This is a genomic window from Streptomyces sp. NC-S4 (assembly GCF_054353315.1).
In genome coordinates, this window is the sequence record NZ_CM135937.1 from 2,992,926 (window position 1) to 3,049,558 (window position 56,633).

A 56,633-nucleotide genomic window follows, 5' to 3' on the forward strand; every position below is an offset into this window, starting at 1 on the left:
GCCAGAGCACCGTCGCCCACATGAGGGCGGGCAGGGTGAAGTGGTATATCGGGTACATCAGTTGCCCCGCCAGTGGCGCAGGCGCCGCACGGGGTGGGCGAGGCTGGTGGCCAGCCGGCGCGAGGAGGGGGTGCCGACCCGGTCGGCGCCGGCGAGGTCGGCCAGGAGCACGGCGATCATCTCGGCCTCCTGTTCCTCGACGGAGGCGAAGTTGGTGCGCGCGGCGCCGAGCGTCCGTACGACGAGGTCCGGGGTGAGCTCGGTGAGGGCCTGTGCGAGCTGGGCCAGTTCGACGTTGTGGGTGTGGCCGCACAGGACGTGGCCGAGTTCGTGCAGCTTGATCAGGTCCTGGTGTGCCGGACTGGTCTTCTGCTCGTAGAAGATGACGTCCAGGCTGGGCAGGGCGATCCACGCACCGCACGGTAAGGAGAATCCGAGATCGGGCAGCGGCTCCATCACGATCGGGCGTCCGCGGTGGCGGGCCAGCGCGTCCCGGAAGGCGTCGACCGTGAACGGGTCGGGCAGCTCGATTTCGGCCAGGATGCCCTCGCACCGTCTTCGCAGGCCCCGGGGTACAGGCATGGCGGCAGCGCATCCTTCGGTCTGCGATCGCTCACCGGTCGGTGAGGTGTGTCCTCAGCCTAACGATCTTTCTCAGCAGCCGCTTTGGGAGGTCGGGGCGCCGGCTCCGTTCTCTCCGGACGCCTCTGCCTCGAGCGCGCTCAGCCGGTCCGCCAGCGCTGCGAGCATGTGGAGGCTGTTGTCGGACAGGCCCGAGGCGCGCTGCGCGAGACCGATGACGCCGGCGTTCCCGGCGGCTGCTCGGATGTTCGCCAGCGCGTCCAGGGCCAGCAGTTGCTCGTCCACGACGGCGGCCTTGGCGTCGTCCAGGAAGTAGGTCGCCCCGCAGCGGATCCCGAACGCGAGGCCCAGCCAGTCCAGGGTCTCCACCGTGGGGTTGGGGGACTGGCCCTTCTGCGTGGTGGCCTGGTGCAGATTGCGGATGGTGTCGCGGGAGATGACGCTGCGTCCGGCGATCCGGTTGACCCGGTCGGCCAGCTCCCGGTAGGCGGGTGCCTTCCCGCCCGCCCGCGCGGCCTCCTGGAGGATCAGCCCGTCGAGCCGCTCGGAGATCTTGTGAGCGCGGTCGGGCAGCGGCAGCGGGTGCTCGCGGCCTCCGCCTGCTCCTGCGTCCATCCCAGCCAGCTCCGATCCGTCGGGAAAACACGATACCCCCAACCCCGGTGGCGATTTTACTAGCTGCACCATCTCCGGCTCCGCGCGAACCGGTTGGGGCGTTCACTGGCCGGAAGCCGTCAGGCCGTTTGATGCTCTGCGAGGCGACCCGTAAGGTCGTGGCGATTCTAATCGTCGCATGGCTGGGGGGCTGAGCGGATGCTTGACGTACTGGGGCTCGACCGCGGGGTGGAAGCGGTGTACCGGGCGATGCTGGCCCACCCGGAGGGCAGCGTGCAGGATCTGTGCGACCAACTGGGCGTACCGGAGAGCACCGTGCGCGACGCCCTGGACAAGCTCGCCGACCTGAGGCTGCTGCGCGCCTCCCGGGACGTCCTGGGCGAGATGCGGCCGGTCAGCCCCGAGCTCGGACTGGAGCTGCTCCTGCGGCGCCAGGAGGAGGAACTCCTGCGCCGGCGGCAGGAACTCGAACTCGGCAAGGCCGCCGCCGCGCGGGCCATCGCCGAATACGCCGACTTCCGGCCGGCCACCCGGACCGCGACCAGCGAGCGCCTGGTCGGCCTCGACGCCATCCAGGCACGGCTGGAGGGCCTCGCCCGGGAGATGTCCGACGAGTGCCTCTCGGTGATGCCCGGCGGAGCCCAGTCGCAGGCCAGCCTCGACGCTTCCCGGCCCCTGGACGACGCGGCCCTGGGCCGTGGCATCTCCGTACTGACGCTCTACCAGGACAGCGTGCGGCGCGACCCCGCCACCCTCGCGTACGCCCGGTGGATGACCGAGCGCGGGGGCATGGTGCGCACCTGCCCGACGCTCCCGCCCCGCATGCTCGTCTTCGACCGCCGGGTCGCCGTCGTACCGATCGACCCGGCCGACACGAAGCGCGGCGCGATCTGCATCAGCGAAGCCGGGGTCGTCGCCTCCCTGGTCGCCCTGTTCGAGCAGACATGGCACTCCGCGGTCCCGCTCGGTGCCGACCGCTCCAAGGACGCCCGCACCGGACTCAGTACGTCCGAGCAGGAACTGCTCACCCTGCTCGCGTCCGGCCTCACCGACGAGGTCGCGGGGCGGCGGCTCGGCATCTCGGCCCGCAGCGTGCGGCGGCAGATGGCGGCGCTCATGGAACGCCTGGACGCGTCGAGCCGGTTCGAGGCCGGTCTGAAGGCGGCCCAGCGCGGCTGGCTCCGCTAGGCCGTCGTTCGCCCGCGGGGCTTCCCCCTGGCCTTCATGTCCGGTCGGACCGGGCGAACCGCGCCGGGCTGGTCCCCACGTGCCGTCCGAAGTGCCGGGACAGGTGCGCCTGGTCGTAGAAGCCCGCGGCCGTCGCCGCCTCGGCCGGCCGCATCCCCGCCAGCAGCAGGCGCCGCGCCAGCTCCACCCGCCGCCCGGTGAGGTACGCGTGCGGCGGCAGCCCGTACGCCGCCTTGAAGCTCCGGATCAGGTGGGTGGGGTGGACGTGGCCCAGCTCCGCCGAGGCCTCCGCCAGGCCGAGCCCCTCGGTCACCCGCGCGTCGAGCAGCTCGCGCAGCCGTACGGCGAGCCCCGCGCCCGGCGGCCCGTACGCCGTCGGCGCGCGTCCCGCGAGCCACCGGTGCAGCCGTTCCCGTACGAAGGCCAGCCGCGACTCGGCCTCCAGCAGCTCGACCGCCCCGGCCGGGATCTCCCGCGCGCCCAGCGCCCGGTGCAGGCCGTGCACGCGCTCCCGCAGCGCCGGGTCGAGCAGCAGCGGGGCGTCGACGGCGGCCCCGGTCAGGCCTTCGGGCAGAACGGAGGTGTCGAGGTAGAGGACGCGCTTGCGGAACCCGGCCTCGGTGACGGTCCGCCCGTCGTGGGCCACCCCGGGCGGCAGCAGGACCACCGAATGCCGGAGCCCGACGCCGTGGCGCTCGCGGTCCAGCGCGAAGTCGACCCGTCCGCCGTCCAGGATCATCAGCGCCCAGGTGTCGTGCACGTGCGCCGGATAGGCGTGGTCGGTGAACCGGGCGTGGAAGACCTCGGCGATCCCCGCGACCGGCGGCCGCCAGGCGGAGACGGTGCTGCGCGGGCGTATCGCGGGCATGTCAGGAACGTACAAGACCGTCGGGGTGCACTCCGGCAGGCTGCCCGCATGACGACACACAAGGTCAACATCGCCGAGAAACTGGCCGGTTTCACCGAGCAGTGGGCGCCGCGGCGCATCGCCCGCGTCAACGACTACGAGGTCAAGGCCGCCAGGCTCCAGGGGGAGTTCATCTGGCACACCCACGAGGACACCGACGAGCTCTTCCTGGTGGTCGGGGGCACCCTGACGATCCGCCTGCGCGACGGGGACGTGGTCCTGGGCCCCGGCGAGATGTACGTGGTCCCGCGCGGGGTCGAACACTGCCCGGCGGCGGAGGAGGAGGCGCAGATCCTGCTCTTCGAGCCGGCCGGCACCCGCAACACCGGTGCCGAGGGCGGCGACCGCACCCGCGAGCCGGTGGACGCGTAGGCCGTCAGGCCTGCGGGGACCGGGCGTCGTACCGGGCGAAGTTGCGCCACCGCAGCGCGAGCAGACCCAGCACCAGTACGCAGGCCAGCCCGCCGCCCGTGACGGCCGCGGTCGGGGAGATCAGGTCGGCCGTGGTCCCGGCGAGGAAGTCACCGAGCCGGGGCCCGCCCGCCACGACGATGATGAAGACGCCCTGCAGGCGGCCCCGCATGTCGTCGGGGGTGGCGGCCTGGAGCATGGTCGTGCGGAACACCATCGAGGCGGTGTCCGCGTACCCGGCCAGGGCCAGGAAGAACATGCCGAGCCACAGGTTCCGGGTGAGCCCGAACGCCGCGACGGCCAACCCCCAGCCGGCGACGGCCAGCAGGATCGCCAGCCCGTGCCGGCGGATGCGCCCCTGCCAGCCGGAGAACAGCCCGCCGAGCAGTGCGCCGGCGGCCAGCGCGGCGACCAGCAGGCCGACCGTCCCGGGGCCGCCGCCGTACCAGAGCACGGCAATGGCCGGGAACAGCGCCTTGGGCTGGGCGAGCACCATGGCGGCCAGGTCGGAGAAGAAGGTCATCCGGATGTTCGGCCGGGTGCCGAGGAAGCGCAGCCCGTCGAGCACGGAGGCCCTGCCCCGGGCGCCCTCGGCCCGGTCGGGCTTCATCGGCGGCAGCTTCCACATCGCGTAGAGCGCGGCGCCGAAGGTGACGACGTCGATCAGGTAGGCCGTGCCGTAGCCCGCGACGGTGACGATGATCCCGCCCAGGGCCGGGCCGACCATCGACCCGAAGGTCATGGTCATCGAGTTCAGGGCATTGGCGGCAGGCAGCTGTTCGGGCGGCAGCAGCCTCGGGATCATGGCGGACCGCGCCGGTCCGGTGAGCGCCCCGCAGACCGCCTGGAGTGCGACGACGGCGTACAGGAACCAGACGCGGTGGAAGTCGAGCAGTGCGGCTCCGGCGAGCACGACCGACAGCGCGGCGGCGCCCATCGAGCTGTAGAGGCCGAGTTTGCGCCGGTCCACGGTGTCGGCGATCGCGCCGCCGTAGAGGCCGAAGACGACGAGCGGGACGAGGGAGAAGAGGCCGACGAGCCCGACGGAGAAGCTGGACCGGGTGATGTCGTAGACCTGGAGCGAGATCGCGAGGGTGGTCATCGCCTGGCCGACCCACGAGATGGTTCCGCCGAACCACAGCCGCCGGTAGTCCGCGGATGCGCTCAGCGGGGTGAGGTCGGCGAATATGCGCTGCCAGAGCCGGGGTGGGGCGGTCGTCGGGGTCACAGCGGATGATAACCACCGGCCGTCCGGCGCCCTCCTGGAATTTCGGCCGCTCCGCACACCGGCAACAGTCGTCCCACCCTGCTCCGGGCTCCCGGAGCGGGCGGGCCCTTGCCGCTAACTCGCCACTATCACCGCACATTTGACTGAATCGACGTGCGCTCCTCACCTCTCGTTCAGCTCATGATGAAAAGACTCGTATGTCCAGGGAGGCGTAGTGATCGAACCTGGCAACAGCACCACGAGCACCGGCACGACGCAGAACACGGTGCACCCCACCGTGCCCCTCACCGTCGGCGTCGAGGAGGAGTTCCTGCTCGTCGACGCCCGCAGCCTGCGGGTGGTTCCCGCCGCCCCGCAGGTCCTGGCGACGGCCGGCGGGCTGCCCGGCGAGATGCACCCCGAGGGCACCCGCTACCAGGTGGAGATATCCACCCCGATCGCCGACTCCGCGGCCTCGCTGCGCGCCGAGCTCGCCGAGCTGCGGCGCACCCTCGGCCGGGCGGCCCGGGCCCACGGCTGCCGGCTGCTGGCCGCGCCCTCGCCGGTCGTGGCCGTGGAGGGCCCGCTGCACCTGACCGACGACCTGCCGCGCCAGCGCGAGCAGCACCGCCGCTTCGGCGCGCTCACCGACACGCTGGTCAGCTGCGGCCGCCACGTCCACATCGGCACCCTCGACGTGGACACGGCGGTGGCGGTGTCCAACCGGATCAGACCCTGGCTGCCCACGCTGATCGCGCTGGCCGCCAACTCGCCGTTCTGGGGCGGCCGTGACACCGGCCATGCCAGCTGGCGGGCGATGGCCTGGTCCGGCTGGCCCTCGGCGGGCCTGCCCCCGCACTTCACGTCCACGGCGCACTTCCGGCGCTCGGTGCAGACCCTGCTCGGCTCCGGGGCGGCCCTGGACACCAAGATGGTCTACTGGGACCTCCGCCCCTCCGGACACTGGCCGACGCTCGAGATCCGGGCGCCCGACATGTCCCCGGACATCGACTCGGCCGTGCTGCAGGCCGAACTGGCCCGCGCCCTGGTCTCCACGGCGCTGCGCGAGATCGCGGAGCGCCGCCCGGAGCCGGCCGTACGGGACGACGTACTGCGCCTCGCGCGCTGGCGTGCTGCCCACGACGGCCTGGAGGGCTTCGGCCTCGACCCGTACTCGGGGACGGAACTCCCCGCGGCGGACCTCGCGGAGGCCCTGCTGGACCTGGTCGCCCCGGAGCTGGCCGCCGCGGGCGACCTCGACCACGCCGCCAAGACCCTGGCGACGCTCCTGCGCGACGGTTCGGGCGCCCACCGCCAACGGGTGGCGTTCGCCCGCCGCCAGGACCTCTCGGACGTCCTGCGCCACCTCACGGACGAGACGGAGGACTTCTGACCCATGCCCGGCGTCTGAATGCGCCGTGGCCGCAGGTGCGATCGTTTCCGCACCTGCGGCCTCGGTGCGAGGAGGTCGTGGCCGCGTAGCTCGGGGCGGGAGGAATCGAAGGCCCGAATGGACTCCTCCTCGATCAGGCTTCCCGCAGGCTGTTTTCGACCCGCCTCGCGGCTTCCGTCTGGTGGAACCGATTCAGGGCGGACGTGAGGACCTCACCGGACCGGGAGATACGGTGGCCGAGCGCCCGACCCGATCGCACGGCCTGCTCCGCCCCCTCAACCGCGCGTTCGGCTCCCGCCCCGTCCTGGCCGGTGAGGAGGAGCAGCCGGGCGTGGGCCCACAGAGCCTCGGCGTACGCCAATCGGTCGGCAGGGGCTTGCGCCTCGGCCAACAGGTCACACAGACGGCTCGCCTGTTCGAGTTGCTCCGGGGCGCGCAGGAGGAGGCGGGCGAGGCGTCGGCACAGGTCGTCGGATTCGTGCGAACTGAAACCTTCCCGGATTGATGTGAGGAAGTCACCCAACCCGCTGGAGAAGGACAGGTCGAACTCGACGCAGAATTCCTCAGGCTTGTTCGACAGGGTGAATAGGAATTCCCCTTTGTGCCACCCTGCGCCCTGCTGTGAGTTCTTGTGCCGATCGAGCAGGATGACGAGCCCATCGATAGGGGCCCTCACCCCGCGGTCCCGGTGGACGAAGCCCGTGACCAAGGGCAGGTGAATGCCGACGTCGAGGTCGTACCGCCGTTTCGTCGCCTGCCGCCCCGAAAGGGAGAACGCCAATGTGTAGCTGCCCTGCTCCCCTCTGAGCGCGGCCGCCAGCGACTCCCTCAGAGTTGCCGGATCAGCCACCAGACCCCTAGGGCCATCGCCACCCCTGTCAGGGCCAGCACCACCGCGCGAGCCCTCCTGTCCCCGATGGCCCTGTCCCGGCGCGGTGCCGGGACGGATGCTTTTCCCAGCCATTCGACTCCCCGCAGGTTGCTGTCGTGGAGCAGGACGGCGACCTCGTCCAGCACGGTGGCGGCCAGTCGCTCCACGCCGTCGCGGCTGCTCAGGGCGTGCGTCGTGAGGGCGTACCCGGTTGCGTCACCTTCCAGCAGGCGCCTGACGCGCGCCAGGAAGGCCCTGGTCGCCGTCTCGTCGTGGACGGCGCCGGCCCACGATCCCGTGACGTCCTTGGCCGTTCCCTCCTCGCCGGCGCCCTCGGCCGCTCGCCGGAGCGTGTCGAGCAGCCGGATCCCGATGTCGTCATCCCCGCCGGACATGAGGGCGTCGACGAAATCGCCGTCGAAGGCCCCGTCCAAGGCCTCCCCCAGCCGCCTTCGCTCTCCGTCGTCCAGTCCGCACCGCACCAGCCACAGAGCGAGCCGCTGGTCGTGGTGCACGCCGTCCACCACCACCGTGTGCCGGACCCGGGTGCCGAGCACATCGGTGCGCCGGGAGGGGATGCCACTGATCACGAGGCCCGTGCCGCCTCCCGCGCGCCTCCGGACGATGAGTTCCTCGCTCTCCAGGAACACCCAGGGGGTGACCGCGTCCCACCACTGGTCGGACGGGGCTTCACCGAGGAAGGCGTAGTCCTGGCTCCGCAGGGTGCCCCGGGTCATCAGATAGGCGCGCATCCGGCCGGTCACCATTCCTCCACTCGCTCGTCGGCGGGTTCCCTGGCGATCCGTTCCATCACGGCCTTCAGCTGCTCCTGGCGCCGCGCGGCCGACGCCATGACCTGCCGGCTGCCCAGCCGCGCGTTCCTGTTGTCCAGCGCCTCGCCGAAGACGTAGTAGTCCAGTGCCCCCCAGAACCCCTTGCGTTCCGACTTGCGCTCAAGAGCCGTCTGGTACGTGGCCAGCGCGGCGGCGGCCCGCCGCCGTTCCGCGGCGTTCTGTCCGGACACGACGCACCGGCACAGCTCCTGCATCACGGTGCCGGCAGCCTTGGGCCGTACTTCGGGGGGAATCTCCCGGAACCGGTAGTGACCCCGGAAGTCCAGGGTGGGATCGCCGTCGGCGTCGACCGTCTCGATCCATTCCCCTTCCATCAGGTCCACGCATCCGTAGGTGTCGATGGGGGCGTAGATCACCCGCACGCTGCGGTCCTTCGCCTCCTCGTGCACCGCCGCGAGGATCGTCCTGTACTTCTCCCGCACCAGCTGCCGCAGCCGTGCTCCCTCCCGGCCCTTGCCTCCGTTGTCGTCGAAGTACTTCTCGCACTTCAACGGAGCGAGCACCAGTACGGCCGGCTCGTCGCGGTGTTCGGGCAGGTTGCGCGCGCCGGCCCATTTGCGCGCCATCGCCTGTACGTCCTCGAAGCCGAGCAGGTCGGCCACCGCCCGGCGCTGCGCCGGGGTCACCGCCTCCATCAGGACGGCCGCCTCCACCGGGACCAACAGCATGAGGCTTTCGGCGATGTGCGCCTCACACACGGCCCAGTTCTCCTTGGCCTGTGGCGAGCGGGCGCGCGTGGCCGGGTCGAGCCATCCGCCCGGGTAGTCGAGGACGCTGAACGGGATGCCCGCCGCGCTGTCCCCGACAGCCTGCAGGCCCACGTCGTAGAAGGCCATCGACTGGCTGCCGCCGAGCGAGGCGGCGTCGAACTCGCGTGCCTCGACGGCTCGTCGCAGGTCCTTGCGGTTCTTGCGGACCCGCATTTCGGTCGCCTCGTCCATGACGAGGCTGATGCCGCTGCCTGCCAACATGGTCTCGGTTTCGGCCAGGATGGCGGTGAGCAGGGTCGTCTTGCCGACCCTGGACGGACCCACCATCGACGCCTTGAACGACAGCGTCAATGCCCGTTCCTCTCTGGCGCTGTGCGACGCGGATCCGCGTCGTTGATCAGATTGCTCAGCGCCGCGACCGTGCCCCGGATGCGGCGCACCCGCGCTGTCGCCGCCTGTTGTCCCTTGTCGTCCCCAGGCCACATGCGGTCCTGCAACCCGCCCACCAGGCGCCTGAACTCCGCCTGGGAGGACTTCGACCGCACGAAGGCGTCCTCGAACTGCTCGCCGTAGGCGAACAGGGCCAGGGCTGCCGTCTCCGGCTCCTTCGCCAGGACCGCCTGGGCGTCGTACGCGGCCTGCCGGGCCAACTGGGTGACGCGTTCCAGCAGGAGCTCGGCGCCTTCGGCCGTTCGCGGCACGGCGAGCAGGGTCGTGGGGCCGTTCTCGCGGGATGGATCGTCCGGCTCCGGGAGCAGCACGCCGAGGGCACGGCGCAGCCGGGGCAGTACACGGGTGCGGTAGTCGAGTCGTACGTCCAGCGCGAAGTCGAGCGTCTCGGACAGGACCGGGCACGGATCGGGAGCCTCCCGCAGGGCACTGGCCAGGGCCGACAGGACGTCCTGGGGCCGGCCGAGGGCCGCGGGGCCGGCCGCGTCGTCGACCACCGAGGCCAGCCTGGGGCCGAGCGCGGCGACCAGGCCCGCCCAGTACTCGTCCCGGCGCCGCATGAGGAGGTCGTCCACGGCGGAGAAGCGGCGCGCCATCTCCACTCGCACCCGGTTGAGCTCCGCGGAGGCGAAGGGCAGTGACGCCCGGTCCACGCGGAAGCGGTTCAGTGCCCGCTGCCGCCATGCCTCCGGGCCCTCGCCGAACCCGCTGAGCACCCAGGCCCGGACGTTCTGGTGGACCTCTGCGACGCGCTCCAGGAACTCGGTGTCCTCGTAGTCCTCCTCGGCCCGCACGCGCAGGGTGTCGACCCATGCTTGGACGGAGGCGGCCACTTCCTCGCGCAGTTCCTCGGCGCGGGCGATCGTTTGCTCCGTGGACGTGGGCACCTCCACGGTGCGGAGCGCGGTGGACCAGGCGGACAGTTGCGCCTCGATGTGGTCCCTGCGGTCGCGGCAGACCCCGACCGCGTCCTCGATGACCGCGTCGTCCATGCGCGGTAGGGCGGTCGCCAGGTGTTCGAGGACCGGCTGGAGCACATGGTCGCGCACGGTGTCACGGTCGGCGCCGTCGGCGAGGATCACCCAGTAGCCCCGCTCGGCGTCGGGGCCGTTGAGCCGTTCACGCAGGTCACCCTCGAGGGCCCTGATGTTCTCGGGGAGGCAGTCGCCCGTGTTGACCAGGACCAGGGTGAAGTCCCGCACGTCGGCCACGGTGCAGACGCTGCCGATCAGCTGCAGGGCGCGGGCGTCCTCCTCCGCCCACATGGAGTTGGTGTCCGTGGGCCTCTTGACGACGATGACGAAGTCCACGTCGTTGCGCAGGCCGTCCAGGTGGTGGGCCTCCGCGCCCGGCACCAGTTCGCCCAGGCCGGGCATGTCCACGAGCCCCAGCGCGGTCACGTCCTCGAGGGGGAAGGGACAAGTGATCGCTGCGTCCCTGACCGCCAGGTACGGCCGCTTCACCGGCGCCGGGCCCGAGTCGGGATAGGCCACCCACTCCCTGATGTCCGAGAGGTCCACGGTGCGCACCTCGCCGGTGAGGCACCGTCGGTACGAGCCGAGGGCCTCCTGCGCCTCCCGCACCCGTGCCAGGATCGGCGCCAGCCGGGGCTGGTCGGGCCCGCTCGCGCCGTCGGCCACGCGCGGATAGACGTAGCTCGCGAACTCCGGGAGGTTGCCCGGCGTCGGCTGAAGTTCGAGCTCGGCGTGGTACGGAGCGATCACATCGCGGATGAACGAGGTTTCGGTGTGCATCGTCAACCGTGCGCCACGGTCGATGGCGGAGTGGTAGATCCGGCTGCGGACGGCCGTTACCGGCTGGCCGCGCCCGCTCGGTATCTGCCGATCGTCGAGCCCGGACAACGACTGCAGCAACGTGCTCTTGCCGTTGCGGGCACGACCGCTCACCCCGATGTTGACGGTGCTCCGGCTCACCCTGCTGCGGACCGTGGCGAGAACGTCCAGGCACTCCTGTGCCGCTCGTTCCATCGCCACCGTGTCCAGTGAGTCCAGGACGGCATGGACGGGGTCCTGCGGGTCGGCCAGGCGCGCACCGGCAGTCGCATCACCCAGTTCCACGACCAGCTCACGGACTCGGCGCCACCGATCGATCTGTTCGTCGACCACGGGAAGGTGTTCCCGCCGCCTGCCCAGCACCGCGTCGAGTCGTTCCTTGATATTGCCCACCGACGTACCGCCCCCCTCGCACCCCGGGTGCGCACGTACGTACCCGGCCGGCCCGCGGGCACCAGTGGCACCCCTCGGAACGCCACCCCTCCACGGGCGCCCGGTCCAGGCCTGGTCGTCACGCTACCGAAATCCGATGTGGTTCCTCTCGGTTTCCCGCAACTGGCGAGCACGGGCGGGACGGGTCTCCTGGTTCCCCACAGGGGTGTCGTCGCGCAGGCCGCCGCTGCCGCCGGCCGAGCCGTAGAGGCGGTACCTGCCCGAAGGGGAGCGCCGGCGGCTGGGAGGGTGCGGGTGCGCGGCCGGCGGCACGGGCAGGCGCCACTGGTACCCTCCGCCGACCCGGGACGGCGGCCGCGCGTTCCCGGGTCGTGCCCGGTCAAGGGCTTGAGCTCGGCTCGCCCGACGGGCACGACGGCGCCGGAAACACCGAAGCCGCAGGTGCGATCGTTTCTGCACCTGCGGCTCGCAGTGGGGCGGGTGGGACTCGAACCCACGGCCGACGGATTATGAGTCCGCTGCTCTAACCGGCTGAGCTACCGCCCCTTCACGGCGTGGCGCGTACACGTGTGCGCGCCGTCTGCCGCAGCATAGCCGCTCATACGATCTCCTGCCTCGGATGCCTCGCATGATCGGCTTCGCCTGCCCAGTGAGACCGCGCTGAGGGCTGTCCGGTTCCCGAACGGGGCGACAAAGAAAAGAAGAGGACCCCTCGGGGTCCTCTTCCTCTTCCTTGCTCCCCCGGCTGGACTCGAACCAGCAACCCTCCGGTTAACAGCCGAATGCTCTGCCAATTGAGCTACAGGGGACCGCGCTCCCCCGACTGGACTCGAACCAGTAACCTGCCGGTTAACAGCCGGCTGCTCTGCCAATTGAGCTACAGGGGATTGCTGCGGTGCATCGAACAGCCCACCTCCGGCGTTGCCGGGGGGCGAGTGCCCGTTGCGAGTCATAGATTAGCGCAAGCAGGGGGGTGCTCCGCCAATCGGTATCGACAGCGGGCCGGGCACCACACGACGAAGGGTGACAGGCATGCGGTACAAGGTCACGTTCGTGGTCGGACTGGCCCTCGGGTACGTGCTCGGAACCCGGGCCGGACGCGAGCGCTACGAGCAGATGCGGAAGTCCGCCCGGCAGCTCGCCCAGAACCCCGCGGTGCGCAACGCCGCCGAGACCGCGGGCCACACCGGGCGCGAGTTCGCCGGGAAGGCCTTCTCCGCGGTGAGCCAGAAGGTCGGCGACGCCGTCCCCGACTCGCTCGGCGGGCGGGGACGGGGGCTGCGCGGCCGGCCCGGCGGCGGCGCCGAGGACGACTGGGGCACCAGCAACACCTGAGCACCTCGGGTCCGCGTACTGGGGCCCACGGGATCCATGTGGTTCCGGGGGCTCCGGACCGGTCGACTCCGGCCCCACGTGCGGCAGAATTCACCGCATGGGGATAGTCGCCGGGCTGGACAGCTCTTCCACGTTCACACGCATCGTCGTCTGTGACACCGAGACCGGCGCCGTGCTGCGCCAGGGGTACGCGCCCCATCCACAGCCCACGGGTGAACCGGACGGTGCGAATCCCCACGAGACCGACCCGCAGGCCTGGCTCCTCTCGCTCGGCGAGGCCGCCGGCGGCGGGCTCCTCGAGGGGGTCCAGGCCATAGGGGTCTCCGCGCAGCAGCACGGCCTCCTGCCGCTGGACCCGCAGGGCGCCCTGGTGCGTCCCGCCCTCGTCGGCAACGACAAGCGCGGCCAGGTCGCCGCCGCCGACCTCATCGACGCCTTCGGCGGCCGGCACAACTGGGTCGAGGCGGTGGGCTCGGTCCCGCACTCGGCGCAGCCGGTCGCGAAGCTGGCCTGGCTGGCCCGCAACGAGCCCGAGGCCGCCCGCCGGATCGCCGTGCTGATGTCCCCGCACGACTGGCTCGTCTGGCAGCTGCTCGGCCGCCCGGTCCGGCGGACCACCGACCGCGGCGGCGCCTCCGGTACCGGGTACTGGTCGGCGGCCAGCGGGACCTGGCGCCCCGACCTGGTCGAGCTGGCGCTCGGGCACCGGGCGCTGCTGCCCGAGGTGCTCGGCCCCGCCGATGCCGCCGGGACCACGCCCGAGGGGCTGCTGATCTCCGCGGGCACCGGCGAGACGATGGCCGCAGCGCTCGGGCTGGGGCTGGGCCCGGGCGACGCGGTGGTCTCCCTCGGCGCCTCCGGTTCGGTGATGGCGGTGCACCACGAGGCGGTGTCGGAGCCGGGCGGGCTGGTCACCTCGCTGGCCGACGCCAGCGGCATGCACCTGCCCGTGGTGAACACCTCCAATGCCGTACGGGCGCTGCGCGGCACCGCCGAACTGCTCGGCACCGATCTGGAGGGGCTGTCCGAGCTCGCGCTGAAGTCGACGCCGGGCGCGCACGGCCTCGTACTCCTGCCGTACCTGGAGGGTGAGCGGACCCCGAACCTGCCGCACGCGGCCGGCACCCTGTCCGGGCTGCGCCGGGACTCGATGAAGCCGGAGCACCTGGCCCGGGCCGCCTTCGAGGGCATGCTGTGCGGGCTGGTGGACGCGCTGGACGTGCTGCGCTCGCGCGGGGTCGAGATCCGCCGGGTGTTCCTGCTGGGCGCGGCGGCCGAGCTGCCCGCCGTGCAGGCCGCGGCCCCCGGGCTGTTCGGTACGCAGGTCGTCGTACCGGCGCCGGCCGACTACGCGGCGCTGGGCGCGGCGCGCCAGGCGGCCTGGGCGCTCGGTGTGGCGCAGGGCACCCTGGCCCCGCACACCCCGCCGGTCTGGCCGGCTCCCGCGGCCCAGATCTTCGAGCCGGGCGAGGAGTTCGCGGCGTGGCAGGGGGTGCGCCAGCAGTACATCGCGACGCGGGAGCAGATCCACCCCGGGGCGTTCTAGCCACGGCCCGGCGGTGCGCCGGTCCTTTTGACCGGGCTTTGCGAAATCGGGTGGGGATCACAGGGCCGGTTGGCCCAAGATGGGTTGAACCCCTCGATCATGCCGACCGGAGCCTACGCGTGCTCATACGACTTCTGCGGACCCATCTGGGTGCGTACCGTAAACCCATCGCGGTGCTGGTCCTGCTGCAGCTGCTGCAGACCAGCGCCAGCCTCTACCTGCCCACACTCAACGCCGACATCATCGACAACGGTGTCGTCAACGGCGACACCGGCTACATCCTGCGCTTCGGCGCGCTGATGCTCGGTGTCTCCCTCGTCCAGCTCGTCTGCAACATCGGAGCCGTCTATTACGGCGCCCGCACGGCCGCGGCCTTCGGCCGGGACGTCCGCGCCGCGATCTTCGACCGGGTGCAGAGCTTCTCGGCACGGGAGCTGGGCCAGTTCGGCGCCCCGTCGCTGATCACCCGTACGACGAACGACGTCCAGCAGGTCCAGATGCTGGTGCTGATGACCTTCACCCTGATGGTCTCGGCACCGATCATGTGCGTCGGCGGTATCGCCATGGCGCTCTCGCTCGACGTGAAGCTGTCGGGCGTGCTGCTGGCCGTCGTCCCGGTGCTCGGCATCTCGGTCGGCGCGATCGTCTTCAGGACACGGCCGCTGTTCCGCCGGATGCAGGAGCGGCTGGACACCGTGAACCGGGTGCTGCGGGAGCAGATCACCGGCAACCGGGTGATCCGCGCCTTCGTCCGCGACGACTACGAGAAGGACCGCTTCCGCGAGGCCAACGCCGACCTGACCGGCGTCTCGCTGGCCGCCGGCAAGCTCCTGGCCTTCATGTTCCCCACGGTCATCGTGGTCGTGAACATCTCCAGCGTCGCCGTGATCTGGTTCGGCGCGATGCGCGTCGACAGCGGCGGCATGGAGATCGGCCAGCTGACGGCCTTCCTCGCCTATCTGATGCAGATCGTCATGGCCGTGATGATGGCCACCTTCATGTTCATGATGGTGCCGCGCGCCGAGGTCTGCGGGGAGCGCATCCAGGAGGTCCTGGACACCGAGTCCAGCGTCGTCCCGCCGAAGGACCCGGTGCGCGAGCTCGCCCGCCGCGGCCGCCTGGAGCTGCGCGGCGCCGACTTCCGCTACCCGGGCGCCGAGGCGCCGGTGCTGCGCGGGGTGGACCTGGTGGCCCGCCCCGGCGAGACCACGGCCGTCATCGGCTCCACCGGAAGCGGCAAGTCCACACTGCTGGGCCTGGTGCCGCGGCTGTTCGACGCGACCGGCGGCGAGGTCCTCGTCGACGGGGAGGACGTCCGCGTGCTCGACCCGGACCTGCTGGCCAGGACGGTCGGCATGGTGCCGCAGAAGCCGTACCTGTTCTCCGGGACCATCGCCTCCAACCTGCGCTACGGGCGCCCGGACGCGAGCGACGAAGAGCTCTGGCAGGCGCTGGAGGTGGCCCAGGCCAAGGAGTTCGTCTCCGCACTGGAGGGTGGCCTTCAGGCGCCGGTCAACCAGGGCGGGACCAATGTCTCCGGCGGCCAGCGCCAGCGTCTGGCCATCGCCCGCACGCTCGTGCAGCGCCCGGAGATCTACCTCTTCGACGACTCCTTCTCGGCCCTGGACTACGCGACGGACGCGGCGCTGCGCGCGGCGCTCGCCCGCGAGACCGAGGACGCGACCGTCGTCATCGTCGCGCAGCGGGTCTCCACGATCCGCGACGCCGATCGGATCATCGTCCTGGACGAGGGTCAGGTCGTGGGCGAGGGACGCCACCACGAGCTGATGGCCGGCAACGAGACCTACCGGGAGATCGTGCTCTCCCAGCTGACGGAGGCGGAGGCCGCATGAGCGGGCCCGGAGGACGGATGATGATGGGGCCGGCTCAGCGGTCCCTGGACTTCAAGGGTTCGGGCAAGCGGCTGCTGCGCCAGCTCGCGTACGACCGGGCCAAGATCTGGGGCATGGTCGCGGCCGTCGTCGGCAGCGTCGGCTGCGCGGTGGTGGGCCCGAAGATCCTGGGCGAGGCCACCGACCTGGTGTTCGCGGGGATCGTCGGCCGCGAGATGCCGGCCGGGATCACCAAGCAGCAGGCACTGGACGGTCTGCGGGCCAAGGGCCAGGACGGTATGGCGGACATGCTCGCCGGGACCGACTTCACCCCGGGGCAGGGCATCGACTTCGGCGCCGTCGGCGTCGTCGCGATCTGGGCGCTGGTGGTCTTCACCCTGGCCGGCCTGCTGATGCTGGTCGCGACGCGGCTGTCGAACCACGTCATGAACGGCACCGTCTACCGGCTGCGCGAGGAGCTCCAGGCGAAGCTGTCGCGGCTGCCGCTGTCGTACTTCGACCAGCAGAAGCGCGGCGAGGTGCTGAGCCGGGCCACGAACGACATCGACAACATCGGCCAGACGCTGCAGCAGACGATGGGACAGCTGCTGAACTCGCTGCTGACCATCGTCGGCGTGCTCGTGATGATGTTCTGGATCTCTCCGCTGCTGGCGCTGGTCGCGCTGGTGACCGTACCGCTGTCGGTCTTCGTCGCCGCGAAGATCGGCAAGAAGTCGCAGCCGCAGTTCGTGGCGCAGTGGAAGGCGACCGGCGCGCTCAACGCCCACATCGAGGAGATGTACTCGGGCCACAGCCTGGTCAAGGTCTTCGGCCGGCAGAGGGAGTCCGCGGCCGTCTTCGCCGAGCAGAACGAGGCGCTGTACCGGGCCTCGTTCAAGGCGCAGCTGGTCAGCGGCATCATGCAGCCGGTGATGTTCTTCATCTCGAACATCAACTACGTGCTGATAGCCGTCGTCGGCGGGCTCCGGGTCGCCTCCGGCACGCTGTCGATCGGTGACGTGCAGGCCTTCATCCAGTACTCGCGGCAGTTCTCGATGCCGCTGACGCAGGTCGCCTCGATGGCGAACCTCGTGCAGTCCGGTGTCGCCTCGGCGGAGCGGGTGTACGAGCTGCTGGACGCGCCCGAGCAGGAGCCGGACGCCGAGGTTCCGGAGCGTCCGCAGGAGCTGCGCGGTCAGGTCACCTTCGACAAGGTGGCCTTCCGCTACGAGCCGGACAAGCCGCTGATCGAGAACCTCTCGCTCACGGTCGAGCCGGGACACACGGTCGCGATCGTCGGCCCGACCGGCGCCGGCAAGACCACGCTGGTCAATCTGCTGATGCGGTTCTACGAGGTCACGGGCGGGGAGATCGCCCTGGACGGGGTGGACATCGCGAAGATGACCCGCGAGGAACTGCGCGACGGCATCGGCATGGTGCTGCAGGACACCTGGCTGTTCGGCGGCACCATCGCTGAGAACATCGCCTACGGTGCTTCGCGCGAGGTCACGCGCGCCGAGATCGAGGCGGCGGCGCGGGCCGCCCACGCGGACCGGTTCATCCGCACCCTGCCGGACGGCTACGACACCGTGCTGGACGACGAGGGCGCGGGTGTCAGCGCGGGCGAGAAGCAGCTGATCACCATCGCCCGGGCGTTCCTGTCGGAGCCGGTGATCCTGGTGCTCGACGAGGCGACGAGCTCGGTGGACACCCGTACCGAGGTGCTGATCCAGAAGGCGATGGCACGCCTCGCGCGGGGCCGTACGTCCTTCGTGATCGCCCACCGGCTCTCCACGATCCGGGACGCCGACGTGATCCTGGTGATGGAGAGCGGATCGATCGTGGAACAGGGCACGCACGAGGAGCTGCTGGCCTCGGGCGGCGCGTACGCGCGGCTGTACGCGGCGCAGTTCGCGCAGGCGGTGGCCGAGGTCGACTAGCCGGCCCGCCCGGCGCACGGCGGAGCGGGGGCATCCGGGTACGGGACGTACTCGGATGCCCCCGCTCCGTCGTTAGCATGACGGCATGGCATCGGACGTGGTGATCCGCCCTGCCCGGGCGGAGGACGAAGGCGAGATACTCGAACTGGCCCGCTCGGCGTGGTCGCGCGTGAGCGAGCCCGGCCCGGAGCGCCCGGCCGACGCGGCCGTCTTCGACGAGCGGCACCCCGTGGAGAGCTTCCTCGTCGCGGAACGCGGGCGCAGGATCGTCGGGTACGTCGCCCAGGCCCCGGCGAGTCCCCTCGAAACCAATCGGCACGTCCGCCACATCCAGGGACTGGCGGTCCTCGAATCCGCCCGCGGCGGCGGAGTCGGCCAGGCCCTGGTCGAGGCGGCCTGCGCGGCCGCGCGGGCCGGCGGTGCCCGCCGGATGAATCTGCGCGTCCTCGGCCACAACGGTCCGGCGCGGCAGCTCTACGGACGATGCGGCTTCGCGGTGGTCGGCGTACTGCCCGAGGAGTTCCTGCTGGACGGGGCGTACGTCGACGACGTCTGGATGAGCCGGAGCCTGTCCGACCCGCACGAGCCCGCGCAGCCGTTGCCGTAACCGTGGCCGTGGCCGTGGCGACGGGGTGGGGGCGCCTGGCGGGGCGCCCCCTCTTTCCGTTGGTCCGTCAGTCCAGGTAGCCGCGGAGCTGGTCGGCGAAGGCGTGGTCGCGCAGCTTGTTGAGGGTCTTGGACTCGATCTGGCGGATCCGCTCGCGCGTCACTCCGAAGATCCGCCCGATCTCCTCCAGGGTGCGGGGCCGCCCGTCGGCGAGGCCGTACCGCAGCTGTACCACCTTGCGCTCGCGCTCGCCGAGGGTCGACAGGACGGCTTCCAGGTGCTCGCGCAGCAGGAAGAACGCGGCCGACTCCACGGGCGAGGCGGCGTCGCCGTCCTCGATGAGGTCCCCGAGCGCGACGTCGTCCTCCTCACCCACCGGGGCGTGCAGGGAGACCGGCTCCTGGGCGAGGCGCAGCACTTCCAGCACCCGCTCGGGGGTCAGCTCCAGGTGGACGGCCACCTCTTCGGCCGTGGGCTCGTAGCCGCGTTCCTGGAGCATCCGGCGCTGTACGCGGACGACCCGGTTGATCAGTTCGACCACGTGGACGGGTACCCGGATGGTCCGGGCCTGGTCGGCGAGGGCCCGTGACATCGCCTGCCGGATCCACCAGGTGGCGTAGGTCGAGAACTTGTACCCGCGGGCGTAGTCGAACTTCTCGACGGCCCGGATCAGCCCGAGGTTCCCCTCCTGCACGAGGTCGAGCATGGTGAGTCCGCGGCCCACGTACCGCTTGGCGACGGAGACGACGAGCCGCAGGTTCGACTCGATGAGCCGGCGTTTGGCCATCCGGCCCATGACGACGAGCTTGTCGAGGTCGAGGGCGAGCTGGGAGTCGAGGTCGGGGGTGTTGCCGAGCTTCTCCTCGGCGAACAGGCCGGCTTCGACGCGTCGCGCGAGGTCCACCTCCTCGGCGGCGGTGAGCAGCGGGATCCTGCCTATCTCGCGGAGGTACTGCCGGAACAGGTCGGCGGACGGGCCCGCCCCGCCCCCGCTGTCGCCGCCGCTTCGCCTGGGCGGCACGGGCACCGGCTCGATCAGCTCCAGTACCTCGGGCTCTTCGTCCACGGCCTTGGCCTCCGAGGACTCGCTCACGTTCACGGTCAGGGTCCGGGTCTGCACGGGGGCGACCTCCAGGGCTCCGAGGGCGGGGGCACCGCACCTCAGTGTGGGGTACGACACATCGTGGCCACGAGGGGCGTGCGAGCACTTTCTGAGTCCGGTGCGTGACCGGATGGTTACCCCCCGGCGGGAATCCCGATGCGGCTCGGACACATGTCCGAGATGATCGACTCCATGGCGGAGTACGAGACCCATGTGACGGTGCGCTGCGCGGACGCGGCGGAGCTGGCGCGCCTCGACGCGTGGGCCGGGGCACGGGAGTTGAAGGTCACGCACATCCTGCTGGCCCGCGGCCGGATGGTGTCCCAGCCGATGCTGACCCTGCCGGACCGCACGGGTCACGAACGGCTGGTGCCGCGGCTGCGGGCGGCCGGCTTCGACCCGGTCCGGGTCAAGGTGGAGACGGTCCCGTGGACCACGGACTCCCCCGGCCCGGGCGGCGGCTACTTCGAGCACCACCTGAAGCTGCTGCTGCCCGCGGACTTCGACCGCGCGGCCCTGGAGTCCCTGGTCGTCCCGCACGGCGCCCACCTGTCCTGGAACGCCCGCCGGGCCTCGGCCGGGGGCGCGCAGGAGCGGTTCGTGACCCAGCGGTGGCGCGGCACGGCTGCGGAGGCGGGGGCGGCCTGCGACGCGCTGGTCGCGGCGCTCGGCGCGGCCGGGTACGAAGTCCGTTCGGAGGAACGGGAGTTCGTGCTGTACGACAGCGACCTGTCGGTCGACGACGGGTGGATCGAGGCGGGGGCGCGATGAACACGTGGAGCCGGTTCGACTGGCAGGACTGCGAACTGCCCCGGGAGCCGTTGACGGAGGCGGTGCGGGCCGAGCGGGCGCTGCCGCGCACCTTGCGGCCGGTGGCGGGGGACGACCTGCGCCAGTCGGCCCTCTTCGACCCTTCGTTGAAGCAGTTCCGGCGGGCCTACCGGGCCGGTGACCCGGTCTTCGACGACGCCGCGCGGACGGCCGCGTGGCGGGCGGCGCGACGGTCGGCACTGGACGCCGTGCTCCACGCGGTGTCGGAATCGCGGTGGGGGGATTCGTTGGTGCTGCGCGGGAGCGTGCTTCTCGCCGACTGGTTCGGGGACGCCGCGCGGGAACCCGGCGACCTGGACTTCGTGGTCGTACCGCGGAGCTGGAACATCGACGACGGGCGGACGGCCCGGATGCTGGAGGAGATCGCGGCCGGCGCGGCCGGCCGGGCCGGGGTCAAGGACTCGGGGATGGTCTGCGAGGACATCTGGACGTACGACCGGGTGCCGGGGATGCGGATGGTGCTGCCTTGGCAGGTAGCGGGGCTGCCGGCAGGACACGTCCAGCTCGACTTCGTGTTCAACGAGCGGCTCCCCGAGGAGCCCGAGCCCGTCGAACTCTCCTGCGGGGCCGTGCTCCTGGCCGCCTCGCCCGCGCTGTCCCTGGCCTGGAAGCTGCTGTGGCTCGTGGGCGACTCCCATCCGCAGGGCAAGGACCTCTACGACGCCGTCCTGCTCGCCGAGCGGTATCCGCTGCCGTACCCGCTGCTGGACCAGGTTTTCCGGCTGGCGCCCGAGCAGCCGCTGCCGAACCCTGGGGTGACCGCGGCGGACATCGCCGCGTACGGGAACGTCGGCGACGAGTGGCGCCACTTCGCCGCCGAGTACCCGCAGCTCTCCGACTCCGAGGAGGACTACGCCCGGCGCCTGGTGGCAGCCCTGGCCCCGACCTTCGCGGAGGCCCCCGAGACGCCTAGGCCGGCTCGACGCGGACCGCGCAGACCTTGAACTCCGGCATGCGGGACGTGGGGTCCAGGGCCGGGTTGGTGAGGGTGTTGGCGCGGCCCTCGCCCGGCCAGTGGAAGGGCATGAAGACCGTGTCCGCCCGGATGGTGTCGGTGATGCGGGCCGGGGCGACGGCCCGGCCGCGGCGGGAGGTCACGGCGAGGGGGCTGCCGTCGACCGCGCCGATCCGGGCGGCCAGCCGCGGGTGGAGTTCCACGAAGGGGCCGGGGGCGGCCGCGTTGAGCTCGTCCACCCGGCGGGTCTGGGCTCCGGACTGGTACTGGGCGACGACCCGGCCGGTGGTGAGCAGCAGCGGGTAGTCCGCGTCGGGGACCTCGGCGGCGTCCCGGTGGGAGACGGGGACGAAGCGGGCCCGGCCGTCGTCGGTGGCGAAGCGGTCGAGGAAGAGCCGCTCGGTCCCGGCGGAGCCTTCGGGGCAGGGCCAGAAGACGCCCTGTCCGGTCTCGATCCGGTCGTAGGTGATGCCCGAGTAGTCGGCGGGGCCGCCGGCCGAGGCGCGGCGCAGTTCCTCGAAGACCTCCTCCGGCTCGGTGGGGAAGCCCTTCTCGACGCCCAGGCGGGCGGCGAGTCCGTGCAGCACGTCCAGGTCGCCGCGGACCCCCGGCGGCGGGGTCAGGGCCCGGCGGCGCAGCAGGACGCGGCCCTCCAGGTTGGTGGTGGTGCCGGTCTCCTCCGCCCACTGGGTGACCGGGAGGACCACGTCCGCGAGGGCCGCGGTCTCGGAGAGGACGACGTCGGCCACCGCGAGGAAGTCCAGGGAGCGGATGCGGTCCTCGACGTGGGCGGCGCGGGGGGCGGACACCACCGGGTTCGAGCCCATCAGGAGCAGGGCCTTCACGTCCGTCCCGAGGGCGTCAAGGAGTTCGTAGGCGCTGCGGCCAGGGCCGGGGAGGCTGTCGGGGTCGACGCCCCAGACCCCGGCGACGTGGGCGCGGGCCGCCGGGTCGGTGAGCTTGCGGTAGCCGGGGAGCTGGTCGGCCTTCTGGCCGTGCTCGCGGCCGCCCTGGCCGTTGCCCTGCCCGGTGAGGCAGCCGTAGCCGGACAGCGGGCGGCCGGCCCGGCCGGTGGCCAGGCACAGGTTGATCCAGGCGCTGACGGTGTCGGTGCCCTTGGACTGCTGCTCGGGGCCCCGGGCGGTGAGGACCATGGCGGATTCCGGGGCGCAGAACAGGGCGACGGCCTCGCGGAGCCTGGGGACCGGTATCCCGGTGATGCGCTCGACCAGTTCCGGCCAGTGGGCCATCGCGGCGGCCCGGGCCTCCTGCCAGCCGGTGGTGCGGGCGGCGATGAACTCCTCGTCGGTCCGGCCTTCGGCGACGATCAGGTGCAGCAGGCCGAGTGCGAGGGCCAGGTCGGTACCGGGGCGCGGGGCGAGGTGCAGGTCGGCCTGTTCGGCGGTGCGGGTGCGGCGCGGGTCGACGACGATCAGGGTGCCGCCGTTCGCCTTGAGCTCGGTGAAGTAGCGCAGGGCGGGCGGCATGGTCTCGGCCGGGTTCGAGCCGACGAGGATCACGCAGCCGGTGCGCGGGACGTCCGCCAGCGGGAAGGGCAGGCCGCGGTCGAGCCCGAAGGCCCGCTGGTGGGCGGCGGCGGCCGAGGACATGCAGAAGCGGCCGTTGTAGTCGATCTGGGAGGTGCGCAGGGCGACGCGGGCGAACTTCCCGAGCGCGTAGGCCTTCTCGTTGGTGAGCCCGCCGCCGCCGAAGACGCCGACCGCGTCGGGACCGTACGCGCGGCCGGTACGGGCGAGCCCCTCGGCGACGGCGTCGAGGGCCTCCTCCCAGGTGGCCGGCTCCAGCCGCCCTGCGTGGGTGCGGACGAGCGGCTCGGTCAGGCGTACCCGGGAGGAGAGCACGGCGGGCGCGGTACGGCCCTTGCCGCACAGCGCGCCCCGGTTGACGGGGAAATCGGCCCGCTCCTCCACCGCCACGGTGGCGCCGCCCGGTTCGGGGCGCAGCCTCATCCCGCACTGCAGGGCGCAGTACGGGCAGTGCGTGTCGGTGGCGGAGGCGGAGGTGTGCATGCGGTCCAGCGTGGGTCGGCGGTGTTACGCCGGCCGCCGCTGCGGGTTACAAGTCGGAGTGCTCCGCCTCAGCGCCGCCGGACGGCTGCGGTGAGGCCCGGCGCAGCGGGGGCCGGTCGACGAGCTCGACGTACACGATCCGGCCGCGGACGACGTCCAGGTTCAGGAACCCGTTGCCCGGGTCGAGGGCCACCGTGCGGTGACCGGGGCCGTAGGGGGTGCCGGGTGGATGCCGGTGGGTGCGGAAGCTCTGGCAGAAGTCGTTCCGGCAGTCGCACTCCGCCAGCAGGCGGAGGTCGTACGCGCAGACGGCGAGCCAGGGCTCCCCCTCCGCCTCCAGCAGCCGCACGAGTTGCGCCGTCAGGTCGGGGAAGACGTCGCGTACGAGGGGTCCGTCCGATGCCGGGGCGTCCGGTTCCATGGGCGGACGGTAGCCCGGCGCCCCTGCGCCGGCACGCGAATATACGGCCGTCCGGCAGGAGCGCCCGGCGGGTCACTGGCCCGTCAGGTACTTCACCGTCAGGCCGGCGGTCCAGCCGCCGTCGACGGCGAGTTCGGCGCCCGTCATGTAGCCGGCGGCGTCGGAGAGGAGGAAGGCGATCGCCGCGGCGATCTCCTCGGGGACGCCGACTCGGCCGAGCGGGGCGCCGGGGTAGTTGCCCTCGCCCGCCCGGATGCCGATCGGGGCGGTCATCGGGGTGAGGGTCATGCCGGGGTGGACGGAGTTGACGCGGATCCCCGCCTCGGCGAGTTCCACCGCGCCGATCTTCGACAGGCCGCGCACGCCCCACTTGGAGGCCCCGTACCCGGCGGTCAGCGCGAGGCCGGTCAGGCCGGCGGCGGAGGAGATGTTGACGATGGACCCGCCGCCGTTCGCGCGCAGCAGCGGGATCGCGGCCTTGATGCCGATGAAGACGCCGACCAGGTTGATCTCGACGACCCGGCGGAAGTGCTCGACGCTCTCGTGCTCCAGGAACTGGCCGGTGGAGATGCCCGCGTTGTTCACGAGGCCGTCGATGCGGCCGAACTCGGCGACCGCGTGGTCCAGGGCCGCCTGCCAGTCGGCCTCGCTGGTCACGTCGTGCCGGACGAAACGCGCCGCGCCGCCGAGCTTCGCGGCCGTCTCCGCGCCCTCCGCCTCCAGCACGTCGGTGATCAGCACCCGGCCGCCGCCGTCCACGACGGCCTGCGCGGCCGCGGCGCCCAGGCCCCGGGCTCCACCGGTGATGACGACGACCTTGCCGCTCAGATCCACAACAGCCACGGTTCCACACCCCAGACGCTCTCACACGGACTGACCGGCATATGACTAATCGAAATAACCGACGCCGTCAGTCTGCCAGAGCGTCCAGGGCCCGCGACACCCCCTCCTCCTTCGGCCCCATGAAGCGCGGGGCGGGCTTGAAGGCCGCGTCCAGCGCCGCCTTGCCCGCCGCGAAGACCTCGCGGGTCTCGCCGTAGTACCAGGTGGCGTCGTGCACGTCGGCCACCCCGACGCCGTACGACTCCAGGCCCGCCGCCTGGCACAGGGCGACGGCCCGGCGGATGTGGAAGCCCTGGGTGACCAGCACGGCCCGCTCCACGCCGAATATCTCCTTGGCCCGCACACAGGAGTCCCAGGTGTCGAAGCCCGCGTAGTCGCTGACGATCCGCCCGTCCGGCACCCCGTGCGCGGTGAGGTACGTGCGCATCGCGTCGGGCTCGTCGTAGTCGTGCCGGCCGTTGTCCCCGGTGACGAGGACGACCTTGACCTTGCCGGTGCGGTACAGCTCGGCCGCGGCGTCGAGCCGGTCGGCCAGGTAGGGCGTGGGCCGGGTCCCCAGCAGGCCCGCGCCGAACACCACGGCCACCTCGGTGGCGGGCGCGTCCGCCGTGGTCCGCAGCCGGTCGGCGGCCACGGCGTGCATCCACGCCGAGGGCAGCAGCGCCAGCACGCAGCCCGCCATGACGGCCTGCACCGCCCGCCGCCGGGTCCGTACGCTGCGCAGCGCCGCCACCGCCCGGCTCCACTCGACTCTCGGCAGGCGCGGTCGGCGCATCATCCATCCCCTGGTGTCTCGGCTGCTCGTCCGCTGGTCAGGACGCGTACCGGCGCCGCGCGGTTCGCCCGGAGGCCGATCCGCGGCGAGGCCGCCGCCGGCCGCGCAGGCTCCGAACAGCCGCGCCGGCCGCCCTGTGAGCACACGGCAAAGACCCGTCATCCCCGCGCAACGCACCGGCAACCTGCGGAGCGGAGGATCGGTTCATGACGGAGCCGGTGCACCCTCCCGAGTTTCCCGCCCTCCCCTTCGACAGCACGGCCGAGCTGCTCGGCCGCATCACCCTCCAGCTGGGCACCCAGCTCAGCGGCCTGCGCCGACCCGGAGTCCGCCCATGCAGCCCACCCTCGTCGCCGTGGCCCACGGCAGCCGTGACCCGCGCGCCCTGCACACCGCCCTCGCCCTCCTCGAACGGGTCCGTGAACTCCGCCCCCGGCTCGACGTCCGGCTCGGCCACATCGAGCTGAACGAGCCGCTGCTCGACGACACCCTGGACGGCCTGTCCGGCTCGGCCGTGCTCGTCCCGCTGCTGCTCGGCCGCGGGTACCACGTCAAGCGCGATCTGCCCGCGGCCGCCGCCCGGGCCGGCCACCTGCTCACCCGTGTCGCCGCCCCGCTGGGCCCGCACCCGCTGCTCGTCGAGGCCCTGTACGAGCGGCTCCTGGAGACCGGCTGGGCCCCGGTCCCCGGTTCGGCCGTCGTGCTGGCCGCCGCCGGTTCCCGCGACCCGGACGCGGCGGCCGACACCCGCCGCACCGCCGCCCTGCTGAGCGAGCGCCTCGGCGGTGTCCCGGTGACCCCCGCCTACGCCTCCGCCGCCGCGCCGAGCGCGCCGGAGGCGGTCCGGGCCCTCGCGGCCCGCGGTCACCACCGGATCGCCGTGGCCTCGTACTTCGCCGCTCCCGGCCGGTTCGCCGCCCAGAGCGCCGCGGCCGCGCCGGGCCCCGCCGCCGCTCCGCTGGGCGACCACCCGGCGCTGGCCCGCCTGTTGCTGCACCGCTACGACGAAGCCCGTACCCTCCCCCTCGACCTGGCGCGGCCGGAACTGCTCTCCGCCTGATCCCGATATGTCAGAGCTTCCGGTTATCGTCTGGTCATGGAAGGCACCACGCACGCCCCGACCGACGACCACCACGGGCCCTACGACGAGGCCGACACCGAACGCTGGGCCGCCGAGCCCGACAAACGGCCCGGCCGGACCGCCTTCCAGCGCGACCGCGCCCGTGTGCTGCACTCGGCCGCGCTGCGCCGCCTCGCCGGGAAGACCCAGGTCGTCACGCCCGGCAGCCGTTCCTACGACTGGGACGCGAGCCCGCGCACCCGCCTGACCCACTCGCTGGAGTGCGCCCAGGTCGGGCGGGAGCTCGGTGCCGCGCTCGGCTGCGACCCCGACCTCGTCGAAGCCGCCTGCCTCTCCCACGACATGGGCCACCCGCCCTTCGGCCACAACGGCGAGGAGGCGCTCAACGAGTTCGCCAAGGACTGCGGCGGCTTCGAGGGCAACGCCCAGTCGCTGCGCCTGCTGACCCGCCTGGAGCCCAAGCGGTTCGTGCCCGATCCGGCGAGCGGGGAGCTGGTCAGCGTCGGCCTCAACCTCACCCGCGCCTGCCTGGACGCCGCCACCAAGTACCCGTGGGCCCGCGGGGACCACCCCACCGATCCCGACTCGGTGAAGTTCGGCGCGTACGAGGACGACCTGCCGGTCTTCGCCTGGCTGCGCCGCGGCGCGCCCTCGGACCGCAAGTGCTTCGAGGCCCAGGTCATGGACTGGGCGGACGACGTCGCGTACTCCGTCCACGACTTCGAGGACGGCCTGCACGCCGGCCACCTCGACCCCAACATGCTCCACGCGGAGCCCGAGCGCACGGCCATCTGGCAGGTGGCCATCGGCCGGTACGTCCCCGCCGACACCGCTCCCGAGGAGCTGCGGGCCGCCCTCGACCGTCTGATGGAGCAGGAGTGGTGGCCGCACGGGTACGACGGCTCGGCCGTCGCCCAGTCCCGGCTGAAGGACGCCACGAGCCAGCTGATCGGCCGGTTCTGCCTGGCCGCCGAGGGAGCCACCCGTGAGGCGTACGGCTCCGGCCGCCTCACCCGGTACGGTGCCGAACTGGTGATCCCGCGCGAGGCGCGCAACGAGTGCGCGGTCCTCAAGGCGGTCGCCGACCTGTACGTGATGCAGCGCGACGAGCAGGAGCGGATCCGCGCCGACCAGCGCATCGTCCTGGCCGAACTCGCGGAGGCGCTGAGCGCACGCGCCCCCGAGGGGCTGGACCCGCAGTTCCGGGCCATCTTCGACGCGGCCCCGGACGACAAGGCCAGGAAAAGGGCGGTCATCGACCAGATCGCGTGCCTCACCGACGCATCCGCCCGTTCCCTTCACGCACGCCTCACCCGGCGCGGCCGACGCGCCGAAAGGTGAGCTGATCGAGCCACTCCCCCTTCACGCGGCAGGCTCGGTGCGGGACGCTCGCATGTGCTCGCATGTGGCGGCGAGGTTATGAGGAGGCATCAGGTGGTCGACGCACACCGGACATTCGTCATCGTCGGAGCGGGGCTCGCCGGGGCGAAGGCGGCCGAAACGCTGAGGTCCGAGGGGTTCACGGGGCGGGTGATCCTGATCGGCGACGAGCGCGACCACCCCTACGAACGCCCCCCGCTGTCCAAGGGCTACCTGACGGGCAAGGACGACCGGGAGAGCGTCTTCGTCCACGAGCCGTCCTGGTACGCGGCCGCCGACATCGAGCTGCACCTCGGCCAGCCCGCCGTCCAGCTCGACCGGGACGCCAAGAAGGTGGTCCTCGGCGACGGCACCGTCCTGTACTACGACAAGCTGCTGCTGGCCACCGGTGCCGAGCCGCGCCGCCTGGACATCCCCGGCACCGGCCTGGCCGGGGTGCACCACCTGCGGCGCCTCGCGCACGCCGAGCGGCTGAAGGGCGTACTGGCCGGGCTCGGCCGGGACAACGGGCACCTGCTCATCGCCGGCGCCGGGTGGATCGGGCTGGAGGTGGCCGCGGCGGCCCGCGGCTACGGCGCCGAGGTCACCGTCGTCGAACCGGAGGCCACGCCGCTGCACGCGGTGCTCGGCCCGGAGATCGGCCGGCTCTTCGCGGACCTGCACGCCGATCACGGGGTGCGGTTCCACTTCGGGGCGCGGCTGACGGAGATCGTGGGCCACGACGGCATGGTGCTGGCCGCCCGTACCGACGACGGGGAGGAGCACCCGGCGCACGCGGTGCTCTCCGCGATCGGGGCCGCCCCGCGCACGGCGCTCGCCGAGACCGCCGGGCTGGCGCTGGTCGACCGGGAGCACGGCGGCGGGATCGCGGTGGACTCCTCCCTGCGCACCAACGACCCGGACGTCTACGCGGTCGGGGACGTGGCCGCCGCCCACCACCCGGTGCTCGGGACCCGGCTGCGGGTGGAGCACTGGGCCAACGCGCTCAACGGCGGCCCGGCCGCCGCGCGGGCCATGCTGGGCCAGGAGGTCGGCTACGACCGGGTGCCGTACTTCTTCTCGGACCAGTACGACGTGGGCCTGGAGTACTCGGGGTACGCGCCGGCCGGCGGCTACGACCAGGTGCTGATCCGCGGGGACGTGGGCAAGCGGGAGTTCATCGCCTTCTGGCTGTCGCAGGGGCGGGTCCTGGCCGGAATGAACGTGAACGTGTGGGACGTCACCGAGCACATCCAGGCCCTGATCAGGTCGAAGACCGCGGTCAACCGAGAAGCGCTGGCGGACCCGTCCGTTCCGCTCGACTCCCTGGTACCGGCCGAGGGGGCCTGACCGGATTGCCCGCGCCCGGCCGTAGACTTCACGGGTGGCAGGACGGATCAATGATGACGACGTGAAGGCGGTACGGGACGCGGTCCCGATCGACGCCGTGGTCTCCGAGTACCTCCAGCTGCGCAACGCGGGCGGCGGCAACCTCAAGGGCCTGTGCCCCTTCCACGACGAGAAGTCCCCGTCCTTCCAGGTCAGCCCCAGCAAGGGCCTCTACCACTGCTTCGGCTGCCAGGCGGGCGGGGACACCCTCGACTTCGTCATGAAGATCGACCACCTCTCCTTCTCGGAGGCGGTCGAGCGCCTGGCCGGCCTGGCCGGCATCACCCTGCGGTACGAGGAGGGCGGCTACACCGCCGGCACCAGCGGCCGCGGTGACCGCATCCGGCTGGTCGAGGCGCACAAGGCCGCCGCCCAGTTCTACGTCGACCAGCTGGGCAGCCCCGAGGCGGAGATCGGCCGCAAGTTCCTGGCGGAGCGCGGCTTCGACCAGGCCGCGGCCGCGCACTTCAGCGTGGGCTACAGCCCGGCCGGGTGGGACCACCTGACCCGATTCCTGCGCGGCAAGGGCTTCAGCGACAAGGAGCTGATCACCTCCGGGCTCGCCCAGGACAGCCGCAGCGGCAAGCCGATCGACCGCTTCCGCGGCCGGCTGATGTGGCCGATCCGCGACATCAGCGGCGAGGTGGTCGGTTTCGGCGCGCGCAAGCTGCGCGACGACGACAACGGCCCGAAGTACCTGAACACCCCCGAGACCGCGATCTACAAGAAGTCCCAGGTGCTGTACGGCATCGACCTGGCGAAGAAGGAGATCGCGAAGACCTCCCGGGCCGTGGTCGTCGAGGGCTACACGGACGTGATGGCCTGCCACATGGCCGGGGTCACCACCGCGATCGCGACCTGCGGCACCGCCTTCGGCGGGGACCACATCAAGATTCTGCGCCGACTGCTGATGGACAACGCCACCGCCGAAGTGATCTTCACCTTCGACGGCGACGCGGCGGGCCAGAAGGCCGCCCTGCGGGCCTTCGAGGACGACCAGAAGTTCGCCGCGGAGACCTCGATCACCATCGCCCCCGGCGGCATGGACCCCTGCGACCTGCGCCTCGCACAGGGCGACGCGGCCGTCGTCGGCCTGGTGGACGCCCGCACGCCGCTGTTCGAGTTCGCGCTGCGGCACATCGTCGCCCGGCACAACCTGGAGAACCCGGCGGGCCGGGCGGCCGCCCTGGACGAGGCCGCGCCCGTCGTCGCCAACATCAAGAACATCGCGATCCAGCACGAGTCGGCGGTCCAGCTGGCGGGCATGCTGGGCATCCGCGACGAGCAGTTCGTGGTCAAGCGGGTCGCGCAGCTGGCGCGCTGGGCCCGCGAGCGCGGCCAGGGCGACGGACCGCAGGCCGGCCGGCCCGGCGGGAAGCCGCAGCGGGGCCGCCCGTCCTACGAGGACGTTCCCGCGCCCCCCGCCCAGCCGGCCGGGGGTCCCGCGCTGAACCTGCGCAGCCCGGCCCACCGCACCGAACGCGAACTGCTCAAGCTCGCGCTCCAGCGGCCCGCCCTGGTCTCCCCGGCCTTCGACGCGTACGGGATGGACGAGTTCACCGCCCCGCCGTACGCGGCCGTGCGCCAGGCGATCCTGGACGCGGGCGGCGCCGCGCTCGGCGCGGAGGACTATCTGGCCCGAGTCCGCGAGGCCGCCCCGAACGACACGGTGCGCGCGCTCGTCACGGAGCTGGCGGTCGAGGCCATCCACGCGAAGACGGTGGACGAGATGTACGCGGGGGTCCAGCTGGTCCAGGTGCGGCTGCGCGCCGTGGACCGCCGGGTCCACGAGATCCAGGGCACGCTGTCGCGGCTCGGCCCACAGGCCCCGCCGGAGCAACTGGCGGCCGTCCAGGAGGAGCTTTGGGTGCTCCAGCAGTACGGGCAGCGGCTGCGCAACCGCGGCGCCGAGGGCTTGTAGCGACGGTTCAGCGGCGCGCGAACCAGTCGCCGCCGGGGATCTCGCTGCCCGATTCCCGCAGGTCGCGGGCGATCAGCGGAGCCGCCAGGTAGACCCAGGCGCGGACCGTGGTGCCGTCGGGGCGCAGGGCGGGCCGGGCGATCCGGTCGTACATGTTCCCCGGACGGCCCGGGCCCTGGTACTCCTCCAGCTGGTCCAGCGCGGCGAGCAGTTTCCCGTACGCGCCCGGCGCCGCCGTGATCAGCTCGCCGACGACCGACGTGCCGGGGCGGTGGACCGCGTACGGGTATCCGGGGCCGTCGTAGAGCGCCGCGTCCGGGAGGACGGCCGGCTCCTCCGAGGCCGTGCGGCCCCGCAGGAAGAGGTCGTGGTTGACCTCGCCCGGGCGCAGGGTCCCGTAGACGAAGAACGGGAGCGGATCGCTCGGGTCCGGAAGCCGTTCGACCGATGTCACGGGGCCCTCCCTCGGATATGGCGCGGCGGCGCGCGGGCCGGGTGTGCGTCCCGGCCCTCCCGCGCGCCCCACCACGGTACGCACCGCCGGAGTCACCCGGACGGCGCGGGTCGCTCCGATGACCGCGGCACCGATGTTGACCTGCGAGGAAGACCCCCGGGCGGGCGACGGAAAGGCGTACCTGACGGAACATCAGCAGGCGGCCGGCGGGCGGGCCGGGTTTCCTCGGAAGCACGACCCCGTGTCTCCAGGAGAGTCCCCATGCGCCGACGTACCGCACACCTGCTGACCGCGACCGCGCTGACCGCCGCCGCGTTCACCGGGCCGGTCGCCGGCGCGGTCGCCGCCGCGGACCTCGGTGTGGTGGGCTTCGCGCCCGGGGACTTCGCGCCGCTGGAGGTGTGGCCCAAGTCCGCCGCCCCCGGCGCCACCGTCACCGTGAACACCAGCGCCTGCGGCAGCGGCAGCCACGCGGACGGCGATGCCACCACGGTGGGCGGCGGCCGCTTCAAGCTGGTCCCGGGCACCCACAAGGAGGTGGTCGTGGGGCAGTTCCAGATCGCCCACGGCACCCGCGGCGGCACCTACGGCATCGGGGCGACCTGCGCGAACGGCAAGTTCGCCACCGGCAACCTGACCGTCACCGAGCGTGGCCCGCAGGGCCACGTCAACACCGGGGTGGGCGGTGGCACGACCACCACCACCGACCCCGCCAAGATCGCGGCGGGGGTGGCCGTGCTGGCCGCCGCCGCCGTCGGCGGTACCTGGCTCCTGCGTCGCCGGGCGAGCGGCACGCGGAGCTGACGGACGCCCACCGCGGCTCCGGCCGCGGTCCGACCGGTACCGTCCCCCGTCGCCCGCCCCGCGAGGTCCCCCCGTTCGCGGGGCCGGGCGACGGCCAGTCACCCCGAAACGGAAGCCGAGGGGGTACGCATGGGTGGCGACTTCGGTGGCGCGCGGGGCCGCGACCGCCCCGGATCCGCAGCGCACCCCGGGCGAGCGGCCCGCCGGGCCGTCCGCACCCCCACCGCCCGCCACGGCGGACTCGTCGCGCTCGCCGCCTGCGTCGGCATCTGGCTGGTGACCAGCGGTTCGCGCGAGCCCGTCGGACCGCCACTGCCCTCCCCCGCGGAGTCGCTGACCGCCGCCGGTGTGGTGGGCCCCGGGATCGCCCCGCTCCCCGGCTCCCCGCCGGCCCGGATCCGGATCCCCTCCATCCGGGTCGACGCCCCGCTGACCGGGCTCGGGCTGGATCCGCGCGGCAGCCTCGAAGTGCCGCCGCCGGACCGGCGCGACCTGGCCGGCTGGTACCGCGACGGCACCACCCCGGGCGCCACCGGCACGGCCGTCATCGCCGGGCACGTGGACGACGCCGCCGGGCCGGGGGTCTTCTACCACCTGGGCGCGCTGCGCCGCGGGGCCGCCATCGAGATCCCGCGCGCGGACGGCCGTACGGCGGTGTTCACGGTGCACGCGGTCGAGGTGTACGACGCCAAGGCCTTCCCCGACACCCGCGTGTACGGGCCTTCGGCGCGCGCCGAGCTGCGGGTGATCACCTGCGGCGGCGGCTTCTCGCCGCGCACGGGCTACCGCGGCAACGTGGTGGTCTTCGCGCACCTCACCGGGACCTACTAGGGCTGTCTAACCCCACTGCTCGAAGCCGAGCTTGAGCACCAGCGCACCCACCACCGTCAGCAGCACGCCGCGGACGAAGCCGCTGCCCTTCTTGAGCGCCATGCCGGCCCCGATCATGCCGCCGGCCAGGTTGAACACCGCCATCAGCGCGGCCAGCTGCCACAGCACCATGCCCTGGTAGGCGAACATCGCGAGCGCTCCGGCGTTGGTGCAGCAGTTCACGATCTTGGCGGTGGCGGAGGCGGTGACCAGGTCGAGGTGGAGCAGCGCCGTGAGCGCGAGCACCAGGAAGGTGCCGGTGCCGGGCCCGATGAGGCCGTCGTAGAAGCCGATGCCCAGGCCCGCGAGGCCGATGGCGAGCAGCACCCGCCGGCGGCTGACGGGCGCGGTCGAGGGGGCGGTGCCGAAGCCCGGCTTGAAGATCACGACGCCCGCGACGATCACGAGCACCACCATGATCAGCGGGCGGAGCGCGTCCTTGCTGATGCCGCCCGCGAGCGCGGCACCGCCCATCGAGCCGGCGAGGGCGGCCAGGCCGATGCGGACGGCCAGCTTCACGTTCACCGGGGCCTTGCGGACGTACGTCACGGCCGCCCCGGCGGTGCCGACGATGGCCACGGCCTTGTTGGTGCCGAGGACGGTGGCGGGGTGGGCGTTCGGCAGGCCGAGGAGGAGCGCGGGCAGGAGCAGCAGGCCGCCGCCGCCCACCACCGCGTCGATCCAGCCGGCCGCGGCCGCGGCCACGCACAGGACGATGATCATGGTCGTTGATATGTCAGGCACGAACCGACCCTATGGAGCTGTCGGTGCAGTGACCATTCAATTCCCCGAAACTTGCGCAAAGGTTGAGCTTTGCCGGGCCGGCACGCGGTCCGGGGCCACCGGAGCCGCCGGTTCAACGGTCGCCGTCAGCACGGTCGCGGCCAGCACACTGGCCGCCCCCAGCCCCGCCGCCAGCCGCCGCGCGGGCGGTACGGAGGCCAGCGCGGCCAGGGCGGCCCGCACCGGCGAGGGACGCCGCGGCCTGCGGTGCCGGGCCAGGTGCCGGGCCACGGCCACCGCCGCGGGAGCCTCGGCGCCGACGGGAACGGAGAGGGCGACGTGCAACGGGTGACGCATGGGGCGGTGACTCCTCGGGAAACGCGGCTCAGAAGGTGAAGCACTCGGAATGGACACGGCCGGCCGGCACCCCGGCCCGCAGCAGCGCGGCCCGGGTCGCCCCGGCCATCCCCGGCGGCCCGCACAGGTACACGTCGTGCTCGGCCAGGTCGGGCACCAGCGCGGCCAGCGCCTGCGGGGCCAGCGGGTCGTAGGCCGCACCGGACGGTCCGAGCAGGTAGTGCAGAGCGGCCTGCCGCTCGGCGGCGATGGCCTCCAGCTCGGCCCGCAGCACGAGGTGCTCCTCGGCCCCGGCCCGGTAGAGCAGGGTGATGTCCCCGGGGCCCCCGGGCAGCGTCTCGAACAGGGCCCGCATCGGGGTGATCCCGACCCCGCCCGCGATCAGCAGCACCTTGGGCCGGGTCCGCCGGGCGGCGGTGAGCGCGCCGAACGGCCCGGTGGCCAGCACCCGCGTGCCGGGACGCAGCCGGCGGATCCGGCGGGAGTGGCCGCCGATCCCCTTCACGGTGATCCGCAGCGCGTTCCCCCGGACGGGCGCGGACAGCGAGAACGGCAGGGCGGTGTGCCACAGCCGCCGCTGGAGGAACCGCCAGCGCAGGAACTGGCCCGGCTCCGCGCGCAGTTCCGCGAGGTGCTGTCCGTAGACGACGACGGAGACGACCCCGGGCCCCTCGACCCGGACGTCCGCGACCCGCAGCGCGTGCCGCAGGGCCTGCCGTACGGGCACCACGGCGCGGTACCAGAGCAGCAGGACGGCGACCACGCTGTGGGCGAGCGCCCAGAACCAGGCGACCGCGGACAGATCGGGCCCGGCGAGCTGGTGCCCGAAGGCGAGGGCGACGGCGAGGTGGACCAGCAGGTGCACCCCGCGCCAGGTTTCGTGCGGCACCCGGCGGCGTACCGCCCGGACGGAGGTCACGCCGACTGCGGCCAGCAGGACGGTCCCGGCCGCCGCCGCGGCGAGCGCGGGGTAACCGAGCAGCTCCGAGGCGGCCGAGACCACGTCGATCCCCTCGTGCACGGCATATCCGAACAGGGCGAAGAGCGCGTGCCCGAAGACGAGCAGCAGGACGTACCGGCCGCCGAGGGCGTGCCAGCGGGCGAGCCGGTCGGCGCCGACCCCGTGCTCCACGGCGGGCACCCGGGCCATCAGGAACAGCAGCACCAGCACCCCGTACCCGGCGAGCAGACCGGACAGGTGCGCGGCGGTGGCGAACAGCGCGTCGGGCCGGGCCGAGGGCCGCACCTGCGCCGCCCAGAGCAGGGTCACCACCCCCGCACCGCCCAGCATCCCGCCCCTCACCCGCACCACCGCATTCCGCATACGGATCACGCTAAGGGCGCAGGTGGCGGCCCTGACGACCCTTAAGGAGGCCTTGAGCAAGGCCTCACCGACCCTTAACCCGGGCGCTGAGGTCGGCGTTCCGTCCGGGTAACAGGGGCGATGCCGCGGGGAAACAGCGGCCCCGCACGCTCGTGGCATGACCTCGGACCAGCGTGTGGTGGTGATCGGCGGCGGCCTCGCGGGCCTGCGGCTCGCGCAGCGGCTCGGCCCGGCCGCGGCCGTGACCGTCCTCGGCGAGGAGACCCACGTGCCGTACAACCGGGTCCTGCTCGCCGAGGTCCTCGCGGGCCGGTACGCCCCGGAGGTGACGGCTCTCCCGGCGCCCGGCCCGGTGCTGCGGCGCGGGGTGCGGGCGGTGCGCGTGGACCGCGCGGAGCGGGCCGTGCACTGCGACGACGGCTCGGTGTCCCGGTACGACGCGCTGGTACTGGCCACGGGTTCGAACGCGGTGCTCCCGCCGCTGCGCGGGCTGTTCGAGCCCGAGGGGCGGGACCTCCCGGACGGGGTGCACGCCTTCCGCACGATGGACGACTGCCTGGCGCTCTCGGCGGCCGTGCGTCCCGGGGTCCGCGCGGTGGTGATCGGCGGGGGCCTGCTGGGCGTCTCGGCGGCCCGTGCACTGGCCGTGCGCGGCGCGCAGGTGGTCCTGGCCCAGCAGGGCGAGCGGTTGATGGAGCGCCAGCTGGACGCGGACGCCTCCGCCCTGCTGCACGCGCACCTGACCTCGCTCGGCGTCGAGATCCACACGGAATGCCGGGTCCGCGGCCTGCTCACGTCTGCCGTGCCGCTGCCGGGGGCTCTGCCCCCGGCCCCCCGCGCCTCAAACTCCCCCAGCTACCGCTGGGAGGTGCCCCCTGGCGAGGCCGGGCAAGATCCAGCCCCTCCGGCGTTTGAGGAGCGGGGTCCGGGGCGGAGCCCCAGCATCGGCGCCGCGCAGGGACATCGCAAAGTGACCGGGGTCGAGCTCGCCGACGGCTACAGGATGGCAGCCGACGTCGTCGTGCTCGCCTGCGGCGTCCGCCCCCGCACCGGCCTCGCCCGGGCCGCCGGGCTGGAGGTCCGCACCGGCATCGTGGTCGACGACCACCTCCGCACCGGCGACCCCCGCGTCCACGCCATCGGCGACTGCGCCGAGCACGCCGGCCAGGTGTACGGCCTGGCCGGCCCCGCCCTGGAGCAGGCCGACGCCCTGGCCGCCACACTCACCGGCCGGCCCACCCCCTACACCGGCACCCGCGCCCTCACCCGCCTCACCCTGCCGGGCGCGAAAGGCTCCCTCGACCTGGCCGCCTTCGGCGAGACCACCCCCCTGCCCGGCGACGACGTGGTCCGCCTCGCCGACGCCACCCGCCGCACCTACCGCAAGGTCGTCCTGCGGGGCGACCGCCTCGTCGGCGGCGTCCTGCTCGGCGAGCTCTCCACCGTGGGGGCCCTCGCCCGCACGTGGGAGGGCGGGGAACCACCGCACGACCTGTTCCACCTGCTCACCGACGACGGAGGCCACTGACATGACCGAGCCCCTGCCCACGATCGTGCTCATCGGGCACGGCATGGTCGGCCAGCGCTACCTCGAAGCGCTCGCCGAGCGCGGGGTCACCGCCACGCACCGGATCACCGTGCTCTGCGAGGAGCCCCGGCCCGCCTACGACCGCGTGCACCTGACCTCGTACTTCTCCGGCAGCACCGCCGAGGACCTGTCCATGACGCCCGCCGGGTTCATGGAGGAGCACGGCATCGCCCTCCACCTCGGCGACCCGGCCGAGCACATCGACCGGGCCGCCCGCAGCGTCACCTCCCGGTCCGGGCAGGTGTTCCCGTACGACGTCCTCGTGCTGGCCACCGGCAGCTATCCCTTCGTGCCGCCGGTCCCGGGCAAGGACGCCCCCGGCTGCTTCGTCTACCGCACGATCGAGGACCTGCTCGCGATCGAGGAGTACGCGAAGGGCCGCGCCTGCGGCGCGGTCGTCGGCGGCGGTCTCCTCGGACTGGAGGCCGCCGGCGCCCTCCAGGGGCTGGGCCTGGCCACCCGTATCGTCGAGTTCGCCCCGCGCCTGATGCCCGTACAGGTCGACGAGGGCGGCGGCGCGGCCCTGCTGCGCACCATCGAGTCCATGGGGCTGACCGTCCACACCGGCGTCGGCACCCAGGAGGTGGTGACCGGCGAGGACGGACACGTCAGCGGAATGCGGCTCTCCGACGGTTCCACCGTCGACACCGACCTCGTCGTCTTCTCCGCCGGCGTCCGCCCCCGCGACCAGCTGGCCCGCGACGCCGGACTGGACGTCGGCGAGCGCGGCGGCATCGCGGTCGACGCCCGCTGCCGCACCTCCGACCCGTACGTCTACGCCATCGGGGAGTGCGCCCTCGCCGTCGACGGCCGGGTCTACGGGCTGGTCGCCCCCGGCTACGAGATGGCCGAGACGGCCGCCGACGACCTGCTGGGCCGCGCGAAGGAGTTCACCGGGGCCGACCTCTCCACCAAGCTGAAGCTCCTCGGCGTGGACGTGGCCTCCTTCGGCGACGCCCACGGCACCACCCCGGACAGCCTCGACGTCGTCTGGTCCGACTCCCGCTCCGGGGTCTACAAGAAGCTGGTCGTCTCCCCCGACGGCGTCCTCCTCGGCGGGGTGCTGGTCGGCGACGCGGACGCCTACGGGCTGCTGCGCCCGCTCACCGGAAGCGTCCCGCCCGTGTCCCCCGAGCAGCTGGTGCTGCCCGCCGGGGCCGGTGCCCCGGTCGCGCTCGGTCCGTCCGCGCTCCCCGACCACGCGGTGATCTGCTCCTGCCACAACGTCACCAAGAAGGCCATCGCCGCCTGTGACACCCTCGCCGAGGTCAAGAAGTGCACCAAGGCGGGCACCGGCTGCGGCTCCTGCGTCAAGGTGATCGGCCAGCTGCTGCCGGCCGCCGCCGACAAGGGGCTGTGCGGCTGCTTCCCCTTCACCCGGGCCGAGCTCTACGAGATCGTCCGCACCCGCCGGCTGACCTCGTACGAGGAGATCCTCGACGGCCACGGCCGCCCGGAGGCCCGCGGCGGCGACGGCTGCGAGGTCTGCAAGCCCGCCATCGGCTCGATCATCGCCTCGCTCGCCCCGACCCTCGGGGCCAGCGGCTACGTCCTGGACGGGGAGCAGGCCGCCCTCCAGGACACCAACGACCACTTCCTCGCGAACATGCAGCGCAACGGCTCCTACTCGGTCGTCCCGCGCATCCCCGGCGGTGAGATCACCCCCGACAAGCTGATCGTGATCGGCGAGGTGGCCCGTGACTTCGGCCTCTACACGAAGATCACCGGCGGCCAGCGGATCGACCTCTTCGGGGCGAGCGTGGACCAGCTCCCGCGGATCTGGGCCCGCCTCGTCGACGCCGGTTTCGAGTCCGGACACGCCTACGGGAAGGCCCTGCGCACGGTGAAGTCCTGCGTGGGGCAGACCTGGTGCCGCTACGGGGTCCAGGACAGCGTCCGGATGGCCATCGACCTGGAGCTCCGCTACCGGGGACTGCGCGCCCCGCACAAACTCAAGTCGGCGGTCTCCGGCTGCGCCCGCGAGTGCGCGGAGGCGCAGAGCAAGGACTTCGGCGTCATCGCGACGGCGAGTGGCTGGAACCTGTACGTGGGCGGCAACGGCGGGGCCACCCCGCGCCACGCCGACCTGCTGGCCCAGGACCTGTCGGACGCGGAACTGGTCCGGCTGATCGACCGGTTCCTGATGTTCTACATCCGCACCGCCGACCGGCTGGAGCGGACCTCCACCTGGCTGGAGCGGCTGGAGGGGGGCCTCGCGCACCTGCGGGACGTGGTCGTGCACGACTCGCTCGGACTGTGCGCGGAGCTGGAGGCCCTGATGGCCGACCACGTGGCGCACTACCGGGACGAATGGGCCGAGACGCTCCAGGACCCGGAGCGGCTGCGCCGGTTCGTGTCCTTCGTCAACGCGCCCGGCGCCCCCGACCCGACCGTCAAGTTCGTCCCCGAGCGCGACCAGGTCAAGCCCGACCTGGCCGTCCTGACCATAGGAGGACCCGTCCGATGACCGTGGAACTGCAGGTTGCGCAAGGCTGGCTGACGGTGTGCGAGCTGTCCTCGCTCATCCCCGGGCGCGGGGTGGCGGCGCTACTGCCCGACGGGAGCCAGGCCGCGGTGTTCGTCGACCGCGCGGGGCGCCCGTACGCCATCGGCAACCAGGACCCCTTCACCGGGGCGCAGGTGCTCTCGCGGGGGCTGGTCGGGACGGCGGGGGGCCGGCCCTTCGTGGCGTCCCCGCTGCTGAAGCAGCGCTTCGACCTGGAGTCGGGGCGCTGCCTGGACGACGAGGAGACCGCGGTCCGGACCTACCCGGTGCGGACCGCCGTGACCTCGTGACCTCGTGACCTCGTGAAGCCGTGCCCTCGTGACCGCCCGGCCGCGGGGTGGAACGTGATCAGCCCTGGACCATCGACGGGTCCATCCACATGATTTCCCAGGTGTGACCGTCGAGGTCGTCGAAGGCACGGCCGTACATGACGCCGTGGTCCTGGGCGGGCCGGGGTTCGGTGGCACCGGCCGCCAGGGCCCCGTCCACCAGCTCGTCGACCGCGGTGCGGCTCTCGGCGCTCAGACAGAGCAGCACCTCGGACGTCTTCGTGGCGTCCGCGATCTCCTTGTGGGTGAAGTCCTTGTAGCGGGCCTCGGTCAGGAGCATCGCGACGATGGTGTCGCTGATGACCATCGAGGCGCAGTTCTCGTCGGTGAACTGGGCGTTGAAGGAGTAGCCCAGCCTGCTCCAGAAGGCCTTGCTGGCGTCCAGGTCCTTGACCGGCAGGTTGACGAAGATCATGGTGGCGGACATCGAGGTCCCTCTTCTCCCGTGTGCGGTGCCCGGAGCGTGCTGTCCGGTGCTTTCGAGAGGTAGACCACGGGTCCCCGGGAAACTCATCGCTCCCCCGCGAAGTTTCTTCGAATTTTCTTGTCGGCCCGCGAAGTCGCAGGTCAGGCCACTGGCGCGAGGCTCAGCTCCAGCGCCGCCAGCGGAATGAAGCCGACGGCGTCCGTGCCCTGCAACGAGGCCCCGGGCCCGGCGAGGCGCTGGTGGAGGTTCAGCGCGATCCGCTCCCCCTGCCCCTTGGCCCGTTCGGCGTTCGGCCCCCGGTGCAGTCCGTCGATCGCGGCCCGCCACAGCTGCACCCAGCGGCCGAAGTCGGCGGCGGTCAGCTCGCGCACCGCGTGCAGGGAGGCGTGCGGGGCGAAGGCGTCGCGCCGGTAGTCGGCGGTGCGGAAGAGGGCCCGCTCCCAGAAATCGGCGATCCGGGGCAGGTGGACCTCCAGGTCCGTGCCCGCGAGTTCGGTGAAGAAGGGCCCGATCCGCCGGTCGGCGAAGGCGGCCGTGTAGAAGCGGAGCAGCACGACGTCGAGGTCGGCACGGCCCGAGATGTCGGCGGCGGCGAAGTGGTCCATTGCTCCACCATCCTCCCGCACCGGAGGCCCGCCCGGGGCGGAAAGTCCCGCGGTGCGCGGCGCCGCGCCGCGGCCGGCGGATTGCACGTCGGGCGGACGCCCGTGCGTCACGGGGAGTTGGCGCCACGGCAACTGGCACCTCCTAGGTTCCTCCACGCGTGCGACCCCGTGTCCGACCGGCCGCGGGGCCTTCCTCCCACAGGAGTGACCGTGGAACGTCGTACCTTCCTGCGCGGCGCAGTGATCGGTTCGTCCGCCGCCGCCTTCGGCGGCACGTTGATGCACGGGGCCGCCTACGCCGCCCCCGCCCAGCCGGGTGCGGGCCCCTACGGGGCGCTCGGCGCGGCCGACGCCAACGGCATCATGCTGCCCAGCGGATTCACCAGCCGGGTCATCGCCCGGTCGGGCCAGACCGTCAGCGGCACGTCGTACGCCTGGCACAGCGCCCCCGACGGCGGTGCGTGTTTCGCCGACGGCTCGGGCTGGATCTACGTGTCCAACTCGGAGATCAACCCTTCGGGCGGCGCGAGCGCGGTGAGGTTCAACTCCTCCGGAACCGTCACCGGCGCCTACCGCATCCTGTCCAACACCAGGCAGAACTGCGCGGGCGGCAAGACCCCCTGGAACACCTGGCTGTCCTGCGAGGAGGTCAGCCTCGGCTACGTCTACGAGACCGACCCGTACGGGGTGAACGCGGCCGTGCAGCGTCCCGCGATGGGCCGCTTCAAGCACGAGGCGGCCGCCGCCGACCCGGTGCGCCAGGTGATCTACCTGACCGAGGACGAGACCAACGGCTGCTTCTACCGCTTCATCCCGACCACCTGGGGCAACCTCTCCTCCGGCACCCTCCAGGTCCTGAAGGCCGGCACGGCCACCTCCGGCTCCTTCACCTGGCAGAACGTCCCCGACCCGGACGGCTCCCCGACCGCGACCCGCAGCCAGGTCTCGGGCTCGAAGAAGTTCAACGGCGGCGAGGGCTGCCACTACGCCAACGACACCGTCTGGTTCACCACCAAGGGCGACAACCGGGTCTGGCAGCTGAACCTGGCGAACGACACGTACGAGCTGGCCTACGACGACTCGCTCGTGCCCGGCGGCGCGGCCCCGCTGACCGGCGTCGACAACGTCACCGGGTCCTCGTACGGCGACCTGTACGTCGCCGAGGACGGCGGCAACATGGAGATCTGCGTGATCACCCCGGACGACGTGGTGGCGCCCTTCCTGCGGATCACCGGCCAGTCCTCCTCCGAGATCACCGGCCCGGCCTTCTCGCCCGGCGGCAACCGGCTCTACTTCTCCAGCCAGCGCGGTACGAGCGGCAGCTCGTCCGGCGGCATCACCTACGAGGTGACGGGCCCCTTCCGCACCTGAGCCCCGCCAGGGGGCACCTCCCAGCGGTAGCTGGGGGAGTTCGAGGCGCGGGGTCCGGTGCGGAGCCCCGGCAACGGCGCCGCACCCGCACAACCGGCCGCACCCCCACGGGCGACCCCGCAGGGGTGCGGCGGCCGCGTCACGACGCCACGGCCCCGCCCTTCAGCAGTGCGGCCCCCAGCGGCGTCACGGTGTGCAGCACCGCGTTCCCCCGCCGCAGCGTGGTCACCAGCCCCGCCTCCCGCATCACGCAGGCGTGCTGGCTCGCGGAGGCCAGCGAGACCCCGGCCCGGCGGGCCAGCTCGCTGGTGGTCGCGCCGTCCCCTATGGCCCTCAGGACCACCGAGCGGGTGTGCCCGACCAGCTTCCCCAGGGTGCGCTGGCGCTGTTCCTCCACGGGCCGCGCCGCCTCGCCCCCGGCCGGTGCCGAGGCCAACTGCGCCGCGGCCGGGTAGACCAGCACCGGCGGCAGCTCCGGGTCGTGCAGGGTCACCGCGGTGCGCCGGCAGAAGAAGGACGGCTGGAGCAGCAGCCCGCGCCCCCGCAGCCGTACGTCACGGTCCACGGGGTAGTCGCACTCCAGCACCGGGGCACGCCAGCGCAGCATCGGCGGCAGCGAGTCCAGCAGTTCGTCCGCGCCGCCGTCCAGCAGGGCGCGGCCGCGCGCGGCGCGCTCGGCCTCGATCTGGGCCTGGATATGCGTCCAGTACGGCTCCACGGCGGCCCGGTGGTACGCGCGGAGCTCGCCCATGAGCCGTGGCAGCTGCTTGTCGCCGGCGTCCATGAACTCCCGCAACCGCGGGGTCATCGGCGCACCGGCGCCCAGCAGCTGCAGCTCGCGCCGCATGCGCTCGGGACGGATCCCGCGCAGCGCGTCGAGACCCACGTCCCACCCGTACTGCCCCTCCACAGGGGTCAAGAAATCGGGGAAATAGCCACGACTCGGTATGAGTATGCCGAGCGTGCGTGTTTCACTATTCAACCTGCTCCGGGTTTCCGTACGCCATTCACCGAACAACCGGGCATCGCGCCGGTCCCTTAAGCGGTGAAAGCTCAGAATCGTTTCCCACAACGCATCGGGACGCCCTGCCATCCGTACGCGTGCCAGGTCCACTCCAGTGAAATGGATACGCAGCACCGAACCCCCACCTGTGCAACCGCAATCCCCCCGCTCCATGAGTATGCACGCCGTCACGCGTTGTCACCACGCCCTTTCGGCCACAGTTGAAACCCCTTTCGGCGGGGGCGTGACAACCGAAATCCTGTACTCCGCCGGGCACACTCCGGTGCGACCGAAACGCTCCGCGAAGGCCGTGGGGGGCTTTGCGGGGCCTGGCGGTCGGTCGCACCGGGAAGCGCCGACGTGCCCGGCAGAATGACAGCGGCGGTGGACGGGTGGGGATCCGTCCACCGCCTGCTGGCGTAAAGATTTGTTGAACAACAAAAATAGGCGCGCCCGCCCCCGGGCAGTCAGGGAACCCGGGGACAGGCGCGGTCTATGGGGCCCAAGGCGGGCCGTGGGTCAGCGGCTGTCGCTGCCCTTCGCCTCGGCGGCCGCACGGCCGGCCTCCAGGCGCGCCACCGGAATCCGGAAGGGCGAGCAGGAGACGTAGTCGAGGCCGACCTCGTGGAAGAAGTGGACGGACTCGGGGTCGCCGCCGTGCTCACCGCAGACGCCGAGCTTGAGGTCGGGACGGGTGGCCCGGCCCAGCTTGGCCGCGTGCCGGACCAGCGAGCCGACGCCGTCCTTGTCGATGGTCTCGAAGGGCGAGACCCCGAAGATTCCCTTCTCCAGGTAGGCGGTGAAGAAGCTGGCCTCGACGTCGTCGCGGGAGAAGCCCCACACCGTCTGGGTCAGGTCGTTCGTGCCGAAGGAGAAGAACTGCGCGGCCTCGGCGATCTGGTCGGCGGTCAGCGCGGCGCGCGGCAGCTCGATCATCGTGCCGATGGTCAGCTTGAGGTCGGTGCCGGTGGCGGCCTCGACATCGGCGATGACCGCGTCGGCCTCGTCGCGGACGATCTCCAGCTCCTGGACGGTGCCGACGAGCGGGACCATGATCTCGGCGCGCGGGTCGCCCTTGGCGTTCTTGCGCTCGGCGGCGGCCTCGGCGATCGCCCGGACCTGCATCTTGAACAAGCCGGGGATGACCAGGCCGAGGCGGACGCCGCGCAGACCCAGCATCGGGTTCTGCTCGTGCAGCTTGTGCACGGCCTGGAGCAGGCGCAGGTCGTTCTCGTTGTGGTCCTTGCGGGACTCGGCGAGGGCGACGCGGACCGACAGCTCGGTGATGTCGGGCAGGAACTCGTGCAGCGGCGGGTCCAGGAGGCGGACGGTGACGGGCAGGCCGTCCATCGCCTCGAACAGCTCGACGAAGTCCTTCTTCTGCAGCGGCAGGAGGGCACTGAGTGCCTCCTCGCGCTCTTCGTCGGTGTCCGCGAGGATCAGTCGCTCCACGAGTTCACGGCGCTCGCCGAGGAACATGTGCTCGGTGCGGCACAGGCCGATGCCCTGGGCGCCGAAGCGGCGGGCGCGCAGCGCGTCCTCGGCGTTGTCGGCGTTGGCGCGCACGCGCAGGCGGCGGACGCGGTCCGCGTAGGCCATGATCCGGTGCACGGCGGCGACGAGCTCGTCGGCGTCGTCGGCGCCGGCGTGCATGCGGCCCTCGAAGTACTCGACGACCGGGGACGGTACGACGGGTACCTCACCGAGGTAGACCTTGCCGGTGGAGCCGTCGATGGAGACGACGTCGCCCTCTTCGATGACCGTGTCGCCGACCGTCATGCGGCGGCGCTTGGTGTCGACGTCGAGCTCCTCGGCGCCGCAGACGCAGGTCTTGCCCATGCCGCGGGCGACGACGGCCGCGTGGGAGGTCTTACCGCCGCGCGAGGTCAGGATGCCCTCGGAGGCGATCATGCCGTCCAGGTCGTCCGGGTTGGTCTCGCGGCGGATCAGGATGACCTTCTCGCCGGAGCGGGACCACTTGACGGCCGTGTAGGAGTCGAAGACGGCCTTGCCGACCGCCGCGCCCGGGGAGGCGGCGATGCCGCGGCCGAGCAGGGTCGTCCTGGCACCCTCGTCGAAGCGCGGGAACATCAGCTGGGCCAGCTGGTGGCCGCTGACGCGCTGGAGGGCCTCGGCCTCGTCGATCAGGCCCTGGTCGACGAGCTGGGTGGCGATGCGGAAGGCCGCGCCCGCGGTGCGCTTGCCGACGCGGGTCTGCAGCATCCACAGCTGGCCGCGTTCGATGGTGAACTCGATGTCGCAGAGATCCTTGTAGTGGGTCTCCAGCGTCGTCATGATCGTCATGAGCTGGTCGTACGAGGCCTTGTCGATGGCCTCCAGGTCCGCGAGCGGCACGGTGTTGCGGATGCCCGCGACGACGTCCTCGCCCTGGGCGTTCTGCAGGTAGTCGCCGTAGACGCCCGCGTGGCCGCTGGCGGGGTCACGGGTGAAGGCGACGCCGGTGCCGGAGTCGGGGCCGAGGTTGCCGAAGACCATGGAGCAGACGTTGACCGCGGTGCCCAGGTCGCTCGGGATGCGCTCCTGGCGGCGGTAGAGCTTGGCGCGGTCGGTGTTCCACGAGTTGAAGACGGCCTCGACGGCGAGGTCGAGCTGCTCGCGGGCGTCCTGCGGGAAGTCGCGGCCGGCCTGCTTGGCGACGATCTTCTTGAAGCGGGTGACCAGCTTCTTCAGGTCGGCGGCGTCGAGGTCGGTGTCGACGGTGACCTTCTTGGCGGCCTTGGCCTCGTCGAGGGCTTCCTCGAAGAGCTCGCCGTCGACGCCCAGCACGGTCTTGCCGAACATCTGGATGAGGCGGCGGTAGGAGTCCCAGGCGAAGCGCTCGTTGCCGGCCTGGGAGGCGAGGCCCTTCACGGAGTCGTCGGAGAGGCCGATGTTCAGGACGGTGTCCATCATGCCGGGCATCGAGAACTTCGCGCCGGAACGCACGGAGACCAGCAGCGGGTCGTCCGACTGCCCGAGCTTCTTGCCCATCTTCGCCTCGAGGGCGGCGAGGTGCGCGCTGACCTCTTCGCGCAGCGCGGCCGGGGCCGAGCCGCTCTCGAGGTAGACCTTGCAGGCCTCGGTGGTGATGGTGAAGCCGGGAGGGACCGGCAGACCCAGGTTGGTCATCTCGGCGAGGTTGGCACCCTTGCCGCCGAGAAGGTCCTTGAGGTCGCGGTTGCCCTCGGTGAAGTCGTAGACGAACTTCTGATCTTTGTTTTCCGACACGGGTCTCGACTCCTCGAGGCTCGGTGGCTGCCCTGACGGCCAGGAACATACCCAGATCGAAGGCTTCTGGGTACGTCCACTTGGTCGTCATACGGCTGTAACCACCCGTGCGCCAGCAGATCGAAAGTAACTCATGGGTAATCAGAACGTACGAACAGCGTTCACATCCCGAAGGGTGAGGGGGCTCCTGAGGCCTGATCACGCTCGGATGAGCGATCATCGATACATTTGCATTCAAGTATTGAACGCACAAAGGGTGGCACCCAGTGCCACCCTTTGAAAGTCTTACCCGTGACTTCTGCGCTCATCTGAGCGAAACCCTTCCCATGCGTGGCGTATATCACGCACCACGGAGGGCGATTTGTCAGCCTCCGGAGGTGTCCAGTTCAGCGTCCTCGCTCACACCGGCGCAGTCGTACGGGTCCTTCAGCCAGCCGTCCGGCAGGACAACTCGGTTGTTTCCGGACGTCCGACCGCGGGGTCCGTCAGCGCTCTCCGGCCACGCTTGATCCAGATCGAGCTCGCTCAGATGAGCGTCCAGCTCGGCCAGGGACGAGGTGACCGCGAGCTTCTTGCGCATCTCGGAGCCCACCGAGAAGCCCTTGAGGTACCAGGCCACGTGCTTACGGAAGTCGATCACCCCGCGCGCCTCGTCGCCGATCCACTCCCCCAGCAGCTGCGCATGGCGGTGCATGGTGGTCGCCACCTCGCGCAGGGTGGGCTTGTGGAAGTCCTCGGGGCGCCCCTCGAAGGCCGCCACCAGGTCGTTGAACAGCCACGGGCGCCCCAGGCAGCCGCGTCCCACGACCACGCCGTCGCAGCCGGTCTCGCGGACCATGCGCAGCGCGTCCTCGGCGCACCAGATGTCGCCGTTGCCGAGCACCGGGATCTCCGGCACGTGCTCCTTCAGCCGCGCGATGGCGTCCCAGTCGGCGGTGCCGCCGTAGTGCTGGGCGGTGGTCCGGCCGTGCAGGGCTATGGCGGTGACGCCCTCCTCGACGGCGATCCGGCCCGCGTCGAGGTAGGTGAGGTGCTCGTCGTTGATGCCCTTGCGCATCTTCATGGTGACCGGCAGGTCACCGGCGCCGGCGACGGCCTCGCGCAGGATCGCGCGCAGCAGGTTGCGCTTGTACGGGAGGGCCGAGCCGCCGCCCTTGCGGGTCACCTTGGGGACCGGGCAGCCGAAATTGAGGTCGATGTGGTCGGCGCGGTCCTCTTCGACGATCATGCGGACCGCCTTGCCGACCGTGACCGGGTCCACCCCGTACAGCTGAATCGAGCGGGGCTTCTCGGTCTCGTCGAAATGGATCAGCTGCATGGTCTTCTCGTTGCGCTCGACCAGGGCGCGGGTCGTGATCATCTCGCTCACGAACAGCCCCTTGCCGCCCGAGAACTCCCGGCAGAGGGTACGGAACGGGGCGTTGGTGATGCCGGCCATGGGTGCGAGCACCACCGGGGGCTGCACGGTGTGCGGGCCGATCGCGAGGGGCGGAGGGAGCGTGGTCATCCGCCCATTGTCCCGCATGCCGAGGGGGTGGGGGGGACGTAGCATCGGCGCATGATCGAGCCGAGTCCCCGGCAGCGCACGCTCGTCCTCGCGATCTGCTGCATGAGCCTGCTGATCGTCAGCCTCGACAACACCGTGCTCAACGTCGCTCTGCCCTCGATGCGCCGCGACCTGGGCGCCTCGGTCTCGGGGCTGCAGTGGAGCATCGACGCCTACACCCTCGTGCTGGCCTCGCTGCTGATGCTCGCGGGGTCCACGGCCGACCGGATCGGGCGCCGGAAGGTGTTCGTGGCGGGGCTGGTGGCCTTCACCGGCGGCTCGCTGCTCTGCTCGCTCGCCCCCGGACTCGACTGGCTCATCGTCTTCCGGATGGTGCAGGCGGTGGGCGGCGCGATGCTCAACCCGGTGGCGATGTCGATCATCACCAACACCTTCACCGATCCCGCCGAGCGGGCCCGGGCCATCGGCGTGTGGGGTGCGGTCGGGGGCGTCTCCATGGCGGCGGGACCCCTGATCGGCGGGGTGCTGGTGGATTCCGTGGGCTGGCGCTCGATCTTCCTGATCAACCTGCCGATCGGTCTGGCGGCGTTCGCGCTGACCCTTCGGCACATCCCCGAGTCCCGGGCGGCCCGGCCGCGCCGCCCGGACCCGCTGGGGCAGGTGCTGGTCATCGCCCTGCTGGGCAGTCTGACGTACGGGATCATCGAGGCCCCGGCCGCCGGCTGGCGCTCGCCGCTGATCATGGGCTGCGCGGTGGTGGCCGTCGCCTCGTTCGTGGGGCTGCTGATCCACGAACCCCGCCGCGAGGAGCCGCTGATCGATCTCCGGTTCTTCCGGAGCGCGCCCTTCAGCGGATCGACCGTGATCGCGATCAGCGCCTTCGCCGGCCTGGCCGGTTTCCTCTTCCTGAACACGCTGTACCTCCAGGACGTACGGGGGCTCAGCGCCCTGCACGCCGGGCTCTACATGCTGCCCATGGCCGGCCTGACCGTCCTGTTCGCGCCGCTGGCCGGGCGGCTGGTGGGCAGTCGCGGGCCGCGGATCTGCCTGCTGATCGCGGGGGTGGCGATGGCGTCCAGCGGGCTGTTGTTCGCCCTGTTCGAGGCCGAGACGTCCAACCCGCTCCTGTTCACCGGGTACATGCTGTTCGGGCTCGGCTTCGGCATGGTGAACGCGCCGATCACCAATACGGCGGTGTCCGGGATGCCGCGCTCCCAGGCCGGGGTGGCGGCCGCCATCGCCTCCACCAGCCGGCAGACCGGCGGCACCCTGGGCGTCGCGGTCATCGGCTCGGTGCTGGCGGCCGGGTTGGCGAACGGCGCGGACTTCTCGGGCGCGGCCCAGCCGGCCTGGTGGATCATCACGATCTGCGGGCTGCTCGTCCTGGTCGTGGGGGCGGCGACGAGCGGCGCATGGGCCCGCGCGACGGCGGAGCGGACCGCCCGCACGCTGGAGGAGTCGGTCGGCGCCGCCGCCGTGACGGGTTCCCCGCGGACCTAGGCCGTCCTTCCGGATCCTGCCGGGCTCGCGAAGACGCCGCTCTCGACCTCGTCGAGGGCGGCGTTCGTCGTGTGGGGGGCCGCTCCATCGAGTCCGGGTGACCGACCGGCGCCCGACACTGACGAGTGACAGATATTGAAATCTGTCACTCGTCATGCCATTCTCATTCCATGACGAAGAACGAGAGCACCTACGCGACCGCGGACCGCCGCACCCTCGGCAGCACCGGCCCCACCGTCTTCCCGCTGGGGCTGGGCTGCATGGGAATGTCCGCCCTCTACGGAGAGGCGGACCGCGCCGAGTCCATCGCGACCATCCACGCCTATCTGGACGCCGTCCCCGACGGCACGCACACGCTGCTGGACACCGGCGACTTCTACGGCATGGGGCACAACGAACTGCTGATCGCCGAAGCGCTGCGCACGGCGCCCGCCGAAGCCCGCGAGCGGGCGCTGACCAGCGTCAAGTTCGGCGCGCTGCGCACGGTCGAGGGCGGCTTCACCGGTTACGACGGCCGGCCCGAGGCCGTCAAGAACTTCCTGGCCTACTCGCTCCAGCGGCTCGGCCGGGACCACATCGACATCTACCGGATCGCGCGGGTGGACCCGGACGTGCCGATCGAGGAGACCGTCGGGGCCATCGCCGAGGCCGTCGAGGCCGGGCACGTGCGCCACATCGGCCTCTCCGAGGTCGGCGCGGACACCCTGCGCCGGGCTGCCGCCGTGGCCCCGATCTCCGACCTGCAGATCGAGTACTCGCTGGTCTCCCGCGGCATCGAGGCCGAGATCCTGCCGACCGCCCGCGAGCTCGGCATAGGGATCACTGCGTACGGAGTGCTGTCCCGCGGCCTCATCAGCGGCCACTTCACCCGCGACCGCGCACTGGCCCCGGGCGACTTCCGCGGCATGAGCCCCCGCTTCCAGGGCGACAACCTCGGCCGGAACCTCGACCTGGTGGAGGCGCTGCGCAAGGTGGCCGAGGGCCGGGGCGTGAGCGTCGCCCAGACCGCGATCGCCTGGGTGCTCGCACAGGGGCCGCGGCACGGGGTCGACATCGTGCCGCTGGTGGGCGCCCGGCGCCGGGACCGGCTCGCCGAGGCACTGGGTGCCATGGACATCTCGCTCGACGCCGCCGACCTGGCCGCCGTCGAGGAGGCCGTCCCGGCGGGCGCGGCGGCCGGCGAGAGGTACCCGGCGGCTCAGATGGCCCACCTCGACAGTGAGCACTGAGCTGACGGTACGGTCGTACCCATGCCTCCCGCTGCTGCCGAGCCCCTGACTCCCGAGCGCATCCTCGCGACCACCGAGGAGGTGCTGCGCCGCTTCGGCCCCACCAAGGCGACCGTGGTGGACGTGGCCCGCGCCCTGGGCGTCAGCCACGGCAGCGTGTACCGGCACTTCCCGTCGAAGGCGGCGCTGCGCGAGGCCGTCACGGACCGCTGGCTCGCCAGGAGCGTGGTCATGCTGGAGGAGATCACCTCGGCTCCCACCGGGAGCGCCCCCTCCAAGCTGGAGGCGTGGCTGGAGGCCCTCTTCGAGGCCAAGCGCCACAAGGCGGGCGACGACCCGGAGCTGTTCGCCACCTACACGGTGCTGCTCGCCGAGAACAGCGGCGTGGTGGACGCGCACCTGAGCGAGCTGATCGACCAGCTGGGCCGGATCATCGCCGAGGGCGTCGCGGCGGGCTCGCTCGCCGCCGACGACGTGCCGGCGGCGGCCCGCGCGGTGTTCGACGCCACCGGCCGCTTCCACGACCCGCAGTACGCGGCCGACTGGCTCTCGCCGACGATCATCACCGAGTTCGAGGCGGTCACCTCCCTCGTGATCCGGGGTCTGCGCGCCTGAGGCGGGCCCTGGCTCGCACCGACCGGAATCAGCCACTCCGGACGATTTGATGATCATTTTGGGCGCGTTCGGGTTGTTCGCGTCCCGTCGATCTCTTTACGGTCCCCCTACCGCACTTCAGGCACATCCCAGGGGGAATCTTGTCCACTCCAGCAACGCAGGTCGCACAGCCGGCGCCGCCCGAGCGCTCGGGCGGCGCCGCCGCCATCGGCTGGATCCTGACCATCGGGCTCAACGTCGTCGCGCCGATCATCACGTACAACATGCTCACCGAGGACCACGGCTGGAGCGAGTTCTCCGCGCTGCTGGTCAGCAGCGCCTGGCCGGTGCTCGACAGCGTCGTCAGCCTGGCCTGGCGGCGCAAGCTCGACGAATTCGCCGTCGTCACCCTGGTGTTCCTGGTGATCACCGCCGTCGTCTCGCTCGTCGGCGCGCACTCGGCCCGCGCCCTGCTCATCAAGGACTCGGGGGTCACCGGGCTCTTCGGGCTGCTCTGTCTGGGGACGCTGCTCGCGCCGCGCCCGCTGATGTTCTACTTCGGCCGCAAGTTCGCCACCGACGGCACTCCGCAGAGCACCGCCTGGTGGAACGGCCTGTGGCAGTACGAGGGCTTCCGCACCACCATGAACCGGATGACGCTGGTGTGGGGCCTCGCCTACGTCACCGAGGCCCTCGTCCGCGTCTTCCTCGCCTATACGCTGGACACCAAGACCATGGTGGCGGTCAGCCCGATCATGATCTACGGCGTGCTGGGCGCCCTCGGCGTATGGACCGCCATGTACGGGAAGCGGTCCAAGGCCGAGGGGGAGCGCCGCGCGGCCGAGGCGGCGGCCCGGGAGGCGGCGGCCTCCTGATCCGGGCCCGCCCCGCGATAAAGACCGGTGGCCCGGTGCGCTCGCAGCGCACCGGGCCACCGGTCTTCGTACGGCAGGACCTAGCAGCCGAGCAGACGGCTGCCGAGGTAGGCCTGGATCTGGTCCAGGGAGACGCGCTCCTGCTTCATGGTGTCGCGCTCGCGCACGGTCACCGCGTTGTCGTCCAGGGTGTCGAAGTCGACGGTGACGCAGAACGGCGTACCGATCTCGTCCTGGCGGCGGTAGCGGCGGCCGATGGCGCCCGCGTCGTCGAACTCGATGTTCCAGTTCTTGCGCAGGTCGGCGGCGAGGCCCTTGGCCTTCGGCGACAGCTGCGCGTTGCGGGACAGCGGCAGGACGGCGACCTTGATCGGGGCCAGGCGCGGGTCGAAGCGCATCACGGTGCGCTTCTCCATGACGCCCTTGGCGTTCGGGGCCTCGTCCTCGACGTACGCGTCGAGCATGAAGGCGAGCATGGCGCGGTTGACGCCGGCCGCCGGCTCGATGACGAACGGGGTGTAGCGCTCGCCCGACTCCTGGTCGAGGTAGGTGAGGTTCTGGCCGGAGGCCGCGGAGTGGGCCTTCAGGTCGAAGTCGGTGCGGTTGGCCACGCCCTCGAGCTCGGAGAACTCACTGCCGCCGAAGTTGAAGCGGTACTCGATGTCGGCGGTGCGCTTCGAGTAGTGGGACAGCTTCTCCTTCGGGTGCTCGTACCAGCGGATGTTCTCCTCGCGGATGCCGAGGTCGCGGTACCAGTTCCACCGCTCCTGCATCCAGTACTCCTGCCACTGCTCGTCCTCGCCCGGCTTGACGAAGAACTCCATCTCCATCTGCTCGAACTCGCGGGTGCGGAAGATGAAGTTGCCCGGAGTGATCTCGTTCCGGAAGGACTTGCCCATCTGCGCGATGCCGAAGGGCGGCTTCTTGCGCGAAGTGGTCTGCACGTGGGCGAAGTTGGTGAAGATGCCCTGGGCGGTCTCGGGGCGCAGGTACGCCTTCGAGCCGGTGTCCTGGGTCGGGCCGAGGTGCGTCTCCAGCATGCCGGAGAACTGCTTGGGCTCGGTGAACTGACCCTTCACACCACAGTTGGGGCAGTTGATGTCGGCAAGACCGTTGGCGGGCATACGGCCGTGCTTGGCCTCGTACGCCTCCTCGAGGTGGTCCGCACGGTGGCGCTTGTGGCAGGAGGTGCACTCGGTCAGCGGGTCCGAGAAGGTGGCGACGTGGCCGGAGGCCACCCAGACCTCCGGGGCCAGGATCACGGACGAGTCGAGGCCCACGACGTCCTCACGCCCGGTGACCATCGCCTTCCACCACTGGCGCTTGATGTTCTCCTTGAGCTCGACACCGAGCGGGCCGTAGTCCCAGGCGGCCCTGGAGCCGCCGTAGATGTCACTGCACGGGAAAACGAAGCCACGGCGCTTGCTCAGGCTGACGATGGTTTCGATCTTGTCGGCGGCCACGGTGCTCTCTTCATTACGAGGACGAACGGCGAAGTCTTTAGATTACCGGCGCCCGCACCCCCCCTTTCAAATCGGTTCCCGTTCCACAGCTGCCGGTCCGGGCCTCCCACCTGGGTTTTTGACAATCGTTTCCATCTTTGATGAAAATGGATGTCATGAACGTACGACGCCTCATACCCACCGCCGCCCTCGCCGGAGCCGTCGCCCTCGGCGCCACGGCCCTGACCGCCTGCTCCGGAGCCGCCGCCGGCACCGGTGGCGGCAAGGACGGCAAGGTCGGCGTGACGGCGTCGTTCTATCCCATGGCGTTCCTCGCCGAGCAGATCGGCAAGGACCACGTGAAGGTCGACAGCCTGACCAAGCCGGGTGTCGAACCGCACGACCTGGAGATCACCCCCAGGCAGACCGGTCAGCTCGGCGAGTCCGACGTCGTCGTCTACCTCAAGAACCTGCAGCCCGCCGTCGACAAGGCCGTCGCCCAGTCCGGCGTGAAGAACATCGTCGACGCCGCGACCCTCACCGAGCTGGAGGTCCACGGCTCCGCCGGCCACGACCACGGCGCCGAGGACCACGCCGAGGGCGAGGGCCACGACCATGACCACGGCCACGGGGAGGGCGGCAAGGACCCGCACGTCTGGCTCGACCCCGTCAAGTACGCGGAGATCGCCAAGGGCGTCGGCGCCGCCCTGGAGAAGGCCGACCCCGACCACGCCGCGGACTACAAGAAGAACACCGACGAGCTCGTCGGCAAACTGACCGCGCTGGACACGGAGTTCAAGAACGGCCTGCAGAACACCGCCTCCAGGACCTTCATCACCACCCACTCCGCCTTCGGCTACCTCGCCGAGCGATACGGCCTCGACCAGGAGGGCATCTCCGGCGTCGACCCCGAGTCCGAGCCGAGCCCGGCCAGGATGAAGGATCTTCAGGCCGTCGCGAAGAAGGACAATGTCACCACCGTGTTCTTCGAGACCCTGGCCAGCGACAAGACGGCCAAGACCCTCGCGACGGACACCGGACTGAAGACCGATGTCCTGGACCCGCTCGAAGGAATCACCGACGCGTCCCAGGGCGCCGACTACTTCGAGGTCATGCGGTCCAACCTGAAGAACCTCCAGAAGGCGCTCGGAGCCAAGTAGATGACAGCAGCAACGGAGGCGCGAGCCATGCAGTCCACGCCCGGACAGGCAGCGGAACAGCCGCCCGTCATATCCCTGCGCGGGGCCGCGGCCTCGCTCGGCTCGCGCCCCGTGCTGCGCGGGATCGACCTCACCGTCCACCGCGGTGAGGTCGTCGCGCTGCTCGGCGCCAACGGCTCCGGCAAGTCCACGGCCGTCCGCGCCGTGGTAGGCCAGGTCCCGCTGTCCGACGGAACCCTCAGCCTCTTCGGTACGGACTTCAGGCGCTTCCGCGACTGGTCGCGCATCGGGTACGTCCCCCAGCGCACCACCGCCGCCGGCGGCGTCCCGGCCACCGTCCGCGAGGTCGTCTCCTCCGGCCGGCTCGCCCGCACCCGCTTCGGCCTCCTGCGCAAGGCCGACCGGGCCGCCATCGAGCACGCCCTGGCCCTGGTCGACATGGACTCGTACGCCGACGCCTCGGTGGACGCCCTCTCCGGCGGCCAGCACCAGCGCGTCCTCATCGCCCGGGCGCTCGCCGTCGAACCCGAGCTACTGATCATGGACGAGCCGATGGCGGGCGTGGACCTCGCCAATCAGGAGGTCCTGGCGAACGCCCTGCGCGCGCAGGTCGCCGCCGGCGCCACCGTTCTGCTCGTGCTGCACGAGCTGGGCCCCCTGGAGCCCCTGATCGACCGCGCCGTCGTCCTGCGCGACGGCTGCGTGGTCCACGACGGCCCGCCCCCGGAGGCCGTGGGCCAGCACGCCCTGCCCGGCCACGACCACGTACACCCCCACGCGGCGCACGACGCCGGCTCCCTGCGGACAGGACTGCTGAGCTGATGGACATCCTCGACTACGCCTTCATGCAGCGAGCTCTGATCGCGGCGGCCCTGGTCGGCATCACGGCCCCCGCCATCGGCACGTACCTCGTCCAGCGCCGCCAGGCGCTCATGGGCGACGGCCTCGGCCACGTCGCCATGACCGGTGTCGCGCTCGGCTTCGTGCTCCAGAGCAGCCCGGTCTGGATGGCGACGCTCGTCGCCGTCGTCGGCGCCGTCGGCATGGAACTGATCCGGGCCCGCGGCAGGACCAGCGGGGACGTCGCCCTCGCCATGCTCTTCTACGGCGGCCTGGCCGGCGGCGTCATGATCATCAACCTCGGGGGCGGGCAGACGGCCAGCCTCCTGGGCTCCATGTTCGGCTCGATCACCACGGTCGCCGCCGAGGACGTGACCGCGATGGCGATCCTCGCCGCCTTCGTCCTCGCCGTGGCCATCGGCCTGCGCAGGCAGCTCTTCGCCGTCTGCCAGGACGAGGAGTTCGCCCGGGTCACCGGCCTGCCCGTGCGTGCCCTGAACCTGCTGATCGCCGTCACCGCCGCCGTCACCGTCACCGTCGCGATGCGCATCGTCGG

At 71.9% G+C, this 56,633-nt stretch carries 50 protein-coding genes, 3 tRNA genes and 1 pseudogene (2 of these 54 cut by a window edge); 27 read left to right on the forward strand and 27 right to left on the reverse strand.

Annotated features, from left to right (window positions below; all coding sequences use genetic code 11):
* The 3 genes from ACXNSR_RS13075 to ACXNSR_RS13085 all read right to left on the reverse strand — a co-directional run.
* Window positions 1-58: the 5' portion of an MAB_1171c family putative transporter gene (locus ACXNSR_RS13075; RefSeq protein ID WP_458642224.1), read on the reverse strand. Its footprint begins 1,145 nt before the window's first position; 58 of the gene's 1,203 nt are visible here — the first part of the coding sequence; it begins with the start codon at window positions 56-58; its stop codon lies beyond the left edge, outside the window.
* Window positions 58-582, reverse strand: coding sequence for a regulator component (locus ACXNSR_RS13080; protein WP_458642225.1), 525 nt, complete (start codon window positions 580-582; stop codon window positions 58-60). Before ACXNSR_RS13080 ends, ACXNSR_RS13075 begins: the two co-directional genes overlap by 1 nt.
* Window positions 583-654: 72 nt before the next feature.
* On the reverse strand, window positions 655-1,197 hold the full coding sequence (locus tag ACXNSR_RS13085; protein WP_458642226.1) for a hypothetical protein: 543 nt from the start codon (window positions 1,195-1,197) through the stop codon (window positions 655-657).
* A 198-nt stretch (window positions 1,198-1,395) separates the two neighbouring features.
* Between ACXNSR_RS13085 and ACXNSR_RS13090 the strand changes: the two genes are divergently transcribed.
* Entirely contained in the window at window positions 1,396-2,385 is a 990-nt protein-coding gene (locus ACXNSR_RS13090; RefSeq protein ID WP_458642227.1) for a helix-turn-helix transcriptional regulator, read from the forward strand.
* Between the two features lie 34 nt (window positions 2,386-2,419).
* On the opposite strand, the gene ACXNSR_RS13095 is transcribed toward ACXNSR_RS13090, so the two are convergent.
* Entirely contained in the window at window positions 2,420-3,253 is an 834-nt protein-coding gene (locus tag ACXNSR_RS13095) for a helix-turn-helix domain-containing protein (RefSeq protein WP_458642228.1), read from the reverse strand.
* Window positions 3,254-3,301: 48 nt separating this feature from the next.
* On the opposite strand from ACXNSR_RS13095, the gene ACXNSR_RS13100 reads away from it, so the two are divergent.
* Complete coding sequence (locus ACXNSR_RS13100; protein WP_458642229.1) at window positions 3,302-3,664, forward strand: cupin domain-containing protein; 363 nt, start codon at window positions 3,302-3,304, stop codon at window positions 3,662-3,664.
* A gap of 4 nt (window positions 3,665-3,668) precedes the next feature.
* Here the strand turns inward: ACXNSR_RS13100 and ACXNSR_RS13105 are convergent, their stop codons facing one another.
* Window positions 3,669-4,931: an MFS transporter gene (locus ACXNSR_RS13105; RefSeq protein WP_458642230.1), complete on the reverse strand. Its 1,263-nt coding sequence runs from the start codon at window positions 4,929-4,931 to the stop codon at window positions 3,669-3,671.
* 214 nt (window positions 4,932-5,145) lie between these two features.
* Here ACXNSR_RS13105 and ACXNSR_RS13110 point away from each other — a divergent pair, with 214 nt between their 5' ends.
* Window positions 5,146-6,303 carry a carboxylate-amine ligase gene (locus tag ACXNSR_RS13110; RefSeq protein WP_458642231.1) on the forward strand — a complete coding sequence of 386 codons (1,158 nt, stop codon included), beginning with the start codon at window positions 5,146-5,148 and terminating at the stop codon, window positions 6,301-6,303.
* Window positions 6,304-6,436: 133 nt separating this feature from the next.
* On the opposite strand, the gene ACXNSR_RS13115 is transcribed toward ACXNSR_RS13110, so the two are convergent.
* From ACXNSR_RS13115 to ACXNSR_RS13145, 7 genes are all read right to left on the reverse strand, one after another.
* Window positions 6,437-7,153 (reverse strand): hypothetical protein, encoded by a 717-nt coding sequence (locus ACXNSR_RS13115; RefSeq protein ID WP_458642232.1) that lies wholly within the window; start codon window positions 7,151-7,153, stop codon window positions 6,437-6,439.
* Window positions 7,132-7,926, reverse strand: coding sequence for a hypothetical protein (locus ACXNSR_RS13120; protein WP_458642233.1), 795 nt, complete (start codon window positions 7,924-7,926; stop codon window positions 7,132-7,134). Before ACXNSR_RS13120 ends, ACXNSR_RS13115 begins: the two co-directional genes overlap by 22 nt.
* An 8-nt stretch (window positions 7,927-7,934) precedes the next feature.
* Complete coding sequence (locus ACXNSR_RS13125; RefSeq protein ID WP_458642234.1) at window positions 7,935-9,089, reverse strand: hypothetical protein; 1,155 nt, start codon at window positions 9,087-9,089, stop codon at window positions 7,935-7,937.
* Complete coding sequence (locus ACXNSR_RS13130; protein ID WP_458642235.1) at window positions 9,086-11,374, reverse strand: hypothetical protein; 2,289 nt, start codon at window positions 11,372-11,374, stop codon at window positions 9,086-9,088. Before ACXNSR_RS13130 ends, ACXNSR_RS13125 begins: the two co-directional genes overlap by 4 nt.
* A 472-nt stretch (window positions 11,375-11,846) precedes the next feature.
* Window positions 11,847-11,920, reverse strand: a tRNA-Ile gene (locus ACXNSR_RS13135).
* Window positions 11,921-12,110: 190 nt separating this feature from the next.
* Window positions 12,111-12,183, reverse strand: a tRNA-Asn gene (locus ACXNSR_RS13140).
* 5 nt (window positions 12,184-12,188) lie between these two features.
* A tRNA-Asn gene (locus ACXNSR_RS13145) sits at window positions 12,189-12,261 on the reverse strand.
* A gap of 145 nt (window positions 12,262-12,406) precedes the next feature.
* Here ACXNSR_RS13145 and ACXNSR_RS13150 point away from each other — a divergent pair.
* The 5 genes from ACXNSR_RS13150 (at window position 12,407) to ACXNSR_RS13170 (ending at window position 18,634) form a co-directional block, all read left to right on the forward strand.
* Window positions 12,407-12,709 carry a YtxH domain-containing protein gene (locus ACXNSR_RS13150; protein WP_458642236.1) on the forward strand — a complete coding sequence of 101 codons (303 nt, stop codon included), beginning with the start codon at window positions 12,407-12,409 and terminating at the stop codon, window positions 12,707-12,709.
* A gap of 97 nt (window positions 12,710-12,806) precedes the next feature.
* On the forward strand, window positions 12,807-14,255 hold the full coding sequence (locus ACXNSR_RS13155) for an FGGY family carbohydrate kinase (RefSeq protein WP_458642237.1): 1,449 nt from the start codon (window positions 12,807-12,809) through the stop codon (window positions 14,253-14,255).
* A gap of 119 nt (window positions 14,256-14,374) precedes the next feature.
* Window positions 14,375-16,108, forward strand: a complete 1,734-nt coding sequence (locus ACXNSR_RS13160) for an ABC transporter ATP-binding protein (protein ID WP_458642238.1) — start codon at window positions 14,375-14,377, stop codon at window positions 16,106-16,108.
* Entirely contained in the window at window positions 16,105-18,027 is a 1,923-nt protein-coding gene (locus ACXNSR_RS13165) for an ABC transporter ATP-binding protein (RefSeq protein WP_458642239.1), read from the forward strand. The genes ACXNSR_RS13160 and ACXNSR_RS13165 overlap by 4 nt, the downstream gene beginning before the upstream one ends.
* A gap of 85 nt (window positions 18,028-18,112) precedes the next feature.
* Window positions 18,113-18,634 carry an N-acetyltransferase family protein gene (locus tag ACXNSR_RS13170; protein ID WP_458642240.1) on the forward strand — a complete coding sequence of 174 codons (522 nt, stop codon included), beginning with the start codon at window positions 18,113-18,115 and terminating at the stop codon, window positions 18,632-18,634.
* Between the two features lie 67 nt (window positions 18,635-18,701).
* Here the strand turns inward: ACXNSR_RS13170 and ACXNSR_RS13175 are convergent, their stop codons facing one another.
* Window positions 18,702-19,814, reverse strand: coding sequence for an RNA polymerase sigma factor (locus ACXNSR_RS13175; RefSeq protein ID WP_458642241.1), 1,113 nt, complete (start codon window positions 19,812-19,814; stop codon window positions 18,702-18,704).
* Between the two features lie 93 nt (window positions 19,815-19,907).
* Between ACXNSR_RS13175 and ACXNSR_RS13180 the strand changes: the two genes are divergently transcribed.
* Window positions 19,908-20,507 (forward strand): hypothetical protein, encoded by a 600-nt coding sequence (locus ACXNSR_RS13180; protein WP_458642242.1) that lies wholly within the window; start codon window positions 19,908-19,910, stop codon window positions 20,505-20,507.
* Window positions 20,504-21,511, forward strand: coding sequence for a nucleotidyl transferase AbiEii/AbiGii toxin family protein (locus ACXNSR_RS13185; protein WP_458642243.1), 1,008 nt, complete (start codon window positions 20,504-20,506; stop codon window positions 21,509-21,511). The genes ACXNSR_RS13180 and ACXNSR_RS13185 overlap by 4 nt, the downstream gene beginning before the upstream one ends.
* Here ACXNSR_RS13185 and ACXNSR_RS13190 read toward each other — a convergent pair.
* The 4 genes from ACXNSR_RS13190 to ACXNSR_RS13205 form a co-directional block, all read right to left on the reverse strand.
* A complete protein-coding gene (locus ACXNSR_RS13190) occupies window positions 21,477-23,552 on the reverse strand; it encodes a molybdopterin oxidoreductase family protein (protein ID WP_458642244.1) in 2,076 nt (691 codons plus the stop codon). The genes ACXNSR_RS13185 and ACXNSR_RS13190 overlap by 35 nt on opposite strands.
* 46 nt (window positions 23,553-23,598) lie before the next feature.
* Window positions 23,599-23,973, reverse strand: coding sequence for a hypothetical protein (locus ACXNSR_RS13195; protein ID WP_458642245.1), 375 nt, complete (start codon window positions 23,971-23,973; stop codon window positions 23,599-23,601).
* 72 nt (window positions 23,974-24,045) lie between these two features.
* Window positions 24,046-24,816, reverse strand: a complete 771-nt coding sequence (locus ACXNSR_RS13200; RefSeq protein WP_458642246.1) for a glucose 1-dehydrogenase — start codon at window positions 24,814-24,816, stop codon at window positions 24,046-24,048.
* A gap of 67 nt (window positions 24,817-24,883) precedes the next feature.
* Complete coding sequence (locus tag ACXNSR_RS13205) at window positions 24,884-25,591, reverse strand: SanA/YdcF family protein (protein WP_458642247.1); 708 nt, start codon at window positions 25,589-25,591, stop codon at window positions 24,884-24,886.
* Window positions 25,592-25,797: 206 nt separating this feature from the next.
* On the opposite strand from ACXNSR_RS13205, the pseudogene ACXNSR_RS13210 reads away from it, so the two are divergent.
* From ACXNSR_RS13210 to dnaG, 4 genes and pseudogenes are all read left to right on the forward strand, one after another.
* Window positions 25,798-26,651, forward strand: a pseudogene (locus ACXNSR_RS13210) (sirohydrochlorin chelatase).
* Between the two features lie 36 nt (window positions 26,652-26,687).
* Complete coding sequence (locus ACXNSR_RS13215) at window positions 26,688-28,013, forward strand: deoxyguanosinetriphosphate triphosphohydrolase (RefSeq protein WP_458642248.1); 1,326 nt, start codon at window positions 26,688-26,690, stop codon at window positions 28,011-28,013.
* A 93-nt stretch (window positions 28,014-28,106) separates the two neighbouring features.
* Entirely contained in the window at window positions 28,107-29,381 is a 1,275-nt protein-coding gene (locus ACXNSR_RS13220; protein ID WP_458642249.1) for an NAD(P)/FAD-dependent oxidoreductase, read from the forward strand.
* Window positions 29,382-29,415: 34 nt separating this feature from the next.
* Entirely contained in the window at window positions 29,416-31,341 is a 1,926-nt protein-coding gene (dnaG, locus tag ACXNSR_RS13225; RefSeq protein ID WP_458642250.1) for a DNA primase, read from the forward strand.
* Between the two features lie 7 nt (window positions 31,342-31,348).
* Here dnaG and ACXNSR_RS13230 read toward each other — a convergent pair whose 3' ends face one another.
* Window positions 31,349-31,795 carry a gamma-glutamylcyclotransferase family protein gene (locus ACXNSR_RS13230; RefSeq protein WP_458642251.1) on the reverse strand — a complete coding sequence of 149 codons (447 nt, stop codon included), beginning with the start codon at window positions 31,793-31,795 and terminating at the stop codon, window positions 31,349-31,351.
* A gap of 261 nt (window positions 31,796-32,056) precedes the next feature.
* Between ACXNSR_RS13230 and ACXNSR_RS13235 the strand changes: the two genes are divergently transcribed.
* Complete coding sequence (locus tag ACXNSR_RS13235) at window positions 32,057-32,599, forward strand: hypothetical protein (protein ID WP_458642252.1); 543 nt, start codon at window positions 32,057-32,059, stop codon at window positions 32,597-32,599.
* A gap of 129 nt (window positions 32,600-32,728) precedes the next feature.
* Window positions 32,729-33,430 carry a class F sortase gene (locus tag ACXNSR_RS13240; RefSeq protein WP_458642253.1) on the forward strand — a complete coding sequence of 234 codons (702 nt, stop codon included), beginning with the start codon at window positions 32,729-32,731 and terminating at the stop codon, window positions 33,428-33,430.
* A 6-nt stretch (window positions 33,431-33,436) separates the two neighbouring features.
* On the opposite strand, the gene ACXNSR_RS13245 is transcribed toward ACXNSR_RS13240, so the two are convergent.
* The 3 genes from ACXNSR_RS13245 to ACXNSR_RS13255 are packed head-to-tail and all read right to left on the reverse strand — an operon-like array spanning window position 33,437 to window position 35,873.
* Window positions 33,437-34,213 carry a sulfite exporter TauE/SafE family protein gene (locus ACXNSR_RS13245; RefSeq protein WP_458642254.1) on the reverse strand — a complete coding sequence of 259 codons (777 nt, stop codon included), beginning with the start codon at window positions 34,211-34,213 and terminating at the stop codon, window positions 33,437-33,439.
* A gap of 36 nt (window positions 34,214-34,249) precedes the next feature.
* Window positions 34,250-34,549, reverse strand: coding sequence for a hypothetical protein (locus tag ACXNSR_RS13250; RefSeq protein WP_458642255.1), 300 nt, complete (start codon window positions 34,547-34,549; stop codon window positions 34,250-34,252).
* Window positions 34,550-34,577: 28 nt separating this feature from the next.
* Window positions 34,578-35,873, reverse strand: coding sequence for a ferredoxin reductase family protein (locus ACXNSR_RS13255; RefSeq protein ID WP_458642256.1), 1,296 nt, complete (start codon window positions 35,871-35,873; stop codon window positions 34,578-34,580).
* Between the two features lie 157 nt (window positions 35,874-36,030).
* On the opposite strand from ACXNSR_RS13255, the gene ACXNSR_RS13260 reads away from it, so the two are divergent.
* From ACXNSR_RS13260 to nirD, 3 genes are read left to right on the forward strand one after another with little or no spacing between them, the layout of a single operon-like run.
* Window positions 36,031-37,401, forward strand: coding sequence for an NAD(P)/FAD-dependent oxidoreductase (locus ACXNSR_RS13260; protein ID WP_458642257.1), 1,371 nt, complete (start codon window positions 36,031-36,033; stop codon window positions 37,399-37,401).
* A gap of 1 nt (window position 37,402) precedes the next feature.
* The gene (nirB, locus tag ACXNSR_RS13265; protein ID WP_458642258.1) at window positions 37,403-39,928 is read left to right on the forward strand and encodes a nitrite reductase large subunit NirB; all 2,526 of its coding nucleotides are present in this window, start codon (window positions 37,403-37,405) and stop codon (window positions 39,926-39,928) included.
* On the forward strand, window positions 39,925-40,257 hold the full coding sequence (gene nirD / locus ACXNSR_RS13270; protein ID WP_030715551.1) for a nitrite reductase small subunit NirD: 333 nt from the start codon (window positions 39,925-39,927) through the stop codon (window positions 40,255-40,257). Before nirB ends, nirD begins: the two co-directional genes overlap by 4 nt.
* A gap of 58 nt (window positions 40,258-40,315) precedes the next feature.
* Here nirD and ACXNSR_RS13275 read toward each other — a convergent pair whose 3' ends face one another.
* Both ACXNSR_RS13275 and ACXNSR_RS13280 read right to left on the reverse strand, forming a co-directional pair.
* Window positions 40,316-40,723, reverse strand: a complete 408-nt coding sequence (locus tag ACXNSR_RS13275; protein WP_382506383.1) for a VOC family protein — start codon at window positions 40,721-40,723, stop codon at window positions 40,316-40,318.
* 140 nt (window positions 40,724-40,863) lie between these two features.
* Window positions 40,864-41,328, reverse strand: a complete 465-nt coding sequence (locus ACXNSR_RS13280; RefSeq protein WP_458642259.1) for a group III truncated hemoglobin — start codon at window positions 41,326-41,328, stop codon at window positions 40,864-40,866.
* Between the two features lie 210 nt (window positions 41,329-41,538).
* On the opposite strand from ACXNSR_RS13280, the gene ACXNSR_RS13285 reads away from it, so the two are divergent.
* On the forward strand, window positions 41,539-42,699 hold the full coding sequence (locus ACXNSR_RS13285) for an alkaline phosphatase PhoX (RefSeq protein ID WP_458642260.1): 1,161 nt from the start codon (window positions 41,539-41,541) through the stop codon (window positions 42,697-42,699).
* 139 nt (window positions 42,700-42,838) lie between these two features.
* Here the strand turns inward: ACXNSR_RS13285 and ACXNSR_RS13290 are convergent, their stop codons facing one another.
* The 3 genes from ACXNSR_RS13290 to dusB form a co-directional block, all read right to left on the reverse strand.
* Window positions 42,839-43,837 carry an ArsR/SmtB family transcription factor gene (locus ACXNSR_RS13290; RefSeq protein ID WP_458642261.1) on the reverse strand — a complete coding sequence of 333 codons (999 nt, stop codon included), beginning with the start codon at window positions 43,835-43,837 and terminating at the stop codon, window positions 42,839-42,841.
* A gap of 384 nt (window positions 43,838-44,221) precedes the next feature.
* Window positions 44,222-46,930: a pyruvate, phosphate dikinase gene (gene ppdK, locus ACXNSR_RS13295; protein ID WP_458642262.1), complete on the reverse strand. Its 2,709-nt coding sequence runs from the start codon at window positions 46,928-46,930 to the stop codon at window positions 44,222-44,224.
* A gap of 364 nt (window positions 46,931-47,294) precedes the next feature.
* A complete protein-coding gene (dusB, locus tag ACXNSR_RS13300; RefSeq protein ID WP_376159130.1) occupies window positions 47,295-48,455 on the reverse strand; it encodes a tRNA dihydrouridine synthase DusB in 1,161 nt (386 codons plus the stop codon).
* Window positions 48,456-48,488: 33 nt separating this feature from the next.
* Between dusB and ACXNSR_RS13305 the strand changes: the two genes are divergently transcribed.
* From ACXNSR_RS13305 to ACXNSR_RS13320, 4 genes are all read left to right on the forward strand, one after another.
* On the forward strand, window positions 48,489-49,937 hold the full coding sequence (locus tag ACXNSR_RS13305) for an MFS transporter (RefSeq protein ID WP_458642263.1): 1,449 nt from the start codon (window positions 48,489-48,491) through the stop codon (window positions 49,935-49,937).
* A 170-nt stretch (window positions 49,938-50,107) separates the two neighbouring features.
* Window positions 50,108-51,166 (forward strand): aldo/keto reductase, encoded by a 1,059-nt coding sequence (locus tag ACXNSR_RS13310; RefSeq protein ID WP_458642264.1) that lies wholly within the window; start codon window positions 50,108-50,110, stop codon window positions 51,164-51,166.
* Window positions 51,167-51,187: 21 nt separating this feature from the next.
* Window positions 51,188-51,781, forward strand: coding sequence for a TetR family transcriptional regulator (locus ACXNSR_RS13315; protein WP_458642265.1), 594 nt, complete (start codon window positions 51,188-51,190; stop codon window positions 51,779-51,781).
* Between the two features lie 140 nt (window positions 51,782-51,921).
* A complete protein-coding gene (locus ACXNSR_RS13320; RefSeq protein ID WP_458642266.1) occupies window positions 51,922-52,635 on the forward strand; it encodes a VC0807 family protein in 714 nt (237 codons plus the stop codon).
* Between the two features lie 80 nt (window positions 52,636-52,715).
* Here ACXNSR_RS13320 and ACXNSR_RS13325 read toward each other — a convergent pair whose 3' ends face one another.
* On the reverse strand, window positions 52,716-54,098 hold the full coding sequence (locus ACXNSR_RS13325) for a glycine--tRNA ligase (protein ID WP_458642267.1): 1,383 nt from the start codon (window positions 54,096-54,098) through the stop codon (window positions 52,716-52,718).
* A gap of 155 nt (window positions 54,099-54,253) precedes the next feature.
* On the opposite strand from ACXNSR_RS13325, the gene ACXNSR_RS13330 reads away from it, so the two are divergent.
* The 3 genes in view from ACXNSR_RS13330 to ACXNSR_RS13340 are tightly spaced (at most 27 nt apart) and all read left to right on the forward strand, a layout consistent with a single transcriptional unit that may run on beyond the window.
* Window positions 54,254-55,237 (forward strand): metal ABC transporter substrate-binding protein, encoded by a 984-nt coding sequence (locus ACXNSR_RS13330; protein ID WP_458642268.1) that lies wholly within the window; start codon window positions 54,254-54,256, stop codon window positions 55,235-55,237.
* A gap of 27 nt (window positions 55,238-55,264) precedes the next feature.
* A complete protein-coding gene (locus ACXNSR_RS13335) occupies window positions 55,265-56,059 on the forward strand; it encodes a metal ABC transporter ATP-binding protein (RefSeq protein WP_458643294.1) in 795 nt (264 codons plus the stop codon).
* Window positions 56,059-56,633 carry the 5' portion of a metal ABC transporter permease gene (locus tag ACXNSR_RS13340; RefSeq protein ID WP_458642269.1) on the forward strand. It continues 289 nt past the right edge of the window, so the window shows 575 of its 864 coding nt (coding positions 1-575); the start codon lies at window positions 56,059-56,061; its stop codon lies off the right edge, out of view. Before ACXNSR_RS13335 ends, ACXNSR_RS13340 begins: the two co-directional genes overlap by 1 nt.

Coding starts and splice junctions, on each gene's coding strand:
- ACXNSR_RS13080 (WP_458642225.1), bottom strand. CDS start 582: ATGCCTGTACCCCGGGGCCTGCGAAGACGGTGCGAGGGCATCCTGGCC.
- ACXNSR_RS13085 (WP_458642226.1), bottom strand. CDS start 1,197: ATGGACGCAGGAGCAGGCGGAGGCCGCGAGCACCCGCTGCCGCTGCCC.
- ACXNSR_RS13090 (WP_458642227.1), top strand. CDS start 1,396: ATGCTTGACGTACTGGGGCTCGACCGCGGGGTGGAAGCGGTGTACCGG.
- ACXNSR_RS13095 (WP_458642228.1), bottom strand. CDS start 3,253: ATGCCCGCGATACGCCCGCGCAGCACCGTCTCCGCCTGGCGGCCGCCG.
- ACXNSR_RS13100 (WP_458642229.1), top strand. CDS start 3,302: ATGACGACACACAAGGTCAACATCGCCGAGAAACTGGCCGGTTTCACC.
- ACXNSR_RS13120 (WP_458642233.1), bottom strand. CDS start 7,926: ATGCGCGCCTATCTGATGACCCGGGGCACCCTGCGGAGCCAGGACTAC.
- ACXNSR_RS13150 (WP_458642236.1), top strand. CDS start 12,407: ATGCGGTACAAGGTCACGTTCGTGGTCGGACTGGCCCTCGGGTACGTG.
- ACXNSR_RS13155 (WP_458642237.1), top strand. CDS start 12,807: ATGGGGATAGTCGCCGGGCTGGACAGCTCTTCCACGTTCACACGCATC.
- ACXNSR_RS13165 (WP_458642239.1), top strand. CDS start 16,105: ATGAGCGGGCCCGGAGGACGGATGATGATGGGGCCGGCTCAGCGGTCC.
- ACXNSR_RS13170 (WP_458642240.1), top strand. CDS start 18,113: ATGGCATCGGACGTGGTGATCCGCCCTGCCCGGGCGGAGGACGAAGGC.
- ACXNSR_RS13180 (WP_458642242.1), top strand. CDS start 19,908: ATGTCCGAGATGATCGACTCCATGGCGGAGTACGAGACCCATGTGACG.
- ACXNSR_RS13185 (WP_458642243.1), top strand. CDS start 20,504: ATGAACACGTGGAGCCGGTTCGACTGGCAGGACTGCGAACTGCCCCGG.
- ACXNSR_RS13190 (WP_458642244.1), bottom strand. CDS start 23,552: ATGCACACCTCCGCCTCCGCCACCGACACGCACTGCCCGTACTGCGCC.
- ACXNSR_RS13195 (WP_458642245.1), bottom strand. CDS start 23,973: ATGGAACCGGACGCCCCGGCATCGGACGGACCCCTCGTACGCGACGTC.
- ACXNSR_RS13205 (WP_458642247.1), bottom strand. CDS start 25,591: ATGCGCCGACCGCGCCTGCCGAGAGTCGAGTGGAGCCGGGCGGTGGCG.
- ACXNSR_RS13215 (WP_458642248.1), top strand. CDS start 26,688: ATGGAAGGCACCACGCACGCCCCGACCGACGACCACCACGGGCCCTAC.
- ACXNSR_RS13235 (WP_458642252.1), top strand. CDS start 32,057: ATGCGCCGACGTACCGCACACCTGCTGACCGCGACCGCGCTGACCGCC.
- ACXNSR_RS13240 (WP_458642253.1), top strand. CDS start 32,729: ATGGGTGGCGACTTCGGTGGCGCGCGGGGCCGCGACCGCCCCGGATCC.
- ACXNSR_RS13250 (WP_458642255.1), bottom strand. CDS start 34,549: ATGCGTCACCCGTTGCACGTCGCCCTCTCCGTTCCCGTCGGCGCCGAG.
- ACXNSR_RS13255 (WP_458642256.1), bottom strand. CDS start 35,873: ATGCGGAATGCGGTGGTGCGGGTGAGGGGCGGGATGCTGGGCGGTGCG.
- ACXNSR_RS13260 (WP_458642257.1), top strand. CDS start 36,031: ATGACCTCGGACCAGCGTGTGGTGGTGATCGGCGGCGGCCTCGCGGGC.
- nirB (WP_458642258.1), top strand. CDS start 37,403: ATGACCGAGCCCCTGCCCACGATCGTGCTCATCGGGCACGGCATGGTC.
- nirD (WP_030715551.1), top strand. CDS start 39,925: ATGACCGTGGAACTGCAGGTTGCGCAAGGCTGGCTGACGGTGTGCGAG.
- ACXNSR_RS13275 (WP_382506383.1), bottom strand. CDS start 40,723: ATGTCCGCCACCATGATCTTCGTCAACCTGCCGGTCAAGGACCTGGAC.
- ACXNSR_RS13280 (WP_458642259.1), bottom strand. CDS start 41,328: ATGGACCACTTCGCCGCCGCCGACATCTCGGGCCGTGCCGACCTCGAC.
- dusB (WP_376159130.1), bottom strand. CDS start 48,455: ATGCGGGACAATGGGCGGATGACCACGCTCCCTCCGCCCCTCGCGATC.
- ACXNSR_RS13305 (WP_458642263.1), top strand. CDS start 48,489: ATGATCGAGCCGAGTCCCCGGCAGCGCACGCTCGTCCTCGCGATCTGC.
- ACXNSR_RS13310 (WP_458642264.1), top strand. CDS start 50,108: ATGACGAAGAACGAGAGCACCTACGCGACCGCGGACCGCCGCACCCTC.
- ACXNSR_RS13315 (WP_458642265.1), top strand. CDS start 51,188: ATGCCTCCCGCTGCTGCCGAGCCCCTGACTCCCGAGCGCATCCTCGCG.
- ACXNSR_RS13330 (WP_458642268.1), top strand. CDS start 54,254: ATGAACGTACGACGCCTCATACCCACCGCCGCCCTCGCCGGAGCCGTC.
- ACXNSR_RS13335 (WP_458643294.1), top strand. CDS start 55,265: ATGCAGTCCACGCCCGGACAGGCAGCGGAACAGCCGCCCGTCATATCC.